The 56,048-nt window shown below is 64.2% G+C and carries 51 protein-coding genes (2 of these 51 only partly in view); 31 read left to right on the top strand and 20 right to left on the bottom strand.

Features of this window, described 5'->3' with window-relative positions:
• From BRA1253DRAFT_RS17105 to BRA1253DRAFT_RS17075, 7 genes are all read left to right on the top strand, one after another.
• Positions 1–1,055, top strand: the 3' portion of a protein-coding gene (locus BRA1253DRAFT_RS17105; protein WP_007596307.1) for a bifunctional diguanylate cyclase/phosphodiesterase. Its footprint begins 1,276 nt before the window's first position; the window shows 1,055 of its 2,331 coding nt (coding positions 1,277–2,331); its start codon lies off the left edge, out of view; the stop codon is at positions 1,053–1,055.
• A gap of 163 nt (positions 1,056–1,218) precedes the next feature.
• Entirely contained in the window at positions 1,219–1,983 is a 765-nt protein-coding gene (locus tag BRA1253DRAFT_RS17100; RefSeq protein WP_007596306.1) for a hypothetical protein, read from the top strand.
• A gap of 245 nt (positions 1,984–2,228) precedes the next feature.
• Positions 2,229–2,717, top strand: a complete 489-nt coding sequence (gene pal / locus BRA1253DRAFT_RS17095) for a peptidoglycan-associated lipoprotein Pal (protein WP_007596304.1) — start codon at positions 2,229–2,231, stop codon at positions 2,715–2,717.
• Positions 2,718–2,904: 187 nt separating this feature from the next.
• A complete protein-coding gene (gene ybgF / locus BRA1253DRAFT_RS17090) occupies positions 2,905–3,960 on the top strand; it encodes a tol-pal system protein YbgF (RefSeq protein ID WP_007596303.1) in 1,056 nt (351 codons plus the stop codon).
• A gap of 76 nt (positions 3,961–4,036) precedes the next feature.
• A complete protein-coding gene (gene tilS / locus BRA1253DRAFT_RS17085; RefSeq protein WP_007596302.1) occupies positions 4,037–5,092 on the top strand; it encodes a tRNA lysidine(34) synthetase TilS in 1,056 nt (351 codons plus the stop codon).
• Positions 5,093–5,360: 268 nt separating this feature from the next.
• On the top strand, positions 5,361–7,283 hold the full coding sequence (gene ftsH / locus BRA1253DRAFT_RS17080; protein ID WP_007596301.1) for an ATP-dependent zinc metalloprotease FtsH: 1,923 nt from the start codon (positions 5,361–5,363) through the stop codon (positions 7,281–7,283).
• A gap of 288 nt (positions 7,284–7,571) precedes the next feature.
• The gene (locus BRA1253DRAFT_RS17075) at positions 7,572–8,786 is read left to right on the top strand and encodes an ABC transporter substrate-binding protein (protein ID WP_007596300.1); all 1,215 of its coding nucleotides are present in this window, start codon (positions 7,572–7,574) and stop codon (positions 8,784–8,786) included.
• Between the two features lie 151 nt (positions 8,787–8,937).
• Here the strand turns inward: BRA1253DRAFT_RS17075 and BRA1253DRAFT_RS17070 are convergent, their stop codons facing one another.
• The gene (locus BRA1253DRAFT_RS17070) at positions 8,938–10,188 is read right to left on the bottom strand and encodes a glycosyltransferase family 87 protein (RefSeq protein ID WP_245285937.1); all 1,251 of its coding nucleotides are present in this window, start codon (positions 10,186–10,188) and stop codon (positions 8,938–8,940) included.
• Positions 10,185–11,699, bottom strand: coding sequence for a hypothetical protein (locus BRA1253DRAFT_RS17065; RefSeq protein WP_007596298.1), 1,515 nt, complete (start codon positions 11,697–11,699; stop codon positions 10,185–10,187). The genes BRA1253DRAFT_RS17070 and BRA1253DRAFT_RS17065 overlap by 4 nt, the downstream gene beginning before the upstream one ends.
• A gap of 298 nt (positions 11,700–11,997) precedes the next feature.
• Here BRA1253DRAFT_RS17065 and BRA1253DRAFT_RS17060 point away from each other — a divergent pair, with 298 nt between their 5' ends.
• Complete coding sequence (locus BRA1253DRAFT_RS17060) at positions 11,998–12,162, top strand: Flp family type IVb pilin (RefSeq protein ID WP_007596297.1); 165 nt, start codon at positions 11,998–12,000, stop codon at positions 12,160–12,162.
• Between the two features lie 236 nt (positions 12,163–12,398).
• On the opposite strand, the gene BRA1253DRAFT_RS17055 is transcribed toward BRA1253DRAFT_RS17060, so the two are convergent.
• A complete protein-coding gene (locus BRA1253DRAFT_RS17055; RefSeq protein WP_007596296.1) occupies positions 12,399–13,382 on the bottom strand; it encodes a phosphatase PAP2 family protein in 984 nt (327 codons plus the stop codon).
• Positions 13,383–13,652: 270 nt separating this feature from the next.
• On the opposite strand from BRA1253DRAFT_RS17055, the gene BRA1253DRAFT_RS17050 reads away from it, so the two are divergent.
• A complete protein-coding gene (locus tag BRA1253DRAFT_RS17050; RefSeq protein WP_007596290.1) occupies positions 13,653–14,333 on the top strand; it encodes a TetR/AcrR family transcriptional regulator in 681 nt (226 codons plus the stop codon).
• Between the two features lie 151 nt (positions 14,334–14,484).
• Here BRA1253DRAFT_RS17050 and pyk read toward each other — a convergent pair whose 3' ends face one another.
• Both pyk and BRA1253DRAFT_RS17040 read right to left on the bottom strand, forming a co-directional pair.
• Positions 14,485–15,921 carry a pyruvate kinase gene (gene pyk, locus BRA1253DRAFT_RS17045; RefSeq protein ID WP_007596289.1) on the bottom strand — a complete coding sequence of 479 codons (1,437 nt, stop codon included), beginning with the start codon at positions 15,919–15,921 and terminating at the stop codon, positions 14,485–14,487.
• Positions 15,918–16,511, bottom strand: a complete 594-nt coding sequence (locus BRA1253DRAFT_RS17040) for a DUF1036 domain-containing protein (RefSeq protein WP_007596288.1) — start codon at positions 16,509–16,511, stop codon at positions 15,918–15,920. The genes pyk and BRA1253DRAFT_RS17040 overlap by 4 nt, the downstream gene beginning before the upstream one ends.
• Positions 16,512–16,691: 180 nt before the next feature.
• Here BRA1253DRAFT_RS17040 and BRA1253DRAFT_RS17035 point away from each other — a divergent pair, with 180 nt between their 5' ends.
• Together BRA1253DRAFT_RS17035 and BRA1253DRAFT_RS17030 are read left to right on the top strand one after the other, a co-directional pair.
• Positions 16,692–16,994, top strand: coding sequence for a DUF1244 domain-containing protein (locus tag BRA1253DRAFT_RS17035; RefSeq protein ID WP_007596287.1), 303 nt, complete (start codon positions 16,692–16,694; stop codon positions 16,992–16,994).
• A gap of 209 nt (positions 16,995–17,203) precedes the next feature.
• Complete coding sequence (locus tag BRA1253DRAFT_RS17030) at positions 17,204–17,476, top strand: DUF2312 domain-containing protein (RefSeq protein ID WP_007596286.1); 273 nt, start codon at positions 17,204–17,206, stop codon at positions 17,474–17,476.
• A 171-nt stretch (positions 17,477–17,647) separates the two neighbouring features.
• On the opposite strand, the gene BRA1253DRAFT_RS17025 is transcribed toward BRA1253DRAFT_RS17030, so the two are convergent.
• The 3 genes from BRA1253DRAFT_RS17025 to BRA1253DRAFT_RS17015 all read right to left on the bottom strand — a co-directional run bounded on the left by BRA1253DRAFT_RS17025 (position 17,648) and on the right by BRA1253DRAFT_RS17015 (position 23,581).
• A complete protein-coding gene (locus BRA1253DRAFT_RS17025) occupies positions 17,648–19,270 on the bottom strand; it encodes a DUF882 domain-containing protein (RefSeq protein WP_007596285.1) in 1,623 nt (540 codons plus the stop codon).
• A gap of 289 nt (positions 19,271–19,559) precedes the next feature.
• Positions 19,560–21,740 carry a L,D-transpeptidase family protein gene (locus BRA1253DRAFT_RS17020; protein ID WP_007596284.1) on the bottom strand — a complete coding sequence of 727 codons (2,181 nt, stop codon included), beginning with the start codon at positions 21,738–21,740 and terminating at the stop codon, positions 19,560–19,562.
• A 347-nt stretch (positions 21,741–22,087) separates the two neighbouring features.
• Positions 22,088–23,581, bottom strand: a complete 1,494-nt coding sequence (locus BRA1253DRAFT_RS17015) for a sigma-54 dependent transcriptional regulator (RefSeq protein WP_007596283.1) — start codon at positions 23,579–23,581, stop codon at positions 22,088–22,090.
• Positions 23,582–23,708: 127 nt separating this feature from the next.
• Here BRA1253DRAFT_RS17015 and BRA1253DRAFT_RS17010 point away from each other — a divergent pair, with 127 nt between their 5' ends.
• From BRA1253DRAFT_RS17010 to BRA1253DRAFT_RS16960, 11 genes are all read left to right on the top strand, one after another.
• On the top strand, positions 23,709–25,646 hold the full coding sequence (locus tag BRA1253DRAFT_RS17010) for a M3 family oligoendopeptidase (RefSeq protein ID WP_007596282.1): 1,938 nt from the start codon (positions 23,709–23,711) through the stop codon (positions 25,644–25,646).
• A 211-nt stretch (positions 25,647–25,857) separates the two neighbouring features.
• Positions 25,858–28,749, top strand: a complete 2,892-nt coding sequence (locus tag BRA1253DRAFT_RS17005) for a cell division protein (RefSeq protein WP_007596281.1) — start codon at positions 25,858–25,860, stop codon at positions 28,747–28,749.
• Positions 28,750–28,934: 185 nt separating this feature from the next.
• Positions 28,935–29,087: an aa3-type cytochrome c oxidase subunit IV gene (locus BRA1253DRAFT_RS17000; protein WP_007596280.1), complete on the top strand. Its 153-nt coding sequence runs from the start codon at positions 28,935–28,937 to the stop codon at positions 29,085–29,087.
• 137 nt (positions 29,088–29,224) lie between these two features.
• Positions 29,225–30,352, top strand: a complete 1,128-nt coding sequence (locus BRA1253DRAFT_RS16995) for a Re/Si-specific NAD(P)(+) transhydrogenase subunit alpha (protein WP_007596279.1) — start codon at positions 29,225–29,227, stop codon at positions 30,350–30,352.
• A gap of 11 nt (positions 30,353–30,363) precedes the next feature.
• Positions 30,364–30,681, top strand: a complete 318-nt coding sequence (locus tag BRA1253DRAFT_RS16990) for a proton-translocating transhydrogenase family protein (RefSeq protein WP_007596278.1) — start codon at positions 30,364–30,366, stop codon at positions 30,679–30,681.
• Between the two features lie 42 nt (positions 30,682–30,723).
• Positions 30,724–32,121 carry an NAD(P)(+) transhydrogenase (Re/Si-specific) subunit beta gene (locus tag BRA1253DRAFT_RS16985; RefSeq protein ID WP_007596277.1) on the top strand — a complete coding sequence of 466 codons (1,398 nt, stop codon included), beginning with the start codon at positions 30,724–30,726 and terminating at the stop codon, positions 32,119–32,121.
• Between the two features lie 157 nt (positions 32,122–32,278).
• On the top strand, positions 32,279–33,076 hold the full coding sequence (locus BRA1253DRAFT_RS16980) for an alpha/beta hydrolase (protein WP_007596276.1): 798 nt from the start codon (positions 32,279–32,281) through the stop codon (positions 33,074–33,076).
• Positions 33,030–34,511 carry a sodium:proton antiporter gene (locus tag BRA1253DRAFT_RS16975; RefSeq protein WP_051058434.1) on the top strand — a complete coding sequence of 494 codons (1,482 nt, stop codon included), beginning with the start codon at positions 33,030–33,032 and terminating at the stop codon, positions 34,509–34,511. The genes BRA1253DRAFT_RS16980 and BRA1253DRAFT_RS16975 overlap by 47 nt, the downstream gene beginning before the upstream one ends.
• Positions 34,512–34,581: 70 nt before the next feature.
• Positions 34,582–35,679, top strand: a complete 1,098-nt coding sequence (locus BRA1253DRAFT_RS16970; protein WP_007596272.1) for a calcium:proton antiporter — start codon at positions 34,582–34,584, stop codon at positions 35,677–35,679.
• A gap of 34 nt (positions 35,680–35,713) precedes the next feature.
• The gene (locus BRA1253DRAFT_RS16965) at positions 35,714–35,998 is read left to right on the top strand and encodes a cupin domain-containing protein (protein ID WP_007596270.1); all 285 of its coding nucleotides are present in this window, start codon (positions 35,714–35,716) and stop codon (positions 35,996–35,998) included.
• 91 nt (positions 35,999–36,089) lie between these two features.
• Positions 36,090–37,022, top strand: a complete 933-nt coding sequence (locus tag BRA1253DRAFT_RS16960; RefSeq protein ID WP_007596268.1) for a hypothetical protein — start codon at positions 36,090–36,092, stop codon at positions 37,020–37,022.
• A gap of 28 nt (positions 37,023–37,050) precedes the next feature.
• Here the strand turns inward: BRA1253DRAFT_RS16960 and BRA1253DRAFT_RS16955 are convergent, their stop codons facing one another.
• On the bottom strand, positions 37,051–37,701 hold the full coding sequence (locus tag BRA1253DRAFT_RS16955; protein ID WP_007596267.1) for a tetratricopeptide repeat protein: 651 nt from the start codon (positions 37,699–37,701) through the stop codon (positions 37,051–37,053).
• A 125-nt stretch (positions 37,702–37,826) separates the two neighbouring features.
• Positions 37,827–38,135, bottom strand: a complete 309-nt coding sequence (rpsU, locus tag BRA1253DRAFT_RS16950; protein ID WP_007596265.1) for a 30S ribosomal protein S21 — start codon at positions 38,133–38,135, stop codon at positions 37,827–37,829.
• 260 nt (positions 38,136–38,395) lie between these two features.
• On the opposite strand from rpsU, the gene aqpZ reads away from it, so the two are divergent.
• Positions 38,396–39,118 carry an aquaporin Z gene (gene aqpZ, locus BRA1253DRAFT_RS16945; RefSeq protein WP_007596263.1) on the top strand — a complete coding sequence of 241 codons (723 nt, stop codon included), beginning with the start codon at positions 38,396–38,398 and terminating at the stop codon, positions 39,116–39,118.
• Between the two features lie 36 nt (positions 39,119–39,154).
• Here aqpZ and BRA1253DRAFT_RS16940 read toward each other — a convergent pair whose 3' ends face one another.
• Positions 39,155–40,261, bottom strand: coding sequence for a 5-(carboxyamino)imidazole ribonucleotide synthase (locus BRA1253DRAFT_RS16940; protein WP_007596261.1), 1,107 nt, complete (start codon positions 40,259–40,261; stop codon positions 39,155–39,157).
• Complete coding sequence (gene purE, locus BRA1253DRAFT_RS16935) at positions 40,258–40,746, bottom strand: 5-(carboxyamino)imidazole ribonucleotide mutase (RefSeq protein ID WP_007596259.1); 489 nt, start codon at positions 40,744–40,746, stop codon at positions 40,258–40,260. The genes BRA1253DRAFT_RS16940 and purE overlap by 4 nt, the downstream gene beginning before the upstream one ends.
• Before the next feature lie 141 nt (positions 40,747–40,887).
• Here purE and BRA1253DRAFT_RS16930 point away from each other — a divergent pair, with 141 nt between their 5' ends.
• Positions 40,888–41,625 carry a GGDEF domain-containing protein gene (locus BRA1253DRAFT_RS16930; RefSeq protein WP_083869869.1) on the top strand — a complete coding sequence of 246 codons (738 nt, stop codon included), beginning with the start codon at positions 40,888–40,890 and terminating at the stop codon, positions 41,623–41,625.
• Here BRA1253DRAFT_RS16930 and BRA1253DRAFT_RS16925 read toward each other — a convergent pair whose 3' ends face one another.
• From BRA1253DRAFT_RS16925 to BRA1253DRAFT_RS16915, 3 genes are all read right to left on the bottom strand, one after another.
• Positions 41,626–41,877 (bottom strand): hypothetical protein, encoded by a 252-nt coding sequence (locus BRA1253DRAFT_RS16925; RefSeq protein ID WP_007596257.1) that lies wholly within the window; start codon positions 41,875–41,877, stop codon positions 41,626–41,628.
• A gap of 23 nt (positions 41,878–41,900) precedes the next feature.
• Positions 41,901–42,119: a hypothetical protein gene (locus tag BRA1253DRAFT_RS16920; RefSeq protein WP_007596256.1), complete on the bottom strand. Its 219-nt coding sequence runs from the start codon at positions 42,117–42,119 to the stop codon at positions 41,901–41,903.
• A 119-nt stretch (positions 42,120–42,238) separates the two neighbouring features.
• Positions 42,239–42,445: a YdcH family protein gene (locus tag BRA1253DRAFT_RS16915; RefSeq protein ID WP_007596255.1), complete on the bottom strand. Its 207-nt coding sequence runs from the start codon at positions 42,443–42,445 to the stop codon at positions 42,239–42,241.
• 328 nt (positions 42,446–42,773) lie between these two features.
• On the opposite strand from BRA1253DRAFT_RS16915, the gene BRA1253DRAFT_RS16910 reads away from it, so the two are divergent.
• Positions 42,774–42,953: a YdcH family protein gene (locus BRA1253DRAFT_RS16910; RefSeq protein ID WP_007596254.1), complete on the top strand. Its 180-nt coding sequence runs from the start codon at positions 42,774–42,776 to the stop codon at positions 42,951–42,953.
• Between the two features lie 168 nt (positions 42,954–43,121).
• Here the strand turns inward: BRA1253DRAFT_RS16910 and BRA1253DRAFT_RS16905 are convergent, their stop codons facing one another.
• The gene (locus BRA1253DRAFT_RS16905) at positions 43,122–44,225 is read right to left on the bottom strand and encodes an NAD(P)/FAD-dependent oxidoreductase (RefSeq protein WP_007596253.1); all 1,104 of its coding nucleotides are present in this window, start codon (positions 44,223–44,225) and stop codon (positions 43,122–43,124) included.
• A 202-nt stretch (positions 44,226–44,427) separates the two neighbouring features.
• Between BRA1253DRAFT_RS16905 and BRA1253DRAFT_RS16900 the strand changes: the two genes are divergently transcribed.
• The 6 genes from BRA1253DRAFT_RS16900 (at position 44,428) to BRA1253DRAFT_RS16875 (ending at position 52,200) form a co-directional block, all read left to right on the top strand.
• A complete protein-coding gene (locus BRA1253DRAFT_RS16900) occupies positions 44,428–47,115 on the top strand; it encodes an EAL domain-containing protein (RefSeq protein WP_007596252.1) in 2,688 nt (895 codons plus the stop codon).
• Between the two features lie 140 nt (positions 47,116–47,255).
• On the top strand, positions 47,256–48,713 hold the full coding sequence (locus tag BRA1253DRAFT_RS16895; RefSeq protein ID WP_007596251.1) for a glycerol-3-phosphate dehydrogenase: 1,458 nt from the start codon (positions 47,256–47,258) through the stop codon (positions 48,711–48,713).
• 75 nt (positions 48,714–48,788) lie between these two features.
• Entirely contained in the window at positions 48,789–49,958 is a 1,170-nt protein-coding gene (locus BRA1253DRAFT_RS16890; protein ID WP_007596250.1) for an ABC transporter ATP-binding protein, read from the top strand.
• The gene (locus tag BRA1253DRAFT_RS16885) at positions 49,955–50,869 is read left to right on the top strand and encodes an ABC transporter permease (RefSeq protein ID WP_007596249.1); all 915 of its coding nucleotides are present in this window, start codon (positions 49,955–49,957) and stop codon (positions 50,867–50,869) included. Before BRA1253DRAFT_RS16890 ends, BRA1253DRAFT_RS16885 begins: the two co-directional genes overlap by 4 nt.
• Positions 50,870–50,873: 4 nt before the next feature.
• Complete coding sequence (locus BRA1253DRAFT_RS16880) at positions 50,874–51,686, top strand: ABC transporter permease (protein WP_007596248.1); 813 nt, start codon at positions 50,874–50,876, stop codon at positions 51,684–51,686.
• Between the two features lie 13 nt (positions 51,687–51,699).
• Positions 51,700–52,200: a DUF6622 family protein gene (locus BRA1253DRAFT_RS16875; protein WP_007596247.1), complete on the top strand. Its 501-nt coding sequence runs from the start codon at positions 51,700–51,702 to the stop codon at positions 52,198–52,200.
• Here BRA1253DRAFT_RS16875 and BRA1253DRAFT_RS16870 read toward each other — a convergent pair.
• From BRA1253DRAFT_RS16870 to BRA1253DRAFT_RS16855, 4 genes are all read right to left on the bottom strand, one after another.
• Positions 52,197–53,048 (bottom strand): carbohydrate ABC transporter permease, encoded by an 852-nt coding sequence (locus BRA1253DRAFT_RS16870; protein ID WP_007596245.1) that lies wholly within the window; start codon positions 53,046–53,048, stop codon positions 52,197–52,199. The genes BRA1253DRAFT_RS16875 and BRA1253DRAFT_RS16870 overlap by 4 nt on opposite strands.
• Positions 53,045–53,917: a carbohydrate ABC transporter permease gene (locus tag BRA1253DRAFT_RS16865; RefSeq protein WP_007596244.1), complete on the bottom strand. Its 873-nt coding sequence runs from the start codon at positions 53,915–53,917 to the stop codon at positions 53,045–53,047. Before BRA1253DRAFT_RS16865 ends, BRA1253DRAFT_RS16870 begins: the two co-directional genes overlap by 4 nt.
• 94 nt (positions 53,918–54,011) lie before the next feature.
• Positions 54,012–55,397 (bottom strand): ABC transporter substrate-binding protein, encoded by a 1,386-nt coding sequence (locus tag BRA1253DRAFT_RS16860; RefSeq protein ID WP_007596242.1) that lies wholly within the window; start codon positions 55,395–55,397, stop codon positions 54,012–54,014.
• A gap of 185 nt (positions 55,398–55,582) precedes the next feature.
• A protein-coding gene (locus tag BRA1253DRAFT_RS16855) for a WG repeat-containing protein (RefSeq protein ID WP_198288254.1) crosses the window boundary here: on the bottom strand, positions 55,583–56,048 show its 3' end. It continues 1,427 nt past the right edge of the window; only the last 466 of its 1,893 coding nucleotides appear in the window; its start codon lies beyond the right edge, outside the window; its stop codon occupies positions 55,583–55,585.

Genomic DNA, 56,048 nt, shown 5'->3' with positions numbered 1-56,048 from the left:
TCTCCTCGCCCGAGGACGCCGCTGCGCTGGCGCGCCGGATCGTCGAGCGGCTGAGCGAGCGCTACCGCATCGACAATCATCTGGTCGAGATCGGCGCCAGCGTCGGCATCGCGTTGACCGCGCCGGAGGGCGTCAGCGCGGACACGCTGCTCAAGAACGCCGATATGGCGCTGTACCGGGCCAAGGCCGACGGTCGCGGCACATTCTGCTTCTTCCGCGACGAGATGGCGGCGACCGTCGAGGCGCGCCGCATCCTCGAGCTCGATCTGCGCAAGGCGCTCGCCAATGAGGAGTTCGAGCTGTTCTACCAGCCGCTGGTCAATCTGAAGTCCGGCAAGATCACGACGTGCGAGGCGCTGCTGCGCTGGAATCATCCGGTGCGCGGCACGGTCTCGCCGGTCGACATCATCCCGGTCGCCGAGGACATGGGGCTGATCGTCGATCTCGGCCGCTGGATCCTGCGCCGCGCCTGCATGGAATGCATGAAATGGCCGGAGGGCGTCAGCGTCGCCGTCAACTTCTCGCCGCAGCAATTCCACCAGCGCGACGTCTTGAGCGAAATCCGCTACGCGCTCGAGGTTTCGGGGCTGCCGGCGCATCGGCTGGAGATCGAGATCACCGAATCCTCGCTGTTGCGCAACACCCAGCTCACGCACGACATCCTGTCGCAATTGCATGCGATCGGCGTGGGCATTTCGCTGGATGATTTCGGTACCGGCTATTCGAGCCTCAGCTACCTGCACAATTTCCCGATGCAGAAGGTGAAGATCGACCGCTCCTTCCTCGAAGGCATCGATGCCGACCGGCCGCTGACGCTGCTGCGCGGGGTGGCGCGGCTGTCGGCCGATCTCGGCATGGCCGTCGTGGTCGAGGGCATCGAGACCAATGATCAGCTCGAGCTGATCAGCGCCGACGGCACCGTGACCGAAGGGCAGGGCTATCTGTTCAGCCGGCCGGTGCCGGCAGTCCGGATTCGCCAATTGCTCAATGCCTCGCATGGCCGTCGCGGGGCTGAGGACCAGATCGTCATGGTGTCCTCGCGATCGATCGCCTGATCTTTCGCTGCCCCACTTCTTCAACGCCCTCGGCTCTCGTTCGCGCCCGTGTTTTTGCGGGCCGCAAGGTTAACCCTAACGTTTCTAAGCCTTTGCAATTCCGTTAATGAACCATTAATCTCGTCACACTCGCAGAAGTTGCTTTGGAGTGTAGGGGTACTGGATGACGTCTGGGGCTGAACCGCAAACGGTGCTCCTTCCGCGGGGAGCCGCTCTGTTTGACCGCATCGATTACCGCCTGATCGAAACTCCTGAGGACCGCGACAACCTCTATCTGATGCGGTACCGGGCCTATCTGCACGCCGGACTGATCGAGCCGTCGGAGTCGCGGCGCGTGACCGATCGCTTCGACGATGCGCCCAACACCTGGAATTTCGGGGTCTATGTCGATGGAGAGCTCTGCAGCTCCGTTCGCATTCACGTCCTGACGTCCGACTGGCGAATGTCCTACACGACCGAAGTGTTTGGCGACGTCCTGCATCCCCGGCTCGACCGCGGCGAAGTCCTCATCGATCCGTGCCGGTTTGTTGCCGATCCCGAAAAGCACCAGCGTTTTCCGGAGCTACCCTATCTGACGGTGCGGCTGGCTTTTGTGGCTTGCGATCATTTCAACGCCGACACCGGGCTGGCCATGATCCGGACCGATCATCAGGCGTTCTATCGTCGCATCTTCCTGCACGAGACCATTTCACCGGAGCCGCGCGGGTTTCCGGGCTGGCCCACCAAGAAGGCCGTGCTGATGGCGTCCGATTTCCGCAACCAGCGGGAAAAGGTCCTGACGCGCTTTCCGATCATGCGCTCCAGCGCTTTTGAGCGGCGCATGTTGTTTCAACGCAGCGGCCCGCGCCAGGCGGCCCCGCGCCCGGTGTCGCTGGCGACGCAGCGGACCCCGGACGTAGCCGCCTCGGCAACGGGTTCTGCCCGCTAGGCGCTAGGGTCTCCACACGACGAGCCTAAAATTCCAGCAAAGCCCGCGGTTTTTGCCGGTCGGCGCGGCTTGCCTTCACCATCGCGCCACATTTACAACCCATTAACCATGACGGTTGCTTTTCGCTGGTTGGGGGCATTTGACCGGCTGTGGCAAGGTTCCATCAAGGTTGACGGAACGTTCGCTTAACCAACCCCCTGTAGACCGGACAGCAGTGGACGAAACGTGAGCGTGGAGGCTCCGGAATGAAACATCCTATGCGCATCCTCCAGGGATTGAAGCTGGCCGCGGTGCTTGCCGTCGCGCTGTCGATGGGGGCCTGTGCCAACAAGAACGCTGCCACGGATGCGATGGCCAACGCGGCGACGCCGGGCAGCCAGCAAGACTTCGTCGTCAATGTCGGCGACCGCGTGTTCTTCGAAAGCGACCAGACCGATCTGACCCCGCAGGCGATCGTGACCCTGGAGAAGCAGGCGCAGTGGCTCCAGAGCTATCCGCGCTACAGCTTCACCGTCGAAGGTCATGCCGACGAACGCGGCACCCGCGAATACAATATCGCGCTCGGCGCCCGCCGTGCCCAGTCGGTCCGTTCGTTCCTCGCCTCGCGCGGCATCGATCCGAACCGCATGCGAACGATCTCGTACGGCAAGGAGCGGCCGGTGGCCGTTTGCAACGACATCTCCTGCTGGTCACAGAACCGCCGCGCCGTCACCGTGCTGAACGCGAGCTCCTGACGATCGGTCAGGCGCCGTTCATCTTCAGAAACCGATTATGCCGGCGCCCTCTCGGGCGCCGGTTTCGTTTCAGCGATCTGTGACGGAAACCTGTTTGTTACAGTCACAGTTTTGGCGTACTCCCCTTCAATGTGTGGCGCGTCGAATGTTCGGTCGCAGGCCATTTCGCTTTCGTCGTCAGGGCAAGATGTCATCCAGATTTAAGGTTTTCACCGGCACCGTGGCGATCGCCGCGCTGCTCTCTTTGTGCTCGCCCGCCCTCGCACAATCGGACGATGCAGATCCCGAGATGCGGATCGAGCGGCTGGAGAATCAGCTGCGCCAGCTCACCGGCCAGAACGAAGAGCTGCAATATCGCAACCGCCAGCTCGAAGAGCGGCTGCGAGCGCTCGAGGGCGGCGCGCAAGCTGCACCCGGCCAGGCGCCGGTCCAGCCCAATGTCGCGGCCATGCCGCCCGCGCAAGCCGCGCCGGCCTATCGCCAGCCGCCGCACCAGCAAGCGGCCCAGCCGAATTACGAGCAGCCGCAGATCGCCTCTCCGGCGCCGATCGTTCAGGAGCAGCCTGCGCCCGGCGCGCCGGGCACGCGCCGCCGCGGCGATGCCTTCGACCCGAACCAGAGCCCGAATGCGCCGGGTGCGCCACGCGCGCTCGGCGGCGGGCAGCAACCGATGCCCGCCGGTGCCCCGAGCGGCGCGCCCGGCGGCCGTGGCGCCGGCGAACCGCTCGATCTCGCCAATAGCGGCCCCCGCTATCCGCAGGCGGCCGCGCCCCAGGCTGCGCAGCCCGGCTATCCGCCGGCCCCATCCGGCTCTCCCGCGCCGGCAGGCGCCCCGGCGCTGACGACCCTGCCGCCCTCGGCAACGCCGCGCGACGAATTCGATCTCGGCATCGGCTACATGCAGCGCAAGGACTATGCGCTGGCCGAGCAGACCATGAAGAATTTCTCGCAGAAATATCCGAGCGACCCGCTGCTCGGCGACGCCCAATACTGGCTCGGCGAGAGCTATTTCCAGCGCCAGCAATATCGCGACTCCGCGGAAGCCTTCCTCGCCGTCACCACCAAATACGACAAATCCGCCAAGGCGCCGGACGCCCTGCTGCGGCTCGGCCAGTCGCTGGCGGCGCTGAAGGAGAAGGAGGCCGCATGCGCCGCCTTCGGCGAAGTCGGCCGCAAATATCCGCGCGCTTCGGCCGGCGTCAAAGCCGCGGTCGACCGCGAGCAGAAGCGGGTGAAGTGCTGACCCGCGGCGATTGATCCTGACAAGATTGATGGCGCTGCGCTAAACATTCGGTCCATCCGCGGACGATTGCAGCGTCATGTCAGACGACGACAATTCACCGATCTCGGCGCGTGAGGCCAAGCGCCTCTTCGCAGGCCTGAAAGGCGCGCGGGGACTGTTGCTCGCGGTCTCCGGCGGGCCCGACTCGGTGGCGCTGATGTGGCTTGCGGCGCGCTGGCATCGCAGCCTCGCACACGGCCCGCGTCTCACCGTCGTCACCATCGACCACGGCTTGCGGCCGGAGGCGGCGCGCGAGGCGCGCGAGGTCAAGCATCTCGCGACCGGGCTTGGCTTGCCGCACCGGACCGTGCGCTGGCGCGGCGCCAAGCCGAAAACGGGACTGCCGGCCGCCGCGCGCGAAGCCCGCTACCGCCTGCTGGTGCAGGCCGCACGTGTCGCCGGCGCGAGCCACGTGCTGACCGCCCACACCCGAGACGACCAGGCCGAGACCCTGTTGATGCGTCTTCTCCGCGGCAGCGGATTAGCCGGGCTGTCGGCGATGGCCCGTCTCACCGAGCGCGACGGCGTCATCCTTGCGCGTCCACTGCTCGACGTTCCGAAGTCGCAGCTGATCGCGACCTTGAAGCGGGCGAAGATCGGCTTTGCCGACGATCCCACCAACCACGACGCTGCCTTCACCCGGCCGCGGCTGCGTGCGCTGCTGCCGCAGCTCGCGGGGGAGGGCGGTGATGCCCGCAGCCTGGCTCGGCTCGCGGCAAGGCTGGCGCGCGCCAATGCGGCCGTCGAGGTGCTGACCGATGGAGCCGAGCGCTTCCTCCGTTTGCGGGATCGCGGCGATGCGCCGCAGGCCGGCGTTCGAAGCTTCGAGGCCCCCGTGTTTGCCGCCCTGCCGGAGGAGGTCCGGCTGCGGATCCTGCTGCGGGCCATCAACGCGTTCGGGCATGAGGGACCAGCGGAACTCGGCAAGGTCGAATCTCTCCTGGCCGTGCTCGATCAGGCCATGGCGGCGGGAAGTACGGCTGCAAATGGCCGGCCGGTGGTGAAGCAGACCCTTGCGGGAGCCTTGATCAGCCTTGCCGGGGGGCGTATCCACATCGCGCCGGCGCCGGCGCGGCGGCGCAAGGGGAGCTAAGCCGCGGACCATGACACCAGCCGTTTCGGCGGCGCGACGTCAGGTCACCTTAACCAGGCGGGAAAAACCCCTGTCCGGGCGCCATTATTTCAGCGGGAATCGCTCTAAGATGGGATAAATAGTCCCATCTCGTTCCCTTGGCAGCGACCGGGGCGGCACCTAAATTGTAATGCGTCTAACCGAGAGGATTCCTTGGGATTTCCTCGTACGGCTTAAAGTAACTGCCCGAGGATCAGGCCGCGATCCGCGCGACCACGAAGGAAGATCGATGAACGCCAATCTGCGCAATTTCGCCCTCTGGGTCATCATTGTCCTGCTGCTGTTGGCGTTGTTCACGCTCTTCCAGAATCCGGGTCAGCGCGCCTCCTCGCAGGACATCGCCTTCTCCCAGCTCTTGAGCGAGGTTGATCGCGGCAATGTGCGCGACGTCGTGATCCAGGGGCCGGACATTCACGGCACCTTCACCAACGGCTCGAGCTTCCAGACCTATGCGCCGAGCGATCCGACGCTCGTGAAGCGCCTCTATGACAGCAAGGTGCAGATCACCGCGAAGCCGCCCGGCGACAACGTGCCGTGGTTCGTCTCGCTGCTGGTCTCCTGGCTGCCCTTCATCGCGCTGATCGGCGTGTGGATCTTCCTGTCGCGGCAGATGCAGGGCGGCGCCGGCAAGGCGATGGGCTTCGGCAAGTCGCGCGCAAAAATGCTGACTGAAGCGCATGGCCGCGTCACCTTCGAGGACGTCGCGGGCGTCGACGAGGCCAAGCAGGACCTGCAGGAGATCGTCGAATTCCTGCGCGACCCCGGCAAATTCCAGCGCCTCGGCGGCCGCATTCCGCGCGGCGTGCTGCTGGTCGGCCCTCCCGGCACCGGCAAGACCCTGATCGCGCGTGCGGTCGCGGGCGAAGCCAACGTGCCGTTCTTCACCATTTCGGGTTCTGACTTCGTCGAGATGTTCGTCGGCGTTGGCGCTTCCCGCGTCCGCGACATGTTCGAGCAGGCCAAAAAGAACGCGCCCTGCATCATCTTCATCGACGAAATCGACGCCGTCGGTCGTCACCGTGGCGCCGGCCTCGGCGGCGGCAATGACGAGCGCGAGCAGACGCTGAACCAGTTGCTGGTCGAGATGGACGGCTTCGAGGCCAACGAGGGCGTGATCCTGATCGCCGCGACCAACCGTCCCGACGTGCTCGACCCCGCGCTGCTGCGTCCCGGCCGCTTCGACCGTCAGGTCGTGGTGCCCAACCCGGACGTCGTCGGCCGCGAGCAGATCCTCAAGGTCCACGTCCGCAAGGTGCCGCTGGCGCCGGATATCAACCTCAAGACCATCGCGCGCGGCACCCCGGGCTTCTCTGGCGCCGACCTGATGAACCTCGTCAACGAAGCTGCGCTCACCGCCGCCCGCCGCAACAAGCGGATGGTGACCCAGGCCGAGTTCGAGGAAGCCAAGGACAAGGTGATGATGGGCGCCGAGCGCAAGTCGCTCGTCATGACCGAGGAAGAGAAGCTTCTGACGGCCTATCACGAGGGCGGCCACGCCATCGTCGGCCTCAACGTCGTTGCGACCGATCCGATCCACAAGGCGACCATCATTCCGCGCGGTCGTGCGCTGGGTATGGTCATGCAGCTGCCCGAGCGCGACAAGCTGTCGATGTCGCTCGAACAGATGACATCGCGCCTTGCCATCATGATGGGTGGCCGCGTCGCCGAAGAGCTGATCTTCGGCCGCGAGAAGGTGACTTCGGGTGCGTCGTCGGACATCGAGCAGGCGACGCGTCTTGCGCGCATGATGGTGACGCGCTGGGGCCTGTCCGAGGCGCTCGGCACCGTGTCCTACGGCGAGAACCAGGACGAGGTTTTCCTGGGCATGTCGGTGTCGCGCACCCAGAACGCATCGGAAGCGACGGTTCAGAAGATCGACACCGAGATCCGGCGCTTCGTCGAAGAAGGCTATAACGAGGCAACGCGTATTCTCACCGAGAAGCGCGCCGATCTTGAAGCTCTCGCCAAGGGCCTGCTCGAATTCGAGACGCTCTCCGGCGACGAGATCATCGACCTGCTCAAGGGCAAGAAGCCGAACCGCGAATCCGTGCTCGAGCCGACCACCCCGCGCGCCTCGGCCGTGCCGCCGGCCGGCAAGTCGCGCCCGCGACCCGATCCGGATCCCGGCCTGGAGCCGCAGCCGCAGGCGTAACCGCGCACGGCAGATTGAATTGAAAAACGCGGCGGAAACGCCGCGTTTTTTGTTGCGTGGTGCTTTTCGAACGTGGGCAACTGAGCATCTCGCGACGAACAGGTATGTGCGCAAAGCCGCCCTTGCGCAGTGCCGACCATCTATGGGCGCCGCCATTGGTGGCACCCTTACCTTTACTCGCTCTCCGACCCCGCGACTCATCGCGATTGGAGTCTGCGATGAAGTCGTGGCATGCTCTTCCCAATTAAGGCGCGGCTCGACCGCGCAGACAAAGGGGAGGGCAAGCCGATGCGCTTTGCGAGGACATTGGGCGCGCTTGGCGCCGTTTCGTTCCTGATAGTCTCATTCCCGTCCGCTCCATCCGCCGCCGCCGAAATGCGCGGCGTCACCGCGACCGAGATCAAGATCGGCCAGACCATGCCCTACAGCGGGCCGGTGTCGGCCTTCGGGGCGCTCGGCAAGGGCGAGGTCGGCTATTTCAAGATGCTGAACGAGAAGGGCGGCATCAACGGCCGCAAGGTCAATCTGATCTCGTTCGACGACAGCTATGCGCCGCCGAAATCAGTCGAGCAGACCCGCAGGCTGGTGGAGAGCGACGAGGTCGCGCTGATCTTCTCCTCGATCGGTACCGCCCACAACACGGCGATCGCGAAATACCTCCAGTCCAGGAACGTGCCGCAGCTCTTCATCGGCTCCGGCGCCTCGAAATTCGCCGACGTCGCACAATATCCGCAGGCAACGATGGGCGTGCAGGCGCCGTTCCGCTACGAAGCGCGGCTCTATGCGCGTTACGCGCTGGCGAAGAATCCGAACGCGAAGTTCGCCGTTATCTCGCAGAACGACGATTACGGCCGCGACTATCTCGCCGGGCTGAAGGACGTGCTCGGCGAGAAATACGATACAGTGGTCACCGGCGCGACCTACGAGATCCAGGACCCGACCATCGATTCCCAGATCGTGAAGCTCAAGGCCTCGGGCGCCGATGTATTCGTGATCGCGGCGACGCCGAAATTCGCGGCGCAAGCGATCCGCAAATCCTTCGAGATTGGCTGGCGGCCGATGACGTTCCTATCCAATGTTGCGGTGTGGGTTTCGACGGTGATGGAGCCTGCGGGACTGGAAGCCGGCACCGGCATCCTCTCCACCGCTTACGTGAAGGACCCCGACGATCCCGCCTGGAAGGACGATTCCGGCGTCAGGGGCTGGCGCGAGTTCATGACCAAATATTTGCCGGAGGCCGACCAGCACGACACCAATTATGTCAACGCCTACAACAGTGCGATGGCGCTGGAGGCTGTGCTGAAAGCCTGCGGCAATGATCTGTCGACCGAGAACATCCTCAAGCAGGCTTTTGCAATTCGCGATCTCGAATTGCCGATGCTGCTGCCCGGCATCAAGGTCAACACCGGCACGACCGACCATGTCCCGGTCGACCAGATGCAGTTCATGCGCTTCAACGGCAAGAGCTGGGATAGATTCGGCGAACTGCAGACGGGCAATTGATGATTAATGAGGGATCGGCTTTTTGATCGGGCCGATGCGAGTCCAGAACTGAGATCATCTCTCCCTACCGATAAGTCCGATCTGCCCGCGAATGCATGTCCTGTCCGCTACTCATCACTTCGGCGTCCCCATCGCCAGCCGCAGATTGGATTCAGGAATGCGGCGACATTGCCGGCTTGCCAGACCCTGCCGGACTGCGCAACGCGCCGAAGACGACGCCAATGAGAGCGACGATGAGGAGCGGCGATAGTCGTCCCGCCGGAATATACACCGCCGGGCTGAGCAACGGCACCATCCAGATGCCGAGCCCGATCAGCCAGTCGCGAAAGCGTGGAGCATCGATCGATGCGGCAAGCCGCAGCACGACGGCGACCGTCAGCAGCGTCGCGTCATAAGGGCCCGAATGCGGGGCCGCCAGCACGGTTGCCGCAAGCAGTACGATCAGCTTGTTGTTGGTGCTGAGCGAGGAGCGAAAGGCCGCGAACGTCGCCGCCGCGCTCGAAAGGATCGCGGCCAGCTGCAGGATGGAGGCCAGCCGCTCCGGCAGGCCCAGCAGCATTGCGCAGGCCCATACGCTGTGACCCCAGATGCGGCCATAGGCGAGCCATTTCGCGTCGGGGCTGACCAGATTGTTGTACGCCTGCGGTATCCACCAAAGCCACAATTCGACGCCAAAAATCATGGCACTTGCAGCCGCCAATGCGAATGCCGAGCATGCAGCAGCGCACAGGCTGCCATAACGGCGCGACCCCACCAGCGCGAAGGCGACGAGCAGGAAGAATTGCGGCTTGAAACTCAGCAGCCCGAGGATTGCCCCGGCCAGGAGTGGTCGCGGTCCGAGCAGCCTGACGCCCGTGACCAGCAGTGCGGCAACGAGAAAAGCGCATTGTCCATCGGCCAGGTTGAGAGATGCCGATGGCGAGACCAGCACGGCCGCGATGATGTAGGGCGTCAGTTGCGGCTGATCGGCCCGGTTGCGAAGCGCCCAGCCCAGGAAGCCTGCGGTCGCGGCCTGGAATGCGACATAGGAGCCGATGAAGCCAAGCGGCGCGAATGGCAGCAGCAGAACGAGGAAGCCGGGCGGATAGAACCATGGACGGAACTCCAGAGGGACCGAGAGCCATGATGCGAACGACTGGTTGAGATAGGCCGTGAACGCGTCACCATCGATGACCAGCGCAAGATTGCCGGCGAGCAACGATCTGATGGCGCCGTAAAACACCATCCAGTCCGTGCCGGGAGCGACGTGGTTCAGCCCGATCCAGCCGGGATGGGTGAAGGTGGAGATCAGGACGCCCCAGCCGAAGAGCGTTGCGATCGAAAACGCTGGCAACATCACGAGGGGAATTCCGATCCAGCGGCGCGATGGACCGGATATCTGCTGTTGAGCGGACGCGCTCACTTGACGGCTTCCCTCGAGGACTCCGCTTCCGGCGTCGCGCCGGCCTCTGTGCCGCCGGTTCGCACGTGGATCACGGCGATGTTGTCGGCGTAGAGCCGCTTCCAGCCCTTGATGTGGTCCAGCACCTGGGCGGCCGGCGCGTCCGCGACCATGAGCGTGGCGTCGATCTTGTACGCGTCGAGGAGCCGCGTCAGGGTGTCGAGCTTCTTGAGCTCCACGGCCTTGAAGACGTCCATGGCGAAGGTTTCGCCGTAGAGCTCGGCGCGGCCGTCAATGAAGACCGGGATGTCGCGCGAGATCAGATAGCCGCCGAACTGGTAGGCGTTGAAGACGCGCTGCGCCTGGCGTTTCTCGAGCAGATCGACGGCGGCAACCGGTGTCTGATCCATCGTGAAGGTGAAGCGGTGATGCGCCATGTAAAGTGAGGTCGAGGTCCAGCCGGCGGCCACGATCATCAGCGCACCGGTTGCGGTGACGTAGCGGGCGGCCCAACTCTCGCCGCCCTGCGTGCCAGGCTGTAGCAGCGCAGTCCGTTCGCCGAGGGGCTTGGCCAGCACCAGCGGTACCAGGAAGGCAAAGGCCTCGATGCTCCTGACGTGGGTGAGCGCCATCCAGGTCAGAAGCAGGATCAGAAGAATACGCGGCGGCGAGAGCGTCAGGCCGCGATACAGCCCGATCGCAATCAGGCCGAACAGCGCGCCTTCGAATGCGTTGAAGGATGCGAAGCTCGCGGGCGACCATTCGGAGATGACCGTCAGCAACTCGCCGAGATTGAGGATGTTGATCGCGCCGAGCAATGTGCGCCAGCCATAGGGCGTGACGCAGCTTGCGGCGAGTGCCGCAACACCGAACAGGAACCAGCGCGACAGCAGCCGGACCTGCTTGCTGGACTCCATGCCCCAGAGCGCCACAAACGACATCGGGCCGATCAGCGCCAGGCCCAGCACGAAGCCGCCATGTAGGTTCGACCACAGCGACATCAGCGGCAGCCAGTACCATGACGGGGCGCCCTTGCGGTCGGCTGCGGCCATCAACACGCCGACCCACGCGATCATCACGGGCAGCGCCAGCATATGCGGCCGCGCCAGAATGTGGTGCAGCGACAGCAAGATCGCGAACATCGCGAACAGGACCGCGCGCGGAATTTCCAGATGGGCCTCGAGCAGGCTGACCAGGATCGCCGCCGACAATGCGACAGCAAGTGCGGTGAGGATCACCGGGCCGGCCCAATCCCATTGCGCGTAGGAGAGAGCGAACAGCACCTGCGACAACCACGAAGTCGAAACCCAGGGCGCCCCCGGCCGCGTGAAGGAATAGAAGTCGGTGTAGGGAAGCGCGTGGTGATCGAGGATCCATTGCCCGATCTTGATCTGCCAGAGCGAGTCGGAGTCCTGAAGCAGCGTGTCGCCGACATACAGGAAGAAGAGATAGGCGCCCGCACCGACGCATAGCGGCACCAGCGCTCGCGCACGACTCTGCACCGTGATGCTGTTGGCAAAGGAAAGGGACATGCCGCCTCGTCGTCCTGGTGTTTTTGTCGTTGTGCCGAGCGATCGACATTGGACCATGGCGGTCATAATTCCGGGTAAACCGGCGGTGCCGGGCCGGCTTGATGTCTCGACAATTTAACGGATCATTTTAGATTTCGGTTTACCATCGGCGAATACACGCAAACCGCTCTGTGTTTCCGCAGTCGAATTAACTGCGGCGCAATTCTTTGCCACTACGTTTGGTTCCATGGTCAAGCGGCGCTGGGAAGCCAAAAAGACCAGATCAGTTGTAGCCTCGTGTACTCATTTGGAGCTCTTTATGAAGAACCTCGTTGCGCGTTTCGCGAAAGATGAATCCGGCGCCACCGCCATTGAATACGGTCTGATCGCCGCCGGCATCGCGCTGGCGATCATCACTGTCATCAACAGCCTGGGCACCACGTTGAACGCCAAGTTCACCTCGATCTCGAGCAGCCTCAAGTAAGGCTGAACTCATCGCGAACTGAGAGAGCTCCGTCATTGACGGGGCTCTTTTTCTTTTGGTCGACGATTTCCGGGTCCGGGACATCGTGAAGCTGTAGCAAGCTTGTAGCACGGCAACGTGTCCGCCTCAGCTCCAAGAGCGCAGGCGGAAACGTTCCCGCTGTCGAGAACATCGAACATTGGAAGTTGCTGATGGGCACAGCGCTACGCGCGGACCCTAGGGTAACTTGCCGCCCGTCATTCCGCGAGGCCGGGCTGCCAGACCGCCGAGCGCGCAGGCGCGGCAAACGTTTGCCGCGCGCGGCCGTGCCATTCGAGATAGAATTTCGCCGCCCAGATCGACGCTGCGGCGACTGCGATTCCGCCGGCGACGTCGATGATGTAGTGCGCGCCGATCACCGGTGTCGCCGCGATCATCAGCAGATTCAGCGCTGCCGCGATGCCGCCGAGGCCGCGCACCGGCCACAGCGCCCACATGTAGAGCACGGCGGATGCGGCGTGGAAGCTCGGAAACGAGACGATGCCGGCGAGGAAGAACAACCGGAGCTCGTGCAGGCTACCGTCGCGAAGCGCGAGGATGTCGCGCAACTGCCCGGCATAGACCGCGGTGTTGATTTCGGGAAAATGCGCGGCGGACAGCTGCAGCCCCCAATAGGTGCCGATCGCGGGCACGACGGCGGAGATCGCGATGGTGACCGCGAGCGCGAGGCTCATCGCGAGCATGAACAATTGCAGCCGCATATAGCGCGCCGTCAGTGCCAGCACGACGGGAATGCCGAGCAGCGGCAGTTTGATCAGCCCGTATCCGCGAGCCAGGCAGTCCGCGAGCCAGGGATGGTCGTTGACGTATCGCGCGATCGGTTCGGGATCGAGGCCGAGTGCACGGTCGATCGTAAGCAGCGCCTGGTCCTGCAGTGGCCAGTTCAGCTTGGCCGCGACATAGCTGAGCGGTCCGACGATGGCGCAGGTGAGAATGATCTGTCCGATCGTTCCGAGCGAAAACAGCAACTTCGGGTCGGCAAGCTCGCCTTTGAGGATGCGGTGGCCATAGGCCAGCGCGAGCAGGAGTGCAGCGACTGCCAGCGTCACGCCGTAGGCGACCGGTTCGAGGCTCAGGCCAGTGAAGGGGAGGCCCAGCGCCAGCAGGCTGCCCATGGCTGCGATGGGAAGCCAGTTCAGGTGGAAGAGCTGCCAGGCGGTCCGGGCGTCCGTGTCGACCATGCTGCACCGAGGTGGGATCGCAATACCGCAGCACAGTCGCGGAGCAGGTTTAAGATGGCGGTAACGATCGTGGTTACCCCTTCACCAAAGCAGTTCGCGAGGTTTTTAGCTGTTTGAGCTCGCGCTTTTTTTTGGCGTGACGCTTCATGCATTTGCACCTTGTCATCCACTCTGAATAGTTGTTCAGTCCTTGCGGGGCGATTTGCGACATCGGTGACGAAGCGTTCGGCCGCAGGGCGTGCGGCCGGCGTGTGGGACAGGAAGCGCGCCATGGTTTATCGGCGGACGCATCAAGTGGTGAAGCGCCTTGCGGCCCGGCGCAGTGCGATACTGGCGGCGGCGCGGGAGGCGGCGGCGGAAGGCGGGATGGCGGCGGTGCAGATTGCGCCGGTCGCGGTTCGCGCCAGCGTCGCTGCGGGTACGGTCTACCGCTACTTCCCCTCCAAGGCCGATTTGATCTCCGAATTGATCGCCGAAGTCTCCCGCGACGAGCTCACGGCGATCCGGCGAGCCGCCGATGCGGCGCCGGGGCCGTCCTCGGCGCTGGCGGCGGCGGTGACCACCGTAGCGGTCCATACCCTGTCGCAGCGCAGGCTCGCCTGGGGCATCCTGGCCGAGCCGGTCGATGTCGATGTCAGCGCTTCACGCCTCGCCAGCCGGCGCGAGATCGCGGGTGAGATGGCCTCGCGCATCGACGCCGCCGTGCGCGCCGGCCACCTGCCGGCGCAGGACACCGCGCTCGCCGCCACCGCGCTGCTCGGCGCCTTGCACGAAGCCCTGGTCGGACCGCTTGCGCCGGATAATCTCGAAGATCCCGCCAGGATGCGCGATGCCGTGCAGACCGTGACGTTGCTGGCGCTCCGCGCGGTCGGCGTCATGGACGCCCGCGCCAGGGGTCTCGTTGTGCAGCAGACGCTGTTGCCGACCGCGAAAGCGCTGGTTGGGGCCTAAAACGTCCGCCTGATCGACCGAGGGACCCGATCGCGCCCAGGCCATTGCCCGAATTCGCCTTTGCGAAAAACCCCAGCACATTCGCCGGACCAGCCTGCTACTGTGCATGGGGTTGTTTTCGACATTTTTTGTTTGCCGCGTGCTGGCGAACCTAGATATTCGCTTCCCCCTCGGGGCCGACCGAGGCGATGCGCACCATGTTGGTGGTGCCGGGGATGCCGAGCGGCACGCCGGCGACGATGATCACGCGTTGGCCGGCCCGGACGAAGCCATCGCGGAACGCGATCTGGCCGGCGCGGCTCACCATGTCGTCCTGGTCGCGCGCATCCTCCGCCACCACGCAATGCACGCCCCAAACGACCGACAGTCGGCGTCCCGCCGCGACGTTCGGCGTGATCGCCACGATCGGCGGCTTCGGCCGCTCGCGCGCCACGCGCACGGCGGTCGATCCCGAGCTGGTCCAGCAGATCAGGGCCGGCAGGTCGAGCGTCTCGGCGATCTGCCGCGCGGCGTCCGCGATGGCATCGCCGGCGGTGGCTTCCGGCGCGGGGCGCTGTGCGGTGATGACGGAGCGATAGATCGGGTCGCGCTCGACCTCCTCGCCGATGCGGTTCATGGTCGAGACGGCCTCGACCGGGAATTTGCCGGCCGCCGATTCCGCCGACAGCATGATGGCGTCGGCGCCTTCGTAGACGGCGGTGGCGACGTCGGAAACCTCGGCGCGGGTCGGCACCGGCGACTGGATCATCGATTCCAGCATCTGGGTCGCGATCACCACCGGCTTGCCGGCGCGCCGCGCCATGCGCGTCATCTGCTTCTGCAGGCTCGGCACGCGTTCCAGCGGCAGCTCGACGCCGAGGTCGCCGCGCGCCACCATCAGGGCGTCGGAGGCGTCGATGATGTCGGCGAGGCGATCGATCGCCTGCGGCTTCTCGATCTTGGCCATCACCGCGGCGCGGCCGCGGATCATCTTCTTGGCCTCGAGCACGTCATCCGCGCGCTGCACGAAGGACAGCGCGATCCAGTCGACGCCGGTGACCAGCGCCGCTTCGAGGTCGGCGCGGTCCTTCGGCGTCATTGCCGAGACCGGCAGGTCGGTGTCCGGCAGGCTGACGCCCTTGCGGTCGGACATCCGGCCGCCGACCACGACGCGCGTCACCGCGTGGTCTTTCGAGGTCTCCTCGGCGATCAGGCGCACCTTGCCGTCGTCGAGCAGCAGCGAATGGCCCGGACGCAGCGCGGCCAGGATCTCCGGATGCGGGAGTTGGACGCGGGTTGTGTCACCCGGTGCCTTGTCCGAATCGAGCGTGAAGGTCTGGCCGTTCTGGAGTTGGACCGCGCCTTCGGCGAAGGCACCGAGCCGGAGCTTTGGTCCCTGGAGATCGACCAGAATGCCGATCGGTCTGCCGTAGCTGCTCTCGACGTTGCGGATCGTCGCCACCAGCTCCCGCATCTTGTCATGCGGGGTGTGGCTCATGTTGATGCGGAACAGGTCGGCGCCGGCCTCGAACAGGCGGCGGATCATCGCAAGGTCCGAAGAGGCGGGTCCAAGCGTCGCGAGAATCTTGATACGGCGAAGACGCCTCATGGCTTATTTCCAGACGGGGGCGAGGGAGCGGGCGGGAGGCCAGGCGCGGCGGGGGGCGTACCACCGGGCGGGCCATTGGGCAAACCGGGAACCCCCGGGCCAACCGGGCCGGGCATTCCCGGCACGCGCTGCTGTTTTGACGGCTGCTCGTTGGCATCGGTGAGCTGCACCGTCCAGGCCCGCTGCTCGCCGGTATCGACCTCGAAATAGCCGGTGCGGTCATAGCCCCGTGCAAGGCAATCCTCGGTGCCGCGGATGGTGAACTCCTTGTCGCGCGAGCACATGAAGGCCTGGCCCGACCATTCGCCGCCGCGGTCATAGTCGATGGCGTAGATGTAATAGAAGCGGGCCACCAAGGTTCCCCGCAGCAGGGTCTCGCAGGAACGGGACGAGATGTTCCACCAGCCTTCGGTGGTCCAGCCCTCGGCATCCTTGTAGCCAAGCGCGATGCCGACCCGGCTCGATGTGTTGTTGCAAAGCCGGAAATCGGCGGAGGCCGGGCTGGCCCAGAGGCACAGCAGGCCAACCACCAGCACCGGGACCAACCGGGCGAGCAGGCGAAAGGGGGAGCGGGGAGATTCGGCGATCATTGTCGCGGAAGCTATATCAGATCATTGACGATTTGGCGTAGGGCCCGGGAACTGCCCCGAAGCCGGCTTCGGGCCCGTTTGCGCCGCGATATGGCAAAATCTGTGACAGGCCCCACCTGATCTCGTAAGGGTGACCCCATCCAGGTCACAGCCAATTTCGCAAAGCCGAGGGATCCAGCCATGGCAATCGACGACAAAACCAGAACGGAACTCGAGGCTGCCGCTTTCCGGCGCCTGGTCGATCATTTGAAGACGCGGACAGACGTCCAGAATATCGACCTGATGAACCTCGCAGGCTTCTGCCGCAACTGCCTGTCGAACTGGCTTAAGGACGCCGCCGACGCCCAAGGCGTCGCCTTGAGCAAGGACGAGAGCCGGGAAGCCGTCTATGGCATGCCCTACGAGGCGTGGAAGTCGAAATACCAGGGCGCGGCCACGCCTGAGCAGCTCGATGCCATGAAGAAGGTTCATCCGGGGCACTGAACGGCCGCGCCGGCAGCCCGAGATGCGCTGCCCCTGAGTCGCATCACACAACAGCTTTCTTCGACCCGCCGCAGGAAGGTGTGGGCGCGCTGTGGACGAGCGCGATGCTGCCTTGAACGCGAGAGGTCCGAACCCTAAGGGTCTAACCAGCACGCGCGGTGAGGATGCCGGCGTCACCTCGTTTTGCCAGTTCCATTGGGAGTACCAAGATGGCCACCTCCGCCGCCGTCCGCGACGACGAGCCCGCGACGAAATTTGCCAAGGACCAACTCAAGTCCATCATCGAGCGCATTGAGCGGCTGGAGGAAGAGAAGAAGGCGATCTCCGACGACATCCGCGACGTCTTCGCCGAGGCCAAGGGCAACGGCTACGACGTCAAGGCACTGCGCACCATCGTGCGCATGCGCAAGCAGGACCCGAACGAGCGCGCCGAGGCCGAGACGATTCTCGAGACCTACATGCAGGCGCTGGGGATGATCTGAGCCCGGTGTCGTGTCCTGGCGAAGGCCAGGACCCATTATCCCAGGGAGCAGTTTGGCGAAAATTCGTCGCTTGGTATCCGTACCGCGTGAGCCAGATGGATCACGCGGTACGGATCCTGGCTTTCGCCAGGACGACGACAGAGATTTTGGTAACGGCGCGGCTTATCAGCCTCAGCGCAGCGAAGCCGTCCGCATGACGAAGGACGTTGTCTCGAGCTTGGCGGTGGCGGTGCCCGAGAAACTGTCGCAGGACAGGCCCTGCATCGGATCGTCGGCAAAGCCCATGGCGACCACGGATTGCGGCTTGACGAAGTAGGCGCGCATTGCGGCCGTGTCGAGCTCGCCCATCAGCGTGACCGACATCGCGCGGCTGGCGCTCGGCGACAGCATCACGATCTTGAGCCAGATGCTTTCGCCCTTGGCTGCGGAGAGCCGGGTCGCGGTTGCGACCATGCCGTCGACGCGCTTGCCGACCACCGTGTTGATCTCGGTCGCGGGTGCAAGGTTACGCGACGCGGCGGTGGGACGTGCGGAGCGCGGGATCGGCGCGGAGGCGGCGACGACATTGGCGCGGTCGACCGGGGAGGCGGACGCCGGCGCGTAGGCCAGGGCCTGATAGGCGGCGCTGGACACGCTCGCGGTCGGCTGCGGATCGGTGGCGGCGGCAAGCGCCTGGCGCGCCTTCAGCGCAGCCACTTGAGCTGGCGTCGCCTGCTGCGGCGCAGCCGGGGCATCCCAGAAGCCACGGGCATTGATGATATCGGCGGGAGTCTCGGGCTTGGCGTCAGCGGATTTGCCGGCGGCCGGTTTGTCAGCCACGGATGCCGGCTTCGACTTGGGCAGCGCGACGATCTGCGCATCGGCCGAGGCGAGCTGAATTGTCGCTGCGACTGACGGCTTGGCGCGCGGCGTCGGCACCGGATCGGCCGGCTTGGTCGCGGCGGCGACCACGGTCGGCGCGACAGGCTTCGCGGCCGGAGCGGGCGCGCCCTCGTCATCCTCGTCGTTGCTCGTGGCGGCCGGAGCCGGCTTGCCCTTGAACAGGCTGGCAAAGAAATTCGACTTGTTGCCGGAATCCTCGCCGCTGCCGCGCCGCTCGATCTCGGCCTTGGCAAGCTCATAGCCCTTCAGCGGCGTGCCGTCGGTCGGAACATGGACGGTGCGTCCGTCCGGGAAGACCCTGGCGAGCTGGTCATGCGTCATGCGCGGCCAGTGCCGGATGCTGCCGGTGTCCAGATGCACGAAGGGCGAGCCTGAGGTCGGGTAGAAGCCGACGCCGCCGCGCTGGAGGCGCAGGCCGGCGAAGCGGATCTGCTCCAGCGGCACGTTCGGGATGTAGAAGTCCATCGCATGCCCCAGCATGTGCTGGCTGAAGCGCGCCACGCCGGCGGAGCGGCGGCGGAGCATGGCGTTGGTGGCGGGCGAGCGGTAGGAGGAGATGATCTGGATCGGCTGCTTGGCATCGACGTCGCGATAGACTTCCCAGAGGATGTCGAACAGGTGACGGTCCATGACCGTCTCGTCCTGGGTACGCCAGTCGCGCAGGAAGTGGTTGAGCTGCTTCAGCGCCGTTTCGTCGTAGCGTCCGTCACGCTTGAAGGTGACGGTGAGGTCTTCGCCGGAATGGGTGTGGTGGAAGGAGAGCGTCTTGGTCTCGTTGAGCGCGGCGGCGTCATGAACTGAACCCGCGGCAGCAAGCAGCAATACGGCAGCGAGGCCGATCCTGGAACCGGCCTTCACTCCCGCATGGGACAACGACAGCACAGCGAATTGGCGTGCGATTCCAGTCAGCACGTTAGAGCCCACCCAGTCGACGAGCGTTCAAAATGGACTCTCCCGCTAACCCCGTTAGCGCGCGAAAGAGGATGAACGCTTTGTTAAAGCGAGAAGGTTAATTCGAGGTTGACCTTCCCGCCCCCAAACCAAGTCAGATCGCGAACCTAACCGGGTGAGTGTGGCAAAAAAACGCCCGCTGCCCGAGGTCAGGTGGAGAATGGTTAACGTTAAGCGACCCCATCCATAGGATGAGACCGCTGATTTTATTGCACAATTTCAGGAAATCAGGCTTCAGAGCGGGCCTAGCTCAGCGGGTGAACACCCGCTGCTGCTGCGGACGGCGGCCGACCGGTGCCGGCGGCGGGGTCGGCGCTCCGAACAGCCGCTCGAAGAAGTTCGGGCCGGACGAGCCGCCATTGTTGGCCGCCAGCACGCCGTTCGGCAGCGTCGTTGCCGGGCGTGAATAGCTCGGCTGGGAGTGCGCGACGACGTTCTCGAGGTCCTTGCCGCGGCCGTTCTTCAGGATGTTGATCATGGTCGCGTCGCGGCCATAGACGTCCTTGCGGAATTGCAGCTTGCCGCCCTCGTCCACGAATGCGGTCTGATAGGTGATGTTGACCGGGATCGGGGTCGGGAATTTCAGGTCGATCTCGCTCTTGCCGTACATGCTGCGCACGCGCTCCGGCGTGTACTTCTCGTTCGGCATCGCGATGTTGAGCAGCACCGAGGCGTACTGATCCGGGTTCTGCACGCGCATGCAGCCGTGGCTGAAGGCGCGTTCGTCCCGGGCGAACAGGTTCTTGTCCGGCGTGTCGTGCTGATAGACCAGGAACTTGTTCGGGAAATTGAAGCGGATGCGGCCGAGCGCATTGGCTTCACCGGGCGGCTGCGAGATGTGGACCGAACCATCGCGGTTCTGCTCGAGCTTGAGGCCCATGCGCTGGAGCACGGTCGGGTCCTGCTGAAGCGCCGGCAAGTATTCGTTGTAGACGATCGACGGCGGCACGTTCCAGGTCGGATTGACCGTGATGTACTTCATCGTCTCGGTGAGCAGCGGGGTCGCATGTGTGCCGGGCTTGCCGGTGACGACGCGGGTGGTCCAGACCTGCTGGCCGCGCTGCATCACCTTCAACGTGTAGTCGGGAATGTTGAGGATGACATAGGCATCGCCCAGCGAGGGCACGCCCAGGTCGCGCGGCAGCCAGCGCCAGCGCTCCATGTTCACCAGCACCACGTCGATCTGCTTGTCGCGCTTCGGGGTGTTGATCGCCTTGACCGTCTTGTCGTCGAGGATGCCGGTCGCCTTGAGCTCGGCGCTGTTCTGGAATTTGCGCACGGCTTCTGCGACTGCCGCGTCATAGCGAGTATCGTTGGCATTCTCGGCGATGCCAAGCTTGGCCCGCAGCTGCGGCACGCGCGGATCTTCAACGACGATTTCAGCCTGCTTCTTGCCGGCCGGCGTGTATTTCAGCGTTGGACCATCGGCGATCTCGATCACCGGGCCGTTGCCCTGGCCGCGGAGCTCCGCGAGCTTCGCCTTCAGCTCCTTGTAGAGCTTCTGCGGCGGATTGTAGCTGTCGAGCGCCGCGGAGGCGTCCGCTGCGGTCGTGACCTTGGCGAGCACCTCGTTCGGATCGACCGGATGCTCGGGGTAGAGGATGTCGCCGCTGACCTGCGACCAGTGCATGCGGCCGCTCTGGGCCTGACGCGCATAGTCGAACATGCTGGCGGTGAGCTTGAGCTCGGCATTGGCGAGCGCATCGGGTGTCGTGGCGGCTGCGAAGTCCGGCAGCGGGTAATCGGCGGGATTGAGACCGTCGGACGCCGCGTCCTTCAGCCGTGCGATCACGCCCTTGGCCGCAGTGGTCAGGCTGCCGGCCTGGGTCCAGACCGGTGCGAAGTCGCGTGCGCCGTAAAACTTCTCGATCGCCGCGCGTTCGTTCTTACGGTCGAAATAGCGCGAAGCGTTGGCGCCGATGATGTCCTTGAGCTTGTCGGCGACCGGCTGGTCGGCCGCGGGAACGTTGCTCGCGGCCTTCACCGGCTCCGAGGCCGGAGCAGCAGCGGTGGCGGGCGCGGCCGGCGTTGGGGTCGCCGTGTCGGCCTTGGCAGGTTCGGACTTGGCAGGCTCAGTCTTCGCCGTCTCGCTCTTCGTCGCCTCGGCGGCGGGCGTGGTGGCGACGTCGGAAGGCTTGGTCTCGACCTTGTCCGGCGCGGGAGCGGCTTCGGCCTTCACGGGTTCCTTGACCGGCTCCTTTGCCGAGTCCTGAACCGTGGCGGTGGTGTCGAGCTTGATGTCGGATGCGGTCGGGGGCGGGACGTTTGCGGGTTCGGGGCGCGGGATCGCAGCTTCGATCGCGAGCTCGGCAGCGCTGCTGCGCGCCTGATCCTGCGCCAGGGCTGAGCTGGCCGATACCGTGAGGAAGGTCGCCGCGACCGTCATCAAGACACGGTCAAAGCCTGCACGGTGGTTCAAACAGTCACGCATTGTGTCGCACCCCTCGGGTGAACTGTCCCCCGTGGAACAGCTTCGTTATCGCCTATTGAGTTTCGGCTAAACCGCGCCGGCCTCTCGAAAGTTGCACGCCTGCACGCAACGATTCCTACGCAGACGATATACAGGCCCCGATTTCGCGGCCAGCGCTACCCGGGACAACTCACGACAAACTGACTTCAAGCAAGCCGCTTGGCAACGGATTGTGCGCTTCTGCCACGCGCTTTTCCCTGTGTCTGTCACTTCCAGGTCACGGTTCAGATCGCAGTCGAATTCCGTCGTCATGCGAATGGCTTACAGTCGTCTCGCGGCGCCCGGACGAACCTTCGTTCGCATCAGGCTCAGTGCGTCTCCTCGCCGCTTTTGCCGCCATGGCCGGGAACCCCGGCTTCATCGAGTTTGCGGTAGAGGGTGGACCGGCCGATTTTGAGGCGGCGGGCGACCTCCGACATCTGCCCGCGATAATGCGAGATCGCGAAACGGATGATCTCGTTCTCGATCTCCTCCAGCGGCCGGACGTCGCCGGTCGCGGTCAGCATGGAGAGCGCACCCGCCACGGGTAGCGGCGCGATCGGTATTTCATTACCTGATACGAGGGAGGGGGCCGCGATCGGCTCCAGCATCAGCGGCGCGGTCGGAATGTCTGTTCCCGGATGCGGCTGCGAGGCGATCAGGGGGAAGTCGTCAAGGCCAAGCTGGTCGCCGTCGCTCATCACCACGGCGCGGTAGACCGCGTTTTCAAGCTGGCGGATGTTGCCGGGCCAATCGAGCTGGGCGAGGTGCGCAACAGCCTCGCCGCTGATGCCGGTGATGGGGCGGTTCTCCTCCGCGGCAAAGCGGGCCAGGAAATGCCTGAGGAGATGTGGAATGTCCTCGCGCCGGGCGCGCAGCGAGGGGATCGTCAGCGGCAGCACGTGCAGGCGATAGAACAAGTCTTCCCGGAAGTGGCCCTGCTTGACTCGCTCAAGCAGCCTGCGGTTGGTCGCCGAGATGATGCGGACGTCGACCTTCACGGGTTTGCGGCCGCCGACCGCCTCGACCGCGCCTTCCTGGAGCGCGCGAAGCAGCTTGACCTGCGCGCTCAGCGGCAGCTCGCTGACCTCGTCCAGAAACAGCGTGCCGCCATGGGCTTCGACGAACTTGCCGGTGTGGCGTTCGGTGGCGCCGGTGAAGGCACCCTTCTCGTGACCGAACAGGATGGATTCGACGAGGTTGTCGGGGATCGCGCCGCAATTGACGGCGACGAACGGCTTTGCCTTGCGCTCGCCGCTGCCATGAATGGCGCGCGCGAACATCTCCTTGCCGACGCCGGACTCTCCCTCGATCAGCACGGGGATCGAGGAGTTTGTTGCTTTCTGCGCCGCGCGCATCACGCCCGCCATCGCCTCGGCGCGGGTGATGATGTCGGAGAAGGTCAGCCGGCCCTCGCGGCTATGACGGATGCGCTGCAATTCGCCCTTGAGCGCGGACGAATTGAGCGCGTTGCGAAGAGAGACCTGGAGCCGCTCCAGGCCAACCGGCTTGACCACGAAATCGGCCGCGCCCGCGCGCATCGCCGAGATCACATTGTCGATGCCACCATGGGCCGTCTGCACGATGACGGGGATGCTGAGACCCGCTTCGCGGATTTTCGCCAGGACGCCCATGCCGTCGAGGCCGGGCATCACGAGATCGAGGATGACGCCGTCGATGGCCGCGTCAGGGGCGGTGAGGGCGGCGATCGCCGCATCGCCGGAGTCCACCACGATCGTCTCATAGCCGCATTTCTGCACCATGTTTTCGACCAGCCGGCGGGCTACAGCGTCGTCGTCGGCGATCAAAATACTGGCAGCCATGGTGTTCCCCGCACGCTACTACTATCTGTCTCGAATCGGGGCACTCTGGCCGAAGCCGATTAACGCACTGTTAAACCCTGATGCCCCCGCCCGCCGTTGCGATTGTTGAACACAGGTTTCCCACACAATGAATTCGCGCTCCAAGCCTGCAGTTAAGAAGTCCGCCATCAGCAAGCCCGCTCTTCGCAAGCCGAACACCAAGACATCCGCAGCCAAGGCAAAACCCTCCAAGCGTGCACCCGCCAAGCCTTCGCTTGCCAAGCCTTCATCCGCGAAGCCTGCGAGCAAGACCGGCAAGCTTCCGGAGTGGAACCTCGCCGACCTTTATTCCGGGATCGATGCGCCGGAAGTGGCGCGCGATCTCGCAAAGATGGATGCCGATTGCGTCGCGTTCGAGACGGACTACAAGGGCAAGCTCGCAACAGGAACAGCAAAGGAAGATGGCGGAAAATGGCTCGCTGAAGCCGTCCGACGCTATGAGGCGATCGACGACCTCGCCGGCCGGCTCGGCTCGTATGCCGGCCTCGTTCATGCCGGCGACAGCGTGGACCCCAAGATTTCAAAGTTTTACGGCGACGTTTCCGAGCGCCTGACGGCGGCATCGACGCATCTGCTGTTCTTCGCGCTCGAGCTCAATCGCATCGATGACGATATTTTGAACCGCGCGATGCAGGCCGCCGAGCTCGCGCACTACCGTCCCTGGATCGAGGATCTGCGCAAGGAGAAGCCGTACCAGCTCGACGACAAGCTCGAGCAGCTCTTCCTGGAGAAGGCGCAGACCGGCTATTCAGCCTTCAACCGGCTGTTCGACCAGACCATCTCGGGCCTGCGCTTCAAGGTCGGATCCAAGGAGCTCGCGATCGAGCCGACGCTCAATCTGTTGCAGGACCGCGACGGCGCCAAGCGCAAGGCCGCGGCGGAGGCGCTCGCAAAGACCTTCAAGGCCAATGAGCGCACCTTTGCGCTGATCACCAACACGCTGGCCAAGGACAAGGACATCTCCGACAGCTGGCGCGGCTTCAAGGACGTCGCGGATTCCCGGCATCTGAACAACCGCGTCGAGCGCGAGGTGGTGGATGCGCTGGTCGCCTCGGTGCGTGCGGCCTATCCAAAATTGTCGCATCGCTACTACGCGCTGAAGGCACGCTGGTTCGGCAGGAAGCGCCTGGCCTATTGGGACCGCAACGCGCCGCTGCCTTTTGCGGCGACGGACGTCATCGGCTGGGGCGACGCGCGAAGCATGGTGCTCACCGCCTATCGCGGCTTCTCGCCAAAGATGTCCGACATCGCCGAGCGCTTCTTCACGGACCGCTGGATCGATGCGCCGGTGCGCCCGGGCAAGGCGCCGGGTGCCTTCTCGCATCCGACCACGCCATCCGCGCACCCCTACGTGCTGATGAACTACCAGGGCAAGCCGCGCGACGTGATGACGCTCGCCCATGAGCTCGGCCACGGCGTGCATCAGGTGCTGGCGGCCAGGAACGGCGCGTTGATGGCGCCGACGCCGCTGACGCTGGCGGAGACGGCAAGCGTCTTCGGCGAGATGCTGACCTTCCGGCGGCTGCTGGCGCAGACCAGGAGCGCAAAGCAGCGCCAGGCGCTGCTCGCCGGCAAGGTCGAGGACATGATCAACACCGTGGTGCGGCAGATCGCGTTCTATTCCTTCGAGCGCGCGGTCCACACCGAACGCAAGAACGGCGAGCTCACCGCGACGCGGCTCGGCGAGATCTGGCTCTCGGTGCAGGGCGAGAGCCTCGGGCCGGCAATCGAGATCAAAGCGGGCTACGAGAACTACTGGATGTACATCCCGCATTTCATCCATTCGCCGTTCTACGTCTACGCCTATGCGTTCGGCGATTGTCTGGTGAACTCGCTCTACGCCGTCTACGAGAACGCGGCCGAAGGCTTTGCCGAGCGCTATCTCGACATGCTCGCCGCCGGCGGCACCAAGCATTATTCCGAACTGTTGCGGCCGTTCGGCCTAGACGCCAAGGATCCGAAGTTCTGGGACGGGGGCCTGAGCGTCATCGCCGGCATGATCGACGAGCTGGAAGCGATGGGCTGAGGCGAGCCGTCTTCGGCGCTGCAGCGAGCGGGTTGGGTCGGCCGTCCGAATGTCCCGTTGTTCCAACGACGGGCGGGGCGGGTTGTACAGTTCCCGCCCTGCACATTGAACGTTTGTGCCTGGGGCCAGACTAATTCTTGCAGGCGGGTTCGACCTGCAATGCAATCTATGATTGTTGATTGTCGTGGTGTGCTCGGCCCGGGAGGCGAACATGGCCAGGATCAGTGCCCCAGACCCCAAGGTGGAGCCGCCACGGGCTGTCGAGGAACAGCAGCTGTGGGGGACACAGCACCGGAAGATCGTCAAGCGCGAGCTCGCAGCCATCAACAACCGCCGCCGCGCCCAGGGCGTGGATCCCGTCGCATACCCTGGCGACGAAAAGGCGATCGACACGGTCGGCCTTGCGCTGTCAGGCGGGGGGATCCGATCCTCCGCAATCTGCCTCGGCGTCTTGCAGGCTTTCAATCACCACGGGCTGATCAAGCACATCGACTATCTGTCGACCGTATCCGGCGGCGGTTACACCGGCTGTTCGTTCACGGCGACCATGACGCGGGCGCAGAATTTCGTCTTCGGAAGCACGCCGACACCCGGAGCCGAGAGCGCCAATGAGATCAGTGACACGCCTGCGGTGGGCCATATCCGGAATTACTCGAACTACCTCGTTCCGGCCGGCGCGCGCGACCTGATCACCGGCGTCGCAATCGTCGTGCGTGGGCTCGTTGCCAATCTGAGCCTGACGCTGCCGGTCGTACTGCTCGTTGCCGTGATCACGATCCTGTCCAACGCCGCACGCTCGTCACTCTATACGACCAATTTCTTCGGGCTGAGCGTCGACGACACCAGCAATCTTGGTCCCCTCTCCAGCCTGGGATTGATGCCTGCCTTCTTTCTTGGCGGCCTTGTTGCCGCCTCGCTGCTTTTGCTGGTCGGTCGCCTTTTCAAAGTCGGGCGACGCGAGCTGTTTCGCTACCTGGCCGGTCTTGCGTTTGCGCTGGGACTCATCTGCGCGATCGCCAGCTGCCTGAACGTCGATCACTTTGGGCTTTCGCTTGCAGCGCTCCTGCTCGGCCTCGTGCTTTTCTTCGGCTGGGCGGTGCTACGATCGATTTCGTCGACCAAGGGAGGTGAATTCCGCGGCTATCCGTCGACTGTCGGCGCGACCTATCTCGTTCTGCTTGCCGCCATCTGCTTCTTCGAATTCCAGCCCTTCATGATCGCCCAGATGTTCGATGTCGCCGACGCCAACACGGTTCAGTCCGGCGGCATCATTGGGGGCGTTGCAATCAAATGGCTCCAATCGCTTGCGGCCATCACTGCGCCGGTTGCGGCGGCCGTCACGCTGTTCCGGCAGCAATTCGCCGACCTGCTGAAGGGCGCCGGCGCCTCGGACCTTGGCTCACGCCTGCTCGCCCATGCGGCGAAAGCAGCCGTGCTTGTCGCGGGACTGGCGCTGCCCTTACTGATCTGGGTCGGATATCTCTATCTTTGCTATTGGGGCATCGCGAACGACAAGACGCTCGACGCCGCCTACCGCCAATATCCCATGATCGAGGAGTGGGGAGCGGCTGGCGTGCAACCCGTGCCGCCCGCGGCCGGTGTCGACGTCAAGGGAAATGTCCAGTTCGACTCGGCGACGCGCAAGCTCTCGGCCGAGATCACCAATGGCGAAGCGAAGGTCGTCGCCTCCAAGCCGGTGGGGCCGATCTCGCACATCCCCGCATGGCTGTTTTCTGTTGCATCATTGCAGTCCCCGAACACATTCACTTGGTCGAAGTACCAGTTCGGCAACAGTGTCAGCTGGCGGATGGTGCTGCTCTACTTCTTGTCGGGCTCGGCCCTGTTCGGCCTGTCGTGGGTCCTCGGGCCGAATGCCAATTCGTTGCACCGGCTCTATCGTGATCGCCTCAGCAAGGCCTTCTTGTTCAATCCGCTCTACTACGCTGACGGGGAGCCGTCGCGGAACATGCCGAGCCTGGACCAGGGGCGGGATTTCCTTCCGCTCGACGAGGAGAAGCTGAGCGGTCTGCTGCATCAGTTGGTCTACGGCGCTGATCCAGCGGGAGCGATGACGGTCACGACATCGAAAAAAAGCAGCCTGGCCTCGCCATATCCCATCATCAACGCCGCGCTGAACATCCAAGGATCCGATTTCGCCAATCGGCGGGGACGGAACGCTGATTTCTTCATATTCTCGCCGCTGCACGTCGGCAGCGAGGCCACCGGCTATGCGAATACACCGGCCTTCGAGAAGGTTGCGCCGGGCCTCGATCTTGCGACCGCGATGGCGATCTCCGGGGCCGCCGCTTCGTCGAACATGGGCTCGGGCTCGATCCGCTCACTGACCCCGACCCTGGCGCTCCTCAACGTGCGCCTGGGGTACTGGTTGAAGAACCCGCGCTGGGTCTCGACAAAGGACAAGCCGCAGCACCACTCGACCCCTTTGTTTCTATGGTCTGAGATCTCGGGCCGGCTCTACGAGAATGCCGATGCGGTCTACCTGACGGACGGCGGACACATCGAGAATCTCGGTGTCTACGAGTTGTTGCGACGACGCTGCAAGGTGATCATCGCGGTTGACGCGGAAGCCGATGCGCCGATGAATTTCTCGTCGCTGGTGACGCTGCAGCGTTATGCGCGCATTGATCTCGGGATCATCATCGACCTGCCGTGGACCCCGATCCGCAACACGACGCTCGAGTGGATGAAGTGCAACGCCACCAAATCCCCGGCCGCGGCCCGGCGCGCGGCGAGCGGACCGCACATGGCGGTCGGCACCATCGACTACGGCTCGGGGGAAAAGGGGTATCTCGTGTATATCAAGTCGTCCCTGACCGGAGACGAGAACGACTACATCCGCGACTATGCACGCCGCAACGACACCTTCCCGCACGAAACCACCGGTGACCAGTTCTTCTCGGAGGAGCAGTTCGAGGTCTACCGCGCGCTGGGTTTCCACATGACCCACGGTTTTCTCACCGAGGATGCCGGCGCGGATGCGATCGTCGTCAACGTTCCGGGAGAACGCTGTGCAAAGCGAAACTTCTGCGACAGCAAGGTGGAGCCGATCGGCGCAGTCCGCCGTGCGCTCGGCCTGCGCTGAGAGGCCTTCGGTTCGTGGCGCCTGAGACCGCCTCCAACGGGCGGACCACCGGTCCGAGCGGGATTCCGCCAATCGGAATTCCAAATGACCCGATTTGCCGGGAAACCGCGCCTCCGTGCCGTTGCCCTGCCCGAAAGTTTGCGGTATCCCAGCCATGAAATTCGACTTTCGACTGGGGACAATTCATGGCTGACCATAGCGAAGTGGCGTACAGCACCGCCGACGGCAACGACTACGTTGCCCACGAGCAGACCTACGAGGGCTTCATCAAGCTGGTGAAGTACGGCACGGTCTCGGTCGCGCTTATCGTGATCCTGATGGCGATCTTTCTGACCTGATCCATCGCCTGCAGCACCGCCAGCGTCGTCGGTGCCCATAAAATTTGCAATCAAGCCGGATTGAAAACCGGTATCCAACGTTGCGGGAGTAACGCTAAGTTCGCGTGCGCGCTCTTTCCCGCGTCGCCGGAGGGCCTATGAAGATCGCCGTTGCCAAGGAAATCGATCCGTCGGAGCCGCGGGTCGCCGCTTCGCCGGATACGGTGAAGAAGTTCAAGGCGCTGGGCGCCGAGATCGCCGTCGAGCCGGGCGCCGGCCTCAAGTCGGGTCTGCCGGACTCCGAATTCACCGCCGTGGGCGCCACCGTCAGCGCCGACGCGCTGAAGGACGCCGACATCATCATCAAGGTGAAGCGCCCTGAAGCCTCCGAGTTGGCGCAGTATAAGCGCGGCGCGCTCGTCATCGCCATCATGGACCCCTACGGCAATGAGGCCGCGCTGAAGACGATCGCCGATGCCGGCGTCTCCGCCTTCGCGATGGAATTGATGCCGCGCATCACGCGCGCGCAGGTGATGGACGTGCTGTCCTCGCAGGCCAACCTTGCCGGCTACCGCGCCGTGATCGAGGGCGCCGAGGCCTTCGGACGCGCCTTCCCGATGATGATGACCGCAGCCGGCACGGTGCCCGCCGCCAAAGTGTTCGTGATGGGCGTCGGCGTCGCCGGCCTCCAGGCGATCGCGACCGCGCGCCGTCTCGGCGCCGTCGTTACCGCGACCGACGTCCGGCCCGCCACCAAGGAGCAGGTCGAATCGCTCGGCGCAAAATTCCTCGCCGTCGAGGACGAGGAATTCAAGAACGCGCAGACCGCCGGCGGCTACGCCAAGGAAATGTCCAAGGAGTATCAGGCCAAGCAGGCCGCGCTCACCGCCGAGCACATCAAGAAGCAGGACATCGTGATCACCACCGCGCTGATTCCGGGCCGGCCTGCGCCGAGGCTCGTCACGGCCGACATGGTCAAGTCGATGAAGCCGGGGTCGGTTCTGGTCGATCTCGCCGTCGAGCGCGGCGGCAATGTCGAAGGCGTCAAGGCGGGCGAGGTCGCCGAGGTCGATGGCATCAAGATCGTCGGCTATACCAACGTCGCCGGCCGCGTCGCCGCGTCGGCCTCCAGCCTCTACGCGCGCAATTTGTTCAACTTCATCGAAACGATGGTCGACAAGACCAGCAAGGCGCTGGCCGTGAACTGGGACGACGAACTCGTCAAAGCGACCGCGCTGACCAGGGACGGCGCCGTCATCCACCCGAATTTCCAGCCGAAAGCGTAAGGAGAGCCGTCATGGAGCATATTGCACAAGTCGTCGATCCCTTCGTCTTCCGGCTGTCGATCTTCGTTCTCGCCGTCTTCGTCGGCTATTTCGTGGTGTGGTCGGTGACCCCGGCGCTGCATACGCCGCTGATGAGCGTGACCAACGCGATCTCCTCGGTGATCGTGGTCGGCGCGCTGCTCGCGGTCGGCGTCGGCATGATCTCGAGCGGCTCGGGCTGGGCGCGCGGCTTCGGCTTCATCGCGCTCATCTTTGCCTGCGTGAATATCTTCGGGGGCTTCCTTGTCACCCAGCGCATGCTGGCGATGTACAAGAAGAAGGTGAAGTGAGCGGCGTGCACCTCGGGGTGACGAAGACAAAGGGGACCTGAGATGAACGCCAATCTGGCTGCAGTTCTGTATCTCGTGGCGGGTGTGCTGTTCATCCTGTCACTGCGCGGGCTGTCCAGCCCCGCCTCATCGCGGCAGGGCAATTTCTTCGGCATGATCGGCATGGCGATCGCGGTCGCCACCACGCTGGCCAGCCATCCGCCGGCGGACGGCCTCGCCTGGATCCTCGTGATCCTTGGCATCGCGATCGGCGGCAGCGTCGGCGCGGTGATCGCCCGCCGCGTGCCGATGACCTCCATGCCGGAACTGGTCGCCGCCTTCCATTCGCTGGTCGGCATGGCCGCGGTGCTGGTCGCCGCCGGTGCGTTCTACGCGCCGGAGGCCTTCGACATCGGCAGCCCCGGCAACATCCATCCGCAGAGCCTGGTCGAGATGTCGCTCGGCGTCGCCATCGGCGCGCTGACCTTCACCGGCTCGGTGATCGCGTTCCTGAAGCTGTCCGCGCGGATGAGCGGTGCGCCGATCATCCTGCCGTTCCGCCACATCATCAACATCGCGCTCGCGATCGCCCTCGTCGTCTTCATCGTCGGGCTGGTGATGTCGGGCAGCGCGCTCGACTTCTGGCTGATCGTCATCATCGCGCTGGCGCTCGGCGTCCTCATGATCATCCCGATCGGCGGCGCCGACATGCCGGTCGTGATTTCGATGCTGAACTCGTACTCGGGCTGGGCCGCGGCCGGCATCGGCTTCACTCTCGGCAATTCCGCGCTGATCATCACCGGCGCGCTGGTGGGATCGAGCGGCGCGATCCTGTCCTACATCATGTGCCACGCGATGAACCGCTCTTTCATCTCGGTCATCCTCGGCGGCTTCGGCGGCGAGACCGCGGCGGCCGGCGGTGGCGGCGGCGAGCAGAAGCCGGCCAAGCTCGGCTCGGCGGATGATGCGGCCTTCATCATGAAGAACGCGCAGAAGGTCATCATCGTGCCCGGCTACGGCATGGCGGTGGCGCAGGCTCAGCATGCGCTACGCGAAATGGGCGACGTCCTGAAGAAGGAAGGCGTCGAGGTGAAATACGCCATTCACCCGGTCGCCGGCCGCATGCCCGGCCACATGAACGTGCTGCTGGCCGAAGCGAACGTGCCCTATGACGAGGTGTTCGAGCTCGAGGACATCAACTCCGAATTCGCGCAGGCCGATATCGCGTTCGTGATCGGCGCTAACGACGTCACCAATCCGGCCGCCGAAGAGGACAAGACCTCGCCGATCTACGGCATGCCCGTGCTCCAGGTCTGGAAGGCCGGCACCGTGATGTTCATCAAGCGCTCGCTCGCTTCGGGCTATGCCGGCATCGACAATCCGCTGTTCTATCGCGACAACACCATGATGCTGCTCGGCGACGCCAAGAAGGTCACCGAGAACATCGTCAAGGCGATGTAGCGCGGAGGCAAGCGGGCCATTGCCAAAGCGACGCGCGAGCAGCGCGTCGTATGGCACACCGCTCATTGGGCGGCGTGCGGCCGGCGCGCCTCCCGCGAGGTCATGAAATTGCTGCGGAGCCGGTGCAAAGCCTTTACGGGGGCCGGGCCGTGTCATCATGACCATCGTCAAGTGGATCGCCATCCTGCTCGTGACCGTCTATTGCGCCGGTCTCCTCGTGCTGTATGTCAGGCAGCGCGAGATGCTGTTTCCGATCCCGCCCGTCGGTCGCACCGCGCCGGATGCCGCAGGCCTCCCTGAGGCCGAAGAGCACGTCCTGACCACCTCTGATGGCGAGAAGGTCATCGTCTGGCACGTGCCGGCGAGGCCCGGCCGCCCCGTGATCCTGTATTTCCCAGGCAATGGCGATTATCTCGCCGGTCGCGTCAGCCGTTTTAAGGCCATGACGGCGGACGGCACCGGCCTCGTCGCGCTGTCCTATCGCGGCTATGCCGGCTCGAGCGGGGCGCCGAGCGAGGCGGGCCTGCTGCGCGATGCCGCGGCCGCCTACGCCTTCACCACTGCGCGCTACGCGGCGGAACGAATCGCCGCCTGGGGCTTTTCGCTCGGGACAGGCGTGGCGGTCGCGATCGCCTCGGAGCATCGTGTTGGAAAACTCATCCTGGAAGCGCCCTATACATCGACGGCCGACATTGCAGCATCATCGTTCTGGTTCGTTCCGGTGCGTCTGCTGATGCGCGATCCCTTTCATTCCGACGAGCGCATCCCGCGCGTCACTGTGCCGCTATTGGTGATGCATGGCACCAATGACCTTGCCATTTCGATCGTGTTCGGAGAGCGTCTGTTCGCGCTTGCGCATGAACCGAAGCAGTTCGTTCGCTTTGCAGGCGGTGGACACGACAATCTCGATGCGTTCGGTGCGATTGAAACGGCGAGGCGATTCATTGCTTCCTAGACGACTTGTCGTTCGGCGCGCGAGCGGGTTCATCGCCGCGATCCTCGTCGTGTTGTTGCCACAGCACGCATGGGCTGCGACCGGGCTCGACGGCGCGGCGATGGGCTGGCCCTATGCGCTTCCCTTTGCCGGCCTGCTGCTGTCGATTGCGCTCGGCCCGCTGCTATTTGCACGATTCTGGCACCATCATTACGGCAAGATCGCCGCAGCCTGGTCGCTGCTGGCACTCGCCTCGCTCGTCATCTTGGCCGGGAGCACGGCGACGCTGGCGGCGCTCGTTCACGCCATGCTCGCCGAATATCTCGGTTTTATCGTGCTGCTGTTCTCGCTCTATGTCGTGGCTGGGGGCATTCTCGTGACGGGCGACATCAAGGCGACACCGGCGGCCAACGCCGGCATCCTTGCGCTCGGCACCGTGATGGCGAGCGTCGTCGGCACCACGGGAGCGGCCATGATCCTGATCCGCCCTCTGATCCGCGCCAACCGGCCGCGGCGCTACAACGCCCATGTCGTCATCTTCTTCATCATCCTGGTCGCCAATGTCGGTGGTGCGCTGAGCCCGCTCGGCGATCCCCCGCTGTTCGTCGGCTTCCTGCACGGTGTCGACTTCTTCTGGACCACGCGGACCATCTGGCTGCAGACGGCGATCGTTGCCGGACTGCTGCTCGCGATCTTCGTCGTCATCGACGTCTGGCGCTTCCGTAGCGAACCTTTGTTCAGCGCCGCCGGCGCCGCGAAGCCGGTCCGCATCCGCGGCCTCGTCAACCTGGTGCTGATCGCAGCCATCGTCGCGAGCCTGCTGGCGTCGGCGATGTGGAAGCCCGGCATCGCCTTCGACATTCTCGGAACCAGGCTGGAGCTGGAAGACGTCGCCCGCAACGCGGCGCTGCTGGCCATAGCGGCCCTGTCGGTGTGGTTGACGCCGGACGAGCACAGGCAGGCCAACGGCTTCACCTGGGAGCCGATCCGCGAGGTCGCGAAGCTGTTCGCCGGCATTTTTGTCGCGATCATCCCGGTCATCGCCATGCTCGATGCCGGCCATCACGGCGCGTTCGCCTGGCTGTTGTCGGCCGTGACGGCGCCGGACGGCACGCCGCGCGAGGTTGCCTATTTCTGGTTCACCGGTCTGATGTCGGCGTTCCTCGACAATGCGCCGACCTATCTGTTGTTCTTCGAGCTCGCCGGCGGCGACCCGCAGGTGCTGATGCACGAACTCTCGGGCACGCTCGCCTCCATTTCCATGGGCGCAGTCTACATGGGCGCGCTCACCTATATCGGCAATGCGCCGAATTTCATGGTGAGCAGCATCGCCAGCGAGAACGGCATCAAGATGCCGAGCTTCTTCGGTTATTTCGTGCGCGCCAGCGCGGTGCTGATCCCGCTATTCGTGCTGCTGACGCTGCTGCCGTTCGCTCCGATCCTGCGCTGGCATTGAATCCGCCACCCGATTTGCTACTGCTCGCCCAAGATGCGATGAATTTGCGCGAAGCAATTGGAGCCGGTGGATGAGCGCGCACAATCCGATGCCTCGGTCGGCCTGGATCTTTCCGGCGCTGGCCGTGCTGCTGTTCGCGGCCGTCAGCGCGACGGACTACGCGTTCACGCTGTCGTTCGGCGGGCTCGTCTTCGCCCTCGTGCTCCTCGTCATCCTGTTCGGCACGGTGTTTGCCGCGGTCCATCATGCCGAAGTGATCGCCGAGCGGGTCGGCGAACCCTACGGCACGCTGGTGCTGACACTCGCGGTGACCATCATCGAGGTGGCGCTGATCACCACGATCATGCTGGGCGACAAGCCGGCCCCGGAACTGGCGCGCGACACCGTGTTCGCCGTGGTCATGATCGTCTGCAATGGCCTCGTCGGGCTCTGCATCTTCATCGGCGGCCTGCGCTATCGCGAGCAGGGTTTTCAGCTCTCCGGCGCCAACGTTTATCTCAGCGTGCTGTTCGCGCTCGCGACCATCACCCTGATCATGCCGAACTACACGACCACCACGCCGGGCCCCGTCTATTCGGCGGCTCAACTCGGCTTCGTCGACGTGGTCACACTCGCGCTGTATGGGGTGTTTCTCTACACCCAGACCGTGCTGCACAAGGATTACTTCGTTCACGACCGGGCGGGCGGCGGGAGCGGGGAGGCGCATCTGTCGGGGAGGACCTTGGCGCTCAGCGTCGTGCTGCTGCTGATTGCGCTGCTGGCGGTCGTGCTGCTGGCCAAGAAATTCTCGCTGGTGGTCGATGCGGTCGCGGCCAGGATCGGCGCGCCGCCTGCCTTTGCCGGACTTCTGGTCGCGCTCCTGATCCTGCTGCCGGAGGGCGTCGCAGCCGTCTCGGCGGCTCGCAAAAACGACCTTCAGAAGAGCATCAACCTCGCGCTCGGCTCGTCGCTGGCCACCATCGGGCTGACCATCCCGGCGGTCGGTGTCGCCACCTATGCGCTCGACAAGGAGCTCACGCTCGGCCTCAGCGGCCAGGGCAGCGTGCTTTTGCTCCTGACCTTCTTTTTGAGCATGCTGACCTTCGGTACGGGCAGGACCAATGTCCTGTTCGGGCTGGTCCATATGGTGGTATTTGCCGTCTACGTGTTCATGGTTTTCGTGCCCTGAACCGGTTTTCCGGATATGCCCCAGGAGAGTTCCGATGCTTGCCGCCGAGTCCGAGGTTCAGGTCGACAATGAGCAGGTTCGGGTGACCGAGTGGCGGCTCGCGCCAAACAGCGCCACCGGGCATCACACCCACGGCATGGACTACGTCATTGTTCCCGTGGTCGCAGGGGAAATGACCATCGTGGCACCCAATGGCGAGCGGTCCAAGGCGCAACTTGCGGCCGGAAAATCCTATTTTCGCAAGGCCGGCGTCCAGCACGATGTGCTTAACGAAACCGCAACCGAGATCGTGTTCCTTGAGGTTGAGCTGAAGTCGTAAATCGGCGTACCCCTTTGCCATTGATCCGTCGCAGTTGATCCCTCACTATGCCTCAAAGTTCCCGCATCAGATCGCGCGGGGAGTGGCCGGAATGCTGAAATACATCGCTAAAATCTCGATGGACATCTTCCCCTCGGTGCTCGCAACGATCATCGGGGCATACATCGTTAATCATTACATCAACGCGAAGCCGGCGGCGGATGCACCCGCGGCCGTGATGGCGCCTGCCGACGCTGGCAAGAACGGCAAGCCCGCCGATCTGGCCAACCTGCCCACGCCGGGTGTCAAGGCCAAGGGTATTTCCGAGAAGAAGGTGGCGGACAAGCCGGCGACCGAGAAGGCTGGCGATCAGCCCGCCGCGGAGCCAAAGACTTCTACGGCGGACGTCGCACCGGCCGAGGCCGCCCCGCGCGGCAAGCCGTCCGCGCGCGAGAAGGCAGTCGCCAAGTCCACCCCGGCCGTCAGTGCACCCGTTCCCGCCACCCCGGTGGTGGAGGCCAATTCGGCGCCGGCTGCTGCCGCACCGACCGCAACCCCCGACGCCAACGATCTCGTGCGCGCCGCGATCGAGCGCCTGCGCAAGTCGCCTGAGGGTAAAGCCGTTGAGGCCAAGTCGGTTGAGACCAAGTCTTCGGAAGCCAAGGCGCCCGAGAAGACTCAGGAGCCTGCGGTGCGCGAAGCCGCCCGCAGCCCGGAGGCTCCGCGTATCATCCCCTTGGATCAGTCAACGGTGCGTCCGTTGCCGCCGCCGATCACGGTCTCGACGCCCGCAGCCGAGGCCTATGGCGATGGCGGCTCGTCGCAGGCGAACCCGCCCTACACGGCCTCGGTCGGCAACGAGAACCCGAATCGGCTGACGCCGCCGGCTGACATTCCTGTCCCGATGATCGCGCCCCCGCTCGATCTGCGCGCCGATGCCGGCGCGTCCATGCCGCGGCCGAAGACCAATGTCGCCGACGACATGCTGTCGGGCGTCAAGTCCATGTTCCACTCCGTTCTGCCGAAGGGCGTCACCCCGGATTAAGACGGCGCCTGCGGCTTCGCCAGAATCGTCAGCCGCCGACGCGGGCGAGGCCGCTGCGGGCGGCATCGTCGCGTGGACGAAGCGAGACCGCCTTGGTGTAGGACGCCGCCGCCTTGGTCCTGTCGCCCAGCCGTTCATAGGCCTGGCCGCGTATGGTCCAAACTTGGGCATTGTGGGGATCGGCCTCGGAAGCCTCATCCAGATCGGCCGCGGCCTCCTTGGCCTTGCCGAGGGCGAGATAACTGTTGGCGCGGCCGAGCAGCGGCTCGACCTTCTGCGGGTTAAGGCCGCTCGCCGCGCTGAAATCGGCGATCGCGAAATCGTGCTGGTTCTTGCCCTGGTAGATCAGGGCGCGGCCATAGAGCGCCTGCGCATTGTAGGGATCGAGTCCGACCGCGTGATTGAATTCATCGAGCGCGGCCGCCGTCTCGCCGGACTTTGCCAAGGCTTGGGCCTTTGCCGTATGGGCCTGGGCTTCGCTGACATTGCCGGCGCTGACCACATTCTCGGCGGTCGTGGCCGCCTTGGGTGCCTCCTGCGGCTTTTCCTTCTCCGGCGTCAGCGATCCCAGGTCGAAGGAGCAGCCGCACAGCGAAATCCCCATCAAGGCCAGCGCAAATGGCTGCAGCAAGATCTGGCGTAACCGCGCCAAGCCGCGCTTGGGGAAAGGGGAGGCCATCTACGGTTCGCTCGCGCTAGTGCCGCATCGGGAGTGCCCCATCCCAGGAAGGCACCGCTCACAAAACAATAACGCGGGCCAGGGGCCCGCGTCATCGAAAACTGAAGTCTCTCAAGTCCGGTAAATCAGCGCGGTCCGCGCGGACCGGCACTTGCACCAGCACCCGGGCCGCCGCGACCGCCACGATCACCGCCAGGGCCAGCGCCGAACACCGGCTTCGGCTTCATTGGCAGCAGGCCTTCGCGCTGCAGCTTCTTGCGGGCCAGCTTGCGTGCGCGACGCACGGCTTCGGCCTTTTCGCGGGCCTTCTTCTCGGAGGGCTTTTCGTAGTGACCGCGGAGCTTCATCTCGCGGAAAATACCCTCGCGCTGCATCTTCTTCTTCAGCGCCTTGAGGGCTTGATCGACATTGTTATCGCGGACGAGAACCTGCACGCGGCATCCTCTTCAGTGGATCGGATTTGAATTCTGGTAAGTCAAAGGGAATGGCGAAACGCACAAGCCCTTAACCTTGAGGGCGCGGATGTATCAGACAAAACCTGGGATGTCCACCGGCCAAGCGGGTTTTCGGGCCAAGTTCAGCCATTAAATGAGGCAAAATACCTCTGTGCGGCCCTGATTTGGGAGATTTGACGCCAAGGGTGGGGCCGTTTCCGGAGCTTTGTTCCGGAATCTTTGAAAGCAGGGGACGACACATGGATATGAAGAAATACGCGGCCGAAGCTATCGGCACCTTTTGGCTCACATTCGCAGGTTGCGGAAGTGCTGTGATCGCAGCCGGCTTTCCGCAGGTCGGCATCGGTCTGGTCGGTGTCTCCCTCGCATTCGGGCTGAGCGTGGTCACCATGGCCTATGCGATCGGCCACATCTCCGGCTGCCATCTCAATCCGGCCGTCACTGTCGGCCTTGCTGCCGGCGGACGTTTTCCGGCCGGACAGATCCTGCCTTATGTGATCGCGCAGGTGGCCGGCGCGATCGTGGCCGCGTGGCTTCTCTACGTCATCGCAAGCGGAGCGCCCGGCTTCGACGTCAGTAAAGGGTTCGCGTCCAACGGCTACGACGCCCATTCTCCCGGCCAGTACAGCATGATCGTGTGCTTTCTCACCGAGGTGGTCATGACCATGATGTTCCTGTTCATCATCATGGGCGCTACCCACGGCCGCGCGCCCGTGGGCTTTGCGCCGCTGGCGATCGGGCTCGCGCTGGTGATGATCCATCTCGTCAGCATCCCCGTCACCAACACCTCGGTGAACCCGGCGCGCAGCACGGGCCCCGCATTGTTCGTCGGCGGCTGGGCGCTGTCGCAGCTCTGGTTGTTCTGGGTTGCGCCACTGATCGGCGGCGCGCTGGGCGGAGTGATCTATCGCTGGCTCAGCGACGAACCCACCGGCGTCGTCGCGGGCGCAAAGACGGCGTAATCGCAAAGCGGGATCGCGGCATACGCCGCGGTCCCGTTATTTGCCGGTCGTGGGTCGCACTTCGGTGACGTGGCCCATCTTGCGGCCGGGACGCGGCGCGCCCTTGCCGTAAATGTGCACGGTCGCGCCCGGCACGCTCAGCCAGTTCTCATACTCGTTGATCTCGTCGCCGATCAGATTGGTCATGGTGACGACTTCGCCGTGGCGCACGGGCTTGCCGAGAGGCCAGCCGGCAATGGCGCGAATGTGCTGCTCGAACTGCGAGACGGACGCACCGTCGAGCGTCCAGTGTCCGGAATTGTGCACGCGCGGAGCGATCTCGTTGACCAGCACCTTGGGTCGGGTGCCGTTGGCGAGCACGAACATCTCGACGGCAAGCACGCCGACATAATCGAGCGCGCCCGCGATCTTGCCGGCGATGCTGCGCGCTTCCTCGGCGAGCACATCCGGGATCCGCGCGGGCGCACGGGAGATCTTCAGGATGTGGTCGCGGTGCTCGTTTTCGGTGACGTCGAAACACTCGACCTGGCCTGTGGCCGAGCGGGCGGCGATCACGGAAATCTCACGCTCGTACGGCACGAAGGCTTCCAGGATGGCCGATTTGGTGGCGAGACTGGTCCACACTTTCGCGATGTCGTCGCCCTCGCGGATGATGGCCTGGCCCTTGCCGTCATAGCCGAAGCGACGGGTCTTCAGCACTGCCGGAAGGCCGATCCTGGCGATCGCCTCGCGCAATGACGGGACCGAGGTGACGTCGGCATAGGCCGCGGTGCCGATGCCGAGCCGGGTCACGAAATCCTTTTCGGCGAGTCGGTCCTGGGTGGTCTCGAGAATCTTGCGGTTGGGCAGCACCGGGCGGCGCGCATCCAGCACCATCGCGGCCGCGGACGGCACGTTCTCGAATTCGTAGGTGATGACGTCGACGTCGTTGGCGAACAGCTCGAGTGCTTCGACATCGGCGTATTCGGCGCAGGTCGCATTCAGGACGACGTCGAAGGCCGGTGAGTCCGGATCGGGCGAGAACACCTGGCAGCGCAGGCCGAGCCGTGCCGCCGCCATAGCCAGCATCCGCCCCAATTGTCCGCCGCCGAGGATGCCAATGGTGTCGCCGGGCTTCAGCTTCACCTGCTTTGCGTCAGTCACGCCTTGTCCTCCGGGCGCTCGGCCACGGCCTCGGTCTGCGCCTTGCGCCAAGCGGCGAGGCGGTCGGACAAGGCCGGGTCGGACAAGGCCAGCACGGCAGCCGCCAGCAGCGCCGCATTGATGGCGCCGGCCTTGCCGATCGCGAGGGTGCCGACCGGGATGCCCGCGGGCATCTGAACGATCGAATAGAGCGAATCGATGCCTTTGAGTGTCCTCGATTCGACGGGAACGCCGAACACGGGCAGTTCCGTCAGCGCCGCCGCCATGCCGGGCAGGTGGGCTGCGCCGCCCGCGCCGGCGATGATGACCTTGTAACCAGCCGCCTTGGCGCCCTTGGCGAACGTAAACAGCCGGTCGGGGGTGCGGTGGGCTGAAACGATGCGGGTGTCGGCGGCAACGCCGAGTCCTGCGAGCGTGTCGGCGGCATGCCGCATCGTGTCCCAGTCCGACTGGCTTCCCATGATGATGGCGATCGGCGCGGTCATGACGTGAATTGTGCTCGAAAAACAGGAAGATAGGCCAGATTAGCGGTTCCGGCCGGTGGCTCGCAAGGCGGTGGCAAGGAGAAGGGAATGCACTATCCTGTCTTGGTGAATCCCCGCAAGCCTTCATTGAGCAGGATGCCCATGAAGAAACCAAAAAGGGCGAGCGCTGCGAAGGCCAAAAAGGGCCCGAAAACCAGCGCCGCTCGCTCCAAAGTTGCTCCTAAGCGTCCGGTCAAGCGTCCGACCAGACCGTCGCGACGCGGAGCGTCTGCCGATGACGGCGCCAAAGCGGTCATCAAGACGGCCATCAACGCGACCATCCGTGACCTCCGGAGCAAGCTGAAGGGGGCGCTGCGGCGAGTCGCGGAGCTCGAGGCGGCCGCCGACACCGACTTCCTGCTCGAAATTCCGAACCGGCGCGGCTTCGAACGCGAACTCGGACGCGCCGTCGCCTACATGAAGCGCTACCGCGCCAGCGGCGCGCTGATCGTGCTCGACGTCGATCGGCTGAAGCCGATCAACGATTCCTTCGGCCATGCGGCCGGCGACGAGGTGCTGAAGGCGATTGCCACCACGCTGACGCGGCAGATCCGCGCCTCCGACGTGGTCGGCCGGCTCGGCGGCGACGAGTTCGCGCTGCTGCTCTGGAATCTCAGCGAGACCGACGCCAAGGCGAAGGCCGCGGCCTTCGAGCAGGCTGTCGACGAATTGTCCTTTGTCTTTCGCGGCCAGCACGTGAGCGCGGGCGCTTCCGCCGGCGTGGCCCTGCTCGGGGTACAGTCCGACGCCGCGCGCGCCCTGGAAGAGGCCGATGCCGCGATGTATGTGCGCAAGGCGCACCGGCGGCACGAGCCGCGCATCAGGCTCGTCAGCAGCTAGTTAAAGCGTGCCGAGGTCCTTCGGTACGTTGCCAAAGCTGCGAAGCAGTTTGGCGTCGCCGAATTCGCCGGTCATGGGATCGCCGCTGCGGCTGAACGCGACGGCGCCGGTGTGGCCGGCGCCGTGCGACATAACCTCGGCGCGCCGTAACGCGGCCGCCGCGGTCTGGCATTCCTCGGCCGCACCTGCGACCGGCGATCCGTCCTCGTCGGTCAGGAAAGGTAATGCAACGTAATAGGTGACATCGGACATGGTCGGCTCCGATAGCTGACAGCTCAGGCTGCGCTGCTCTTGCTCCGCATCTTGCTGCGTGAGGTCTCCGGAATGCAGCCGGCGGAAATGGCCGCCTGCAATTCCTCCAGCTCGGCCTCCAGATATTCATTGGCCATGATCAGCGCCTTGATGGTGCTGCGCAGATTGCCGTCGCACATCGCGATCGCCTGATCGCAGGCTTGTTCATAATGGCTGTTGTCGAGAAGGGCGGTTGCCGACATCTGCGTTTTCCTTGGACGGTTTTCCTGGGGGCGTTGGTGCGCAAATGTTCTTATTTTGTTCCTTTCGAGTCAAGCGGATTCGCGTGCGGCGAGCTGCCGTAAAGCTCTCCTCCTGTGGATCAGGCGATGATGTCGGGCGTGATCTGGTCTTCGATGAACGCGATACGGTCACGCAACAACAGCTTGCGTTTCTTCAACCGCTGTAACCGCAACAGGTCGGGCGCGGGCGATTGATGCAGTGCATCGATCGCCACATCGAGATCTCGGTGTTCCTGGTGCAACCGGGCGAGCTCGGATTCGAGTTCGCGCGCATCTTCATTGGTCATGTCTGCGGTGGCCGAAAAACCGATAGGCGTGAGATTAAGGCTGTGGATGCCCTGTGGAAACTATCGTCCTTGCGCGCCGTGATCGCAAGCGATCTCGGGCTGTCCTGCGCCGATCTCCCGCGAGATATTTCTGCCGGTCGCTGCGGCGTTGCGCAAGCGCATTGATATCACGGATTTTTCCCGCGTGGTTCCCTTACTCACGCTTCGTTACATATGAATTTTTAAAAATGACACTGCGACGACTGATATCCATCGACAGAACGAATCGGTGATGTACACTTCCTCGTCCGGTCGAATCCAAGGTTCACCCCTACCGAGGAGGTTTCGAATGACAATTCAGGCACATCTGGTTGAATTGGAGCGGAAGCATAAAACTCTCGAAAACGAATTGCACGAAGCTCTCGTGCACCTTTCAACAGACGACCTGCAAATTGTTGAGTTGAAGCGCCGGAAGTTGATGGTCAAGGACCAGATCGAGCGTCTCAGGCACGGCGACACGCTCCACTAGCAACCCCCGTAACAGCGTAGAGTTGATCGCACCCTTTCAGGCAGGGATGGGAGTCTTTGCGCTCATCCCTGCTGCAAGGCGCGCACCGTGCAAGGATTTGTGCGGCTCTAGCTTCTTGTCTGGACGCGGTTCTTTACGCGCAACTGGAATCCACTTCGCTTTAAACCGCTAGACATTTGCGAGCTCGGCGACGTGATCCGCGATCGCAAGCGATGACGTCAACCCGGGCGACTCGATGCCGAACAGGTTGATCAGGCCTTCGACGCCGTGATCGCGCGGGCCCTGCATCAAGAAATCCTGCGTGGCCACCGCCGGCGGCACGATCTTCGGGCGGATGCCCGAATAGCTCGGCATTAGCGCGCCGTCAGGCAGCGTCGGCCAGTATTTGCGGATCGCCGGATAGAAGCGCTCGGCGCGTGATGGGTCGACCTCATAATTGATCGTCTCGATCCATTCGACGTCGGGGCCGAAACGTGCCTGCCCGGCCATGTCCAGCGTCAGATGCACCCCTAGCCCGCCGGGCTCGGGCACCGGATAGATCAGGCGCGAGAACGGCGCCCTGGCATTGCAGCTGAAGTAGTTTCCCTTGGCGAGGTAGGCCGTCGGGATCCGTTCCAGCGGCATGCCCTCGATGTTGCGCGCCACCGTGGTCGCCGAGAGCCCGGCGGCGTTGACGAGGAGGCTGCATTGCAGCGTCATCGGCGCTTCGCCGCCCGCCTCGATTTCAATGACGCCGGCGGTGGCCTTGGCACGGATCAGCGGGGTGTGAAACGCGAAGGCCGCGCCCGCGTCCTCGGCTTCGCCGCGCAGCGAGAGCATGTAGGCGTGGCTGTCTATGATGCCAGTCGACGGCGACAGCAGCGCGGCGTCGCAGGCGAGCGCCGGCTCAAGCGCACATGCCGCATCGCCCGTGAGCAACTGCATGTCGAGCACGCCGTTGGCCTCGGCATGCGCCTTGATCGATTGCAGCTTCTCGGTCTCTTTCGGATTGGTCGCGACGATCAGCTTGCCGCTATTCCTGTGCGGGATGCCGCGCTCGGAACAGTAACGGTAAAGCGCGTGCTTGCCGTCGACGCACATGCGCGCCATCCAGCTTCCGGCGCGATAGTAGATGCCGGCATGGATCACCTCGCTGTTGCGCGAGGAGGTGATGGTGCCGATGGCCTCGGCTTCCTCGAGCACGATCACCTCGCGCCCGGCTTGCGCCAGCTTGCGAGCCACCGCGAGCCCGATCACGCCGGCTCCGACGACGACGCAGTCGACCCTATCCATGGTAGTGCAGGACGTCCGCTCGAAGCGACGATGGCCTCACGCCTGGGACCGGCGGCGCGGGGGCGTTTTCCGTTAACGAAGCATTTATCATGTCAGGGCAATTGCCGTATTTGATGCCACATTTTTTCGTTGCGCGTACAGGCGTTTACCCGATCCAAACCCGCGAGGCCAGACAATCCGACGTTGAAATCGCGGGTGGCTGATGGCTGAGAAGAACTGGCACGCGGGCAGCGCGCTTCCGATTGCGGTGCAGGCCGTCGTGTGCCTGGCCGCAGCGGTGACGCCTGCGCGCGCCTTTGCCCTCTCCGACAGCTTCACTCCTCCGAGCTATCTCGGCCACCTCGATCCCAACGTGATCTGGGAAGCCCTGATCGCGGGCATCGTGATCTGCTCGTTCCTCGTCGCGATCGCGCTGTGGATCCATTCCTCGCTGCGCCGGACCAAGCGTCTGCAGCTGCGGCGCAATGCCTTCGTCTCCTCCGCGATGAACAATCTCAACCAGGGCGTGGTGATGACGGATGCGCAGCGGCGCATCATCTTCTGCAACGACCGCTATCTCGAGATTTACGGCCTGGCGCGGTCGGATCTCTGGGCCGACATGAATGGCTACGAACTCCTTGAGCTGCGACGCAAGCGCGGTGTGCTCGGGGGCGCCTCCAACGACGAGTTCTATGAGAAGGCGGCAAGCACCAACGGCTTGATCACCGAACTGCCGGACGGGCGGGCCATCCTGGTGAAATATTTCGTGCTGCCCAATGGCGGCTCGGTGACGACGCATCTGGACGTCAGCGAGCAGCGCAGGCTGTCGCGGCAGCTCGCCTCCACCAAGCAGTTCCTGGAAACATTGCTGGACCACGTGCCGGCCTGCGTGGCCGCGAAGAACATCGAGGATGGTCGCTACATCTTCGCCAACAGCGCTTATGAGCGGTTCTGGGGGTTCTCGCGCGACCATGTCGTCGGCAAGACCGCGCGCGAGCTGTTTGCGCCTGTCTCGGCGGACAGCATCGAGGCGACCGACCGGGCGGCACTCGATTCGCAGGACGGCCAGTTTCGCAACGAATTCGAGGTCGACCGCGCCGGTGAGCGGCGCATGGTTGCCTCGATCCGGATCGTGGTCCGCAACGAGAGCAACAAGCCCGAATTCCTGATGCTCGTGTTCGAGGACATCACCGATCGCCGCTCGCTGTCGAAGGAGCTGGAGAGCACGAAGAAGTTCCTGGAGCTCGTGGTCGACAACATCCCGGTGGCCCTGATCGTCGAGCAGGTCAAGGACGGCCGCTACCTGCTCGCCAACCGCAGCGCGGAGACGATCCTCAACCGCAGGCGCGAGGAAGCCACGGGCCTGACCGCGTCCGACATCTTCAATCCCAAGGAAGCCAAGCTGATCATCGCGCGCGACGAAGCCGCGATCAAGAAGCGCGGGATGATCACCGAAGAGCACCCGATCTCCACCAAGGACGGGCTGCGGCTGTTTCTCACCCGCCGCGCTACCGTGCTGAGCGACACCGGCGAGCCGCAATATCTGATCAAGACCCACGAGGACGTCACCGATCGCCGGCAGACCGAGTCGCGCATGGCGCACATGGCCTATCACGACGGCCTCACCGATTTGCCGAACCGTGCCGCTTTCCTGCAGGCGTTGACCCAGATGATCGAGGCCTGCGAGGGCACCGGCGAGGAGTTCGCGGTTCTGTGCGTCGATCTCGACGGCCTCAAGGAGGTCAATGACGTCTTCGGTCATGCGCACGGCGACAAGCTCCTGGTCGAGGTGGCCCAGCGGCTCCAGGACTCCGCGCGCGGCGGCGTGGTGGCGCGCCTGTCTGGCGACGAGTTCGGCCTGATCATCGACGGCAAGCAGCCGGAGGCAGGTCTCGCGCTGGCGCAGCAGATCGGTGATGCCGTCGCCAAGGAATTCCAGATCGACGGCCGCCCGGTCCGTGCCGGCGTCACCACCGGCATGTCGATCTTCCCGCACAACGGCGCCGACGCCGCCTCGCTGCTCGCCAACGCCGGCGCGGCGCTGTTCCGCGCCAAGCAGAAATCGCGCGGCACGATCAGCCTGTTCCAGCCGGAGATGGACCAGCAGATCCGCGATCGCCGCGTGCTGCACCAGGATCTCTCGATGGCGATCAAGAACGGCGAGCTCTCGCTCGCCTTCCAGCCGCAGGGAGCAGCGGGCCACAGCGTCGCCGAGAGCGAGATCATCGGCTTCGAGGCGCTGGCGCGCTGGCAGCATCCGGTGCGCGGCCAGGTCTCCCCGGCCGAATTCATCCCGATCGCGGAGGAAAGCGGCCTGATCGTCGAGATGGGCGAGTGGATCCTGCGCGAGGCCTGCCGCGAAGCCGCGTCCTGGCCGACGCCGCTTCAGATCGCGGTCAACCTGTCGCCGGCGCAGTTCATGCACGGCGACGTGGTCGGGCTCGTCCATTCCATCCTGCTCGAGACGGGTCTTGCCCCCGGCCGGCTCGAGCTCGAGATCACCGAGGGGGTGCTGATCGAGGACTTCGATCGCGGCCTTGCGCTGCTGCGCCGGCTCAAGGCGCTCGGCGTGCGCATTTCCATGGACGATTTCGGCAGCGGTTATTCATCGCTGAGCTATCTCCAGGCGTTCCCGTTCGACAAGATCAAGATCGACCGCGCCTTCATCATCAATCTCGGCCGCAACCCGCAATCGGCAGCGATCGTGCGCGCGGTGATCGATCTCGGGCATGGCCTGGAAATGTCGATCGTCGCCGAGGGCGTCGAGACGCTGGAACAGCTTGCCTTCCTCGCCGCGGAAGGCTGTGACGGCGTGCAGGGCTATCTGCTCGGCAAGCCCCTGCCGATCGGGAAATATGCCGGCCTCGTCGGTCGCGCCGAAGTCATGGAGCTTGCGCTCAAGACCGGCTAAAGCGGTTTCGAGCGAAGTGGCTGCCGGTTCGCGTCAAGAAAACGCGCCAAACTCAAATCTAGAGCCCCGTTCCGATTTCATCGGAACGGAAATGGCTCTAGTGAGGGTGGGCGTTTCTTTCGCTCCCATTCGACGGCTTTATGGCGGATTACGATTTTGCGATCATCGGTGGCGGCCTGAACGGTGTCAGCCTCGCGCGCGATGCCGCCGGCCGCGGCCTGCGGGTCATCCTGTTGGAGCAGGGCGATCTCGGCGGCGCGGCGTCCTCGGCAACACCGCGGCTGATCCACGGCGATCTCTCGGTCCTGGAACGGCGCGGCTTCCGACGGGTGCGCCGAGCGTTGGCCGAGCGCCGGACCTGGCTGCGGATCGCGCCGCATCTGGTTCGGCCGATGCGCTTCGTGATCCCGGCGCATTCCGACGAGCGCCCACCATGGCTGCTGCGCGTTGGCCTATTCCTCTACGACAGCCTCACCGGCCGGAGCGGCCTGCCTGCAACGGCGACCCTCGACATCACGCATCATCCGGTCGGCAACGCGCTGAAACGACCGTTCGGCACGGCCTTCGAATATTCGGACTGCGTCGTCGACGATTCCCGACTGGTGGTGCTCACGGCACTGGATGCGGCCGAGCGCGGCGCCGTGATTCGGACTGGAGCGCGCTGTGTGCGTGCCGATCGAACCGATACATGGCGGCTCGCGGTGGTCGACCGCGGCCATCGTCGCACGATCACGGCCCGGGCACTGGCCAACGCCACCGGCGGCTGGACGTCGATGGTCGCCGAGACCGTGCTGCGGCAGCCGCAACCCGCCATGGTGGCGACGCAGATGAGCCAGATCATCGTCCCGCGGTTGTTTGATTCCGATAACGTCTACGTCTTCCAGAACAGCGATGGCCGGCTGATCTTCGCGAGTCCTATCGAGCGCGATTTCACCCTGATCGGAACAGTAACGCACGATTTCACCGGCGATCCCGCGATCGTCGCGATGCCGGGGGCCGATGTCGGCTATCTCTGCGAAGCGGCGAGCCGCTATTTCCGCGAGCGCGTTGCCCCGACCGACGTGGTGCGCGCGGTCTCCGGCGTCAACCTGACGCTGGCGTCCGCGCGCCGGCGTGACGGCACGACGCTGTTCGACGCGCGGCGGCGCAAGGCGCCGCTGATCACGATGTTCGGCGGTGACGTCACCACCTCGCGCCTGCGGGCGGAGCGCGCGGTGACGAAGTTGACGCCGTTCTATCCGATGTCGCCGCCCTGGACCGCCGGCGCGGCGCTGCCCGGCGGAGATTTTGCCTGGGACCGTTTCGACACCGAGGTCGATCTTGCGCGCGACCGTTGGCGCTTTCTGTCGGAGACGCAGGCCCAACGCCTCGTCGCGGCCTATGGCTCGCGGCTATCGGTCGTGCTTGCCGAGGCGAAGACCCGGGACGATCTCGGCGCCGCCTTCGGTCCCGAGCTGACGGGCGCCGAGGTGCGCTATCTCATGACCCACGAATGGGCGCGTTTTCCCGAGGACATCCTGTGGCGCCGCTCCAAGCTCGGCCTGACGATGTCCGCACAGGAATGCGATGCGCTGGCTGCGTTCATGGCGAATGCGTGAACGAACCGCCTCTAATTGGTTGAGTGAGGGACGATCGGCCGCTAGCGTGCGGCGGGATTGGGGTTGGCAGGGACCATGACTGACGAGTTGCCCGGAACAGACGCGGCTGCGGCTGCGGTTGGAGAGACGCAGTTCGCGGCCGGCGAGCCGCTGCTGCGCATCGAGGGCGTCGCCAAGTCGTTCGGGACGTTCCGGGCCGTCGACGGCGTGTCGCTCGACATCAAGGCCGGCGAGTTCTTTGCACTGCTCGGGCCCAGCGGCTGCGGCAAGACCACGCTTCTGCGCATGCTCGCCGGTTTCGAAGCGCCGGATCAAGGGCGCATCCTGCTCGGCGGCAAGGACATCGCGCAGGCGCTGCCGCATGAGCGGCCGATCAACATGATGTTCCAGAACTACGCGCTGTTTCCGCACCTGTCGGTGCGCGACAACATCGCCTTCGGCCTGAAGCGCGCCGGCATGGCGCGCGCCGACATCGCCACGCGCGTTGCGGAGATGGTCGCGCTGGTGAAGCTCGAAGGGCTCGAGAAGCGCAAGCCCGATCAGCTCTCCGGTGGCCAGCGCCAGCGCGTGGCGTTGGCGCGCGCACTGGCGCGACGCCCGCAGCTGCTTCTGCTCGACGAGCCGCTCGCAGCGCTGGACAAGAAGCTGCGCGAAAACACCCAAGGCGAGCTGATGGAGCTTCAGCGCCGGCTTGGCATGACCTTCATCATCGTCACGCACGACCAGGAAGAGGCGATGACGATGGCGAGCCGGATCGGTGTGATGAGGGACGGCAAGCTCGCGCAGGTCGCCAGCCCGCGCGAGCTCTACGAGGCGCCACGCTCGCGCTGGATCGCGGAGTTTGTCGGTGACGTCAACCTGTTCGACGCCGAGTCCAAATTGCGCGACGGTCATCGTCTGGTCATCGGCACGCGCGATGCGGGCGCGCTGGTGGTGGCGGAGCCGCGCGAGCCGTTCGGCGAGGGCAGATTATCGGTTGCGATCCGCCCCGAGAAGGTCAAGCTGTCGCGCCGCGGTCCGGTGCGGGAAGCCGGTCATGAAACGGCGATCAACCAGCTGGACGGCGTGATCGCCGACATCTGCTATCTCGGCGGCACCACCACTTACAAGGTGAAGCTGGACGCCGGCGGGATGCTGCAGGCTTCGGTCGCCAACAGCGCGCGCCTCGATGTCGACGCCTACAGCCTGAACCAGCCTGTCGTCGCCTGGTTCACGCCCGACGACTGCGTGGTGCTGCCGTCATGAGCGCGCGCCGCATTTTTGCGCGACCCGCTCGCCTTGCCGCGATCGCGCCCTATGTCTGGATGGTGCTGTTCTTCCTGGTGCCGTTCGGCTTCGTGCTGAAGATCAGCCTGTCGCAGACGGCGATCGCGCAGCCGCCTTACGAGCCGGTGTTCGACCTGATGGCGGGATGGGGGGCGCTGAAGGCCGCCTTTGCTGCGCTGTCGATCGACAATTTCAGGCTGCTCGTCTCCGACGATATTTACGTGTTCGCCTATGTGCGTAGCCTCACCGTCGCCGTCACCGCGACCGCGCTGTTGCTCCTGATCGGTTATCCCATCGCCTACGGCATGGCGCGGCTGCCGACGCGCTGGCAGGCCGTGGCGATGGTGCTGGTGATCGTGCCGTTCTGGACCTCGTTCCTGATCCGCATCTATGCCTGGATCAACATTCTCCAGCATGACGGCCTGCTCAACCAGATCCTGCTTGCGTTGCATCTCGTCAGCCAGCCGGTGGTGTGGCTCTCCACCGACAACGCGATGTATATCGGCATCGTCTATTCCTACCTGCCGTTCATGATCCTGCCGCTCTATGCCACGCTCGCCAAAATGGAGCCGGTGCTGGAGGAGGCCGCCTCCGATCTCGGCGCACCGCGCTGGCAGGTGTTCTGGCTCGTCACCTTCCCGCTGTCGCTGCCCGGCGTCGGCGCCGGCGTGCTGCTGTGCTTCATCCCCATCGTCGGCGAGTTCGTCATTCCGGATCTCCTGGCCGGCTCCAATGCGCTGATGATCGGTCAGACCCTGTGGCTCGAATTCTTCACCAACAAGGACTGGCCGGTCGCCTCCGCCGCGGCCATCGTGTTGTTGGTGGTGCTGCTGGTCCCGCTGCTGCTGTACGAACGGCTGCAGAAGCGGCAGCTGGAACAGGGGCGGTGAGGCGATGCGCAAGGTCTCCCGCCTGTCCCGCTTCAACGTCGTCTCGCTCGCGCTGGGTCTGGCTTTCCTCTATCTGCCGATCCTGATCCTCGTGATCTATTCCTTCAACGCCTCGCGGCTGGTGACGGTGTGGGGTGGCTGGTCGCTGCGCTGGTATCACGAGTTCTTCAATGACCGCGCCATGATCGAGGCGGCCTGGATGAGCCTGCGCGTCGCGGTTTCGTCGGCGACCATTGCGACCCTGATCGGCACGCTCGCCGCCGTGGCGCTGTCGCGCGGCGAGCGGTTTCGCGGCCGCACCCTGTTCTCCGGCATGCTCTATGCGCCGCTGGTGATGCCGGAGGTGATCACCGGATTGTCGCTGCTGCTGCTGTTCGTGGCGCTGAACGCCGAGCGCGGCTTCTGGACGGTGACGATCGCCCACACCACGCTGACGATGTGCTTCGTCGCCGTCGTCGTGCAGTCCCGCCTCGGCTCGCTCGACCGTTCATTAGAAGAGGCCGCGATGGACCTCGGCTGCGACCCCGTGCGGGCGTTCGTGGCCGTGACGCTGCCGCTGATTGCGCCCGCGATCGTCGCGGGCTGGATGCTCGCCTTCACGCTGTCGCTGGACGATCTCGTGATCGCGAGCTTCACCACCGGCCCGGGCTCCGCGACGCTGCCGATCCGGATCTATTCAGAGGTACGGCTGGGAGTGAAGCCCGAGATCAACGCGATCTGCACGCTGGTGATCGCCTTGATCGCGGTCGTCATCGTGATCGCCTCGCTCGCCTCGAAATTGTCGAGCTCGCAGGGCGAAAGCGCGGCGCCGCTTTGAGAGGGGAGGCATTGTGATATTCACCTACCAGGTCCTCGTCCATACGCCGCTCTGGGTCTGGCCCTTGTTCGCCTATCTGGTCTGGCAGGGCATCAAGGCGATGCAGCCGCGCAGGACGCCGATCTGGCGCGCGCTGATCGTGCCGGCCGTGTTCATCGTTTGGGGCGTCTCACGGATCGGCTTTGGACATCACGACGGCACATGGCCGCTGATCGCCTGGATCGCGGCGGCACTGGCGCTACTGCCGCTCGGCGTCCTGACGCCGCGTCCGTTCGATGTCGATCACACGACCGGGGAGATCATTCGTCCCGGCAGCGCGTTTGCGCTGGTCCGCAACCTCGTCGTGTTCTCTCTGCAGTACACGGTTGGCGTGATCTCGGCGATCGATGCGGGCGATCGCGCGGTGGCCTTCATCGCCGGCCGCGCCATTTCGGGCGCGACCGCCGGCTATTTCATCGGCTCGACGGTCGCGCTTCTGATCGCATATCGCAGCAAGCGCGCGGCCGATGTTTAGGACTTCACCGCACCCGCCGTGAGCCCGCCCACCATGTAGCGGCGGAAGGCGTAGTAGATGGCGGCCGGCGGCAGCGCGTAGATGAAGCCGGTCGTCATCAACAGCTCCCACGGCGAGTCGTCGGCGGCGAGGAAGTTGCCGAGCGCGACAGGGAGGGTGATCTCGCGATCGTTTGAGAGCAGCAGGAACGCGTAGAGATATTCGTTCCAAGCGAGCAGCACCGCATAGGTGCCGATCGCGACCAGCGAGGGCATCATCAGCGGCAAGTAGACCAGGCGGAAGATCTGGAGAGTCGTCGCGCCGTCCATCACCGCGGCCTCGTCCAGCTCGACCGGCAGCTTGTCGGAGGCCTGCTTGAGCACCCAGATCGCATAAGGGCTCGCGATCGTCACCATGGCCAGGATCAGCGACCAATGATTGTTGAGCAGGCCGTAATTGCCCATGGTGCGATACATCGGCACCGCGAGGAACGCTGCCGGGATGAAATAGGTGAACAGCGCGAGGTTCATCACGATGCGCCCGCCGGGCACGCGCAACCGCGAGATCGAGAACGCAGCCGCGGTTGCGATGACGAGCGTGAGCACGCCGACGGCTGCCGCGATCACCAGCGAATTCCAGAACTGCACGTAGAAGTCCCGCAGGAAGTAATGCTGCTGCTTGAACACGATTTCGAAGTTGTGCAGCGTCGGATGATCCGGCCACAGCTTGCCCGAGAACGCGTCCTCCTTCGGCGAGATCGCGAACAGGAACATGTGATAGATCGGTATCATCGTCCAGAGCAGGACGGGAATGCCGATCAGGAGCAGCCGCGCCTCGGTCGCGACGTCACGGAGAGAGGGAAGCTTCATCGCGACAACCGTTTCATCATGAAGTACATCAGCGGCAGGACGAACGGTATCGCGCAGACGATGGAGGCCATCGCGAGCGAGAGCTGGTCGAGCCGGAGATAGCGGATGCCGAGTGTCGACAACACGTGCGTGAGGTCGGCCGGGCCGCCGCCGGTGAGCAGATAGACGCTGTTGAAGTCGCCGAGCGTCCAGATCATCGAGAGCAGCGTGCAGGTGATGTAGAGCATCTGCAGCGACGGCCAGGTGATGTAACGGAATTTCTGCCACCAGCTGGCGCCGTCGACCTCGGCGGCCTCGAACAGATCTTGCGCGATCGCAAGCCGTCCGGTCATCAGGATCAGCGTCCAGAACGGCAGCGATTTCCAGATGTGGACGCCGATTGCCATGGTCAGCGCCACGGTCGGGTCGTTCAGCCAGTTCGGGCCGTCATCACCGGTCAAGTTGAAGATGAGGTGGTTGACCATGCCCCATTCGGGGTTGAACATGAAGCGCACCGACAGGATGGTCGGAATTGACGGCACTGCCCAGGGCAGGATGAAGACCACCGAGAGCCATTTGATCCAGGTGCGCTGCTGCGCGAAGAAGCCGGACAAAAACAGCGCGATCAGCATCTTGATGTTGATGCCGATGACCAGGAAGATCAGCGTGTTGACGGCGGCGCGCGCGAAGATCGGGTCGTTATAGAGCGCGACATAATTCGACGGGGCCCGCGCCAGCCATAGCCCGTAACAGACGGGGTAGACGACGAAGGCAAGGAAAACGAGCAAATAGGGTGCGAGCAGCACGATGCCCCAGATTTGCGTCGGGGTCAGCCGCGACGACAAGGGCGGTGCGGGGATCGACTGATCACCAGAGAGCGTAATCGCCATTCTTTTTGGACTCTTCAAAGAGTTGCCGGCCGCGAAACGCGGCCGGTACTGTTCTTATACCTTCACCCGCTGGGCGGGGCGAGGGGATGATGACTTAACCCGCGACCTGCTTGATGCGGGCGATCAGTTCGTCGACGGCCTTGTCGACCGGAACCTTCTCGCTCACCACCCGGTTCATCGCCTTGGCCCACACGTTCTCGTTGTTGAGAATCGTGAACTTCCAGTTCTTGGTGAAATCGAACGGCGCGGTGCCGCCCGTGAACTGGGCGTACACCGCCTTGCGGTGCTTGTCGGCCTGCCAGAACGGGCTGGCCTGGCTTTCCTTCGTCACCGGGAACCAGCGGCCGAGCGCGCCCTCGATATAGGGGCGAACGTTCTCTTCCTGGAGCAGGAAGCTGATGAACTGCTTGGCCTCGGCCTTGTTCTTGGCAACGCTGAAGACCAGCCCGGTCTTGACGTCGGAGCGGTAGCGGATGGTCGACCCATCCGGCGCCTTGGGGAAGGACGCCGTGATGATGTCCTGCTCATAAGCCTTCTTGCCGGCGTCGCGCTGCTCTTGCGTGAGCGCCTGGTTCTGCGAGTCCTCATACCACTTAGCCGCGATCGAGATCGTGAAGTTGTGGGTCATCACGATGGTCTTGTTGTGGAACGCGACGTTGTTGTCCGGATCCTTCCAGGTCGTGGAGGACGGTGGCGTGCAGCCCTTGATATAAGTGTCGGTGTAGTCCTTCATGGCCTTGATCAGGTTCTCGCGGACCGTGGGATCGTCGACCGTGAGCTTGCCGTCGTCGTCGACCAGCTTGACGTGGTAGGCATCCATGAAGGTGTAGAACGACTGGAAGGCGTCGGTGGATTCTACGCCCATCGGCTGGCCGACGGCGTAGATGCGCTGGCCAGTGGCTTTGCGGATTCCCGGTTGCACCTTGTCGCACCAGAACGTCCAGTACCCCGCCCAGTCGGTCGGAATGTCGCTCTGCTTGAAGCCGGCCTTCTCCAGCATGTCGTTCCAGATCTGGACGTGCATGCTCTGCTGCTTCAGCGGGAAGCCGTAATAGGCCTTCTTCTTGGTGACGTCGTTATAGAGGATCGAGGCGTCCAGCGTGTTCTGCACGAACCGGCCCTTGATCGGCTCCATGACGTCGGTGAGATCCTCGAGCTTGCCCTCGTAGGCCCACTTGCCCTGGGCCTGCACGTCATAAGAGTCGGAATAGGCGACGTCGGGCACGGTGCCGGCATCGAGCGCGGCGACCGTCTTCGGAATCATGTCCTGGATCGCGTACTGCGACAATTCGACCTTGATTCCGGTCTTGGCTTCGAACTTCTTGATCGTCTCGAGCAGCGCGTCGTCTTCGGAGCGGTAGAAGCCCTTGCCCCACCAGACCGTAATCGTCTTCTGCTGCGCAAATGCGGGTGCAGCGGCTGCAAGCAGCCCGGCCGCAGCGACCGCCAGTGATACTGCGCCAATAACCTTGGATTTCACGTTTTTCTCCCTCAAACGGCCGGTGTTTTTAACCGGTCGTATAAAACACTAGCGCATGGCCGCTATCCGATCTAGCGGCTTCTTGTCAGACATAGGTCGTGGGGTGTCGGGCGAGAGGAGATGCTTAATGTGCGGCATCGATCCAATCGCCGCATCAATTCGCCCTGATCAATTCGCGTGAGGTCTCAGGGCCCGAGCTGACATGCAAATACGCCAAACTGTCTCTTTAGCGGGTCCGACGGCTGGCATTGAAGGCCTTCGATCGGCTGTCCCCTGCGGTCGATCGGACACCAAGAGGCGTCGGTACTGGTCCAGTTGATGCCACGATCAAAAAACGTCGGTGCATCGAATCTCGCCTCGATCACCATTTTTCCTTCCACATTCATGAAGCCCCAATGCCCGCCCGATTGGGCCGGGACCAAGCCATCCTCGAGGCGAATGCCCATCCGTCCCTCTCGCGGTTTGATTAGCCAGGAGCCATGGGCATCAAGGATGCCGCGTTTACCCCCCTCGAATGCCATGGCCATATCAGGCCTGATGTGGCAGATGCGTTCGAAAGGCTGCTTGGTGATCCATGCACCGGTCGAGGCATCGATGATGCCGTTCCTGTCGTCCAGCCGCGCTAGAACCGAACCATTCGGCAAGCCTGGA

The sequence above is a fragment of the Bradyrhizobium sp. WSM1253 genome, assembly GCF_000244935.1.
GTDB classification, from domain to species: Bacteria; Pseudomonadota; Alphaproteobacteria; order Rhizobiales; family Xanthobacteraceae; genus Bradyrhizobium; species Bradyrhizobium canariense.
Note: the sequence above shows the minus strand (reverse complement) of the source record. Positions and strands in the feature narration are given on the sequence as shown.

Excerpts from the sequence above, each read along its gene's own strand:
- BRA1253DRAFT_RS17100 (WP_007596306.1), top strand. The coding sequence starts at position 1,219 with ATGACGTCTGGGGCTGAACCGCAAACGGTGCTCCTTCCGCGGGGAGCC.
- pal (WP_007596304.1), top strand. The coding sequence starts at position 2,229 with ATGAAACATCCTATGCGCATCCTCCAGGGATTGAAGCTGGCCGCGGTG.
- BRA1253DRAFT_RS17040 (WP_007596288.1), bottom strand. The coding sequence starts at position 16,511 with ATGATCGCCGAATCTCCCCGCTCCCCCTTTCGCCTGCTCGCCCGGTTG.
- BRA1253DRAFT_RS17050 (WP_007596290.1), top strand. The coding sequence starts at position 13,653 with ATGGTTTATCGGCGGACGCATCAAGTGGTGAAGCGCCTTGCGGCCCGG.
- BRA1253DRAFT_RS16885 (WP_007596249.1), top strand. The coding sequence starts at position 49,955 with ATGAGCGCGCGCCGCATTTTTGCGCGACCCGCTCGCCTTGCCGCGATC.
- BRA1253DRAFT_RS16900 (WP_007596252.1), top strand. The coding sequence starts at position 44,428 with ATGGCTGAGAAGAACTGGCACGCGGGCAGCGCGCTTCCGATTGCGGTG.
- BRA1253DRAFT_RS17055 (WP_007596296.1), bottom strand. The coding sequence starts at position 13,382 with ATGGTCGACACGGACGCCCGGACCGCCTGGCAGCTCTTCCACCTGAAC.
- BRA1253DRAFT_RS17000 (WP_007596280.1), top strand. The coding sequence starts at position 28,935 with ATGGCTGACCATAGCGAAGTGGCGTACAGCACCGCCGACGGCAACGAC.
- BRA1253DRAFT_RS16925 (WP_007596257.1), bottom strand. The coding sequence starts at position 41,877 with ATGTCCGATGTCACCTATTACGTTGCATTACCTTTCCTGACCGACGAG.
- BRA1253DRAFT_RS16930 (WP_083869869.1), top strand. The coding sequence starts at position 40,888 with ATGAAGAAACCAAAAAGGGCGAGCGCTGCGAAGGCCAAAAAGGGCCCG.
- BRA1253DRAFT_RS16895 (WP_007596251.1), top strand. The coding sequence starts at position 47,256 with ATGGCGGATTACGATTTTGCGATCATCGGTGGCGGCCTGAACGGTGTC.
- BRA1253DRAFT_RS17075 (WP_007596300.1), top strand. The coding sequence starts at position 7,572 with ATGCGCTTTGCGAGGACATTGGGCGCGCTTGGCGCCGTTTCGTTCCTG.
- BRA1253DRAFT_RS16920 (WP_007596256.1), bottom strand. The coding sequence starts at position 42,119 with ATGTCGGCAACCGCCCTTCTCGACAACAGCCATTATGAACAAGCCTGC.
- BRA1253DRAFT_RS17010 (WP_007596282.1), top strand. The coding sequence starts at position 23,709 with ATGAATTCGCGCTCCAAGCCTGCAGTTAAGAAGTCCGCCATCAGCAAG.
- ybgF (WP_007596303.1), top strand. The coding sequence starts at position 2,905 with ATGTCATCCAGATTTAAGGTTTTCACCGGCACCGTGGCGATCGCCGCG.
- BRA1253DRAFT_RS17060 (WP_007596297.1), top strand. The coding sequence starts at position 11,998 with ATGAAGAACCTCGTTGCGCGTTTCGCGAAAGATGAATCCGGCGCCACC.
- BRA1253DRAFT_RS17065 (WP_007596298.1), bottom strand. The coding sequence starts at position 11,699 with ATGTCCCTTTCCTTTGCCAACAGCATCACGGTGCAGAGTCGTGCGCGA.
- BRA1253DRAFT_RS16985 (WP_007596277.1), top strand. The coding sequence starts at position 30,724 with ATGAACGCCAATCTGGCTGCAGTTCTGTATCTCGTGGCGGGTGTGCTG.
- BRA1253DRAFT_RS16990 (WP_007596278.1), top strand. The coding sequence starts at position 30,364 with ATGGAGCATATTGCACAAGTCGTCGATCCCTTCGTCTTCCGGCTGTCG.
- BRA1253DRAFT_RS17005 (WP_007596281.1), top strand. The coding sequence starts at position 25,858 with ATGGCCAGGATCAGTGCCCCAGACCCCAAGGTGGAGCCGCCACGGGCT.
- BRA1253DRAFT_RS16910 (WP_007596254.1), top strand. The coding sequence starts at position 42,774 with ATGACAATTCAGGCACATCTGGTTGAATTGGAGCGGAAGCATAAAACT.
- BRA1253DRAFT_RS16970 (WP_007596272.1), top strand. The coding sequence starts at position 34,582 with ATGAGCGCGCACAATCCGATGCCTCGGTCGGCCTGGATCTTTCCGGCG.
- BRA1253DRAFT_RS16880 (WP_007596248.1), top strand. The coding sequence starts at position 50,874 with ATGCGCAAGGTCTCCCGCCTGTCCCGCTTCAACGTCGTCTCGCTCGCG.
- BRA1253DRAFT_RS16965 (WP_007596270.1), top strand. The coding sequence starts at position 35,714 with ATGCTTGCCGCCGAGTCCGAGGTTCAGGTCGACAATGAGCAGGTTCGG.
- BRA1253DRAFT_RS16995 (WP_007596279.1), top strand. The coding sequence starts at position 29,225 with ATGAAGATCGCCGTTGCCAAGGAAATCGATCCGTCGGAGCCGCGGGTC.
- aqpZ (WP_007596263.1), top strand. The coding sequence starts at position 38,396 with ATGGATATGAAGAAATACGCGGCCGAAGCTATCGGCACCTTTTGGCTC.
- BRA1253DRAFT_RS16980 (WP_007596276.1), top strand. The coding sequence starts at position 32,279 with ATGACCATCGTCAAGTGGATCGCCATCCTGCTCGTGACCGTCTATTGC.
- BRA1253DRAFT_RS16865 (WP_007596244.1), bottom strand. The coding sequence starts at position 53,917 with ATGGCGATTACGCTCTCTGGTGATCAGTCGATCCCCGCACCGCCCTTG.
- BRA1253DRAFT_RS16905 (WP_007596253.1), bottom strand. The coding sequence starts at position 44,225 with ATGGATAGGGTCGACTGCGTCGTCGTCGGAGCCGGCGTGATCGGGCTC.
- BRA1253DRAFT_RS16955 (WP_007596267.1), bottom strand. The coding sequence starts at position 37,701 with ATGGCCTCCCCTTTCCCCAAGCGCGGCTTGGCGCGGTTACGCCAGATC.
- pyk (WP_007596289.1), bottom strand. The coding sequence starts at position 15,921 with ATGAGGCGTCTTCGCCGTATCAAGATTCTCGCGACGCTTGGACCCGCC.
- BRA1253DRAFT_RS16915 (WP_007596255.1), bottom strand. The coding sequence starts at position 42,445 with ATGACCAATGAAGATGCGCGCGAACTCGAATCCGAGCTCGCCCGGTTG.
- BRA1253DRAFT_RS17015 (WP_007596283.1), bottom strand. The coding sequence starts at position 23,581 with ATGGCTGCCAGTATTTTGATCGCCGACGACGACGCTGTAGCCCGCCGG.
- BRA1253DRAFT_RS17035 (WP_007596287.1), top strand. The coding sequence starts at position 16,692 with ATGGCAATCGACGACAAAACCAGAACGGAACTCGAGGCTGCCGCTTTC.
- BRA1253DRAFT_RS16960 (WP_007596268.1), top strand. The coding sequence starts at position 36,090 with ATGCTGAAATACATCGCTAAAATCTCGATGGACATCTTCCCCTCGGTG.
- ftsH (WP_007596301.1), top strand. The coding sequence starts at position 5,361 with ATGAACGCCAATCTGCGCAATTTCGCCCTCTGGGTCATCATTGTCCTG.
- BRA1253DRAFT_RS16890 (WP_007596250.1), top strand. The coding sequence starts at position 48,789 with ATGACTGACGAGTTGCCCGGAACAGACGCGGCTGCGGCTGCGGTTGGA.
- purE (WP_007596259.1), bottom strand. The coding sequence starts at position 40,746 with ATGACCGCGCCGATCGCCATCATCATGGGAAGCCAGTCGGACTGGGAC.
- tilS (WP_007596302.1), top strand. The coding sequence starts at position 4,037 with ATGTCAGACGACGACAATTCACCGATCTCGGCGCGTGAGGCCAAGCGC.
- BRA1253DRAFT_RS17020 (WP_007596284.1), bottom strand. The coding sequence starts at position 21,740 with ATGCGTGACTGTTTGAACCACCGTGCAGGCTTTGACCGTGTCTTGATG.
- BRA1253DRAFT_RS16870 (WP_007596245.1), bottom strand. The coding sequence starts at position 53,048 with ATGAAGCTTCCCTCTCTCCGTGACGTCGCGACCGAGGCGCGGCTGCTC.
- BRA1253DRAFT_RS16975 (WP_051058434.1), top strand. The coding sequence starts at position 33,030 with ATGCGTTCGGTGCGATTGAAACGGCGAGGCGATTCATTGCTTCCTAGA.
- BRA1253DRAFT_RS17030 (WP_007596286.1), top strand. The coding sequence starts at position 17,204 with ATGGCCACCTCCGCCGCCGTCCGCGACGACGAGCCCGCGACGAAATTT.